At 72.0% G+C, this 54,395-nt stretch carries 70 protein-coding genes and 1 tRNA gene (2 of these 71 running past the window's edge); 57 read left to right on the top strand and 14 right to left on the bottom strand.

What is annotated here, in order from left to right:
* The 34 genes from QRT03_RS25950 to QRT03_RS25785 all read left to right on the top strand — a co-directional run.
* A protein-coding gene (locus tag QRT03_RS25950) for a hypothetical protein (RefSeq protein WP_286056031.1) crosses the window boundary here: on the top strand, positions 1–190 show its 3' portion. The gene continues 32 nt to the left of window position 1, outside the view; only the last 190 of its 222 coding nucleotides appear in the window; the start codon falls outside the window, past its left edge; it ends in the stop codon at positions 188–190.
* 187 nt (positions 191–377) lie between these two features.
* Positions 378–647, top strand: coding sequence for a hypothetical protein (locus tag QRT03_RS25945; protein ID WP_286056030.1), 270 nt, complete (start codon positions 378–380; stop codon positions 645–647).
* A gap of 88 nt (positions 648–735) precedes the next feature.
* On the top strand, positions 736–870 hold the full coding sequence (locus QRT03_RS25940) for a hypothetical protein (RefSeq protein ID WP_286056029.1): 135 nt from the start codon (positions 736–738) through the stop codon (positions 868–870).
* An 84-nt stretch (positions 871–954) separates the two neighbouring features.
* Positions 955–1,299 (top strand): hypothetical protein, encoded by a 345-nt coding sequence (locus QRT03_RS25935; protein WP_286056028.1) that lies wholly within the window; start codon positions 955–957, stop codon positions 1,297–1,299.
* Complete coding sequence (locus QRT03_RS25930; protein ID WP_286056027.1) at positions 1,292–1,570, top strand: hypothetical protein; 279 nt, start codon at positions 1,292–1,294, stop codon at positions 1,568–1,570. Before QRT03_RS25935 ends, QRT03_RS25930 begins: the two co-directional genes overlap by 8 nt.
* Before the next feature lie 171 nt (positions 1,571–1,741).
* Entirely contained in the window at positions 1,742–2,512 is a 771-nt protein-coding gene (locus tag QRT03_RS25925) for a hypothetical protein (RefSeq protein ID WP_286056026.1), read from the top strand.
* The gene (locus QRT03_RS25920) at positions 2,509–2,691 is read left to right on the top strand and encodes a hypothetical protein (protein ID WP_286056025.1); all 183 of its coding nucleotides are present in this window, start codon (positions 2,509–2,511) and stop codon (positions 2,689–2,691) included. Before QRT03_RS25925 ends, QRT03_RS25920 begins: the two co-directional genes overlap by 4 nt.
* The gene (locus tag QRT03_RS25915; RefSeq protein WP_286056024.1) at positions 2,688–3,653 is read left to right on the top strand and encodes a phage terminase large subunit family protein; all 966 of its coding nucleotides are present in this window, start codon (positions 2,688–2,690) and stop codon (positions 3,651–3,653) included. Before QRT03_RS25920 ends, QRT03_RS25915 begins: the two co-directional genes overlap by 4 nt.
* A complete protein-coding gene (locus QRT03_RS25910) occupies positions 3,653–3,844 on the top strand; it encodes a hypothetical protein (RefSeq protein ID WP_286056023.1) in 192 nt (63 codons plus the stop codon). Before QRT03_RS25915 ends, QRT03_RS25910 begins: the two co-directional genes overlap by 1 nt.
* Entirely contained in the window at positions 3,844–4,134 is a 291-nt protein-coding gene (locus QRT03_RS25905) for a hypothetical protein (protein WP_286056022.1), read from the top strand. The genes QRT03_RS25910 and QRT03_RS25905 overlap by 1 nt, the downstream gene beginning before the upstream one ends.
* Positions 4,131–4,445, top strand: coding sequence for a hypothetical protein (locus tag QRT03_RS25900; RefSeq protein ID WP_286056021.1), 315 nt, complete (start codon positions 4,131–4,133; stop codon positions 4,443–4,445). The genes QRT03_RS25905 and QRT03_RS25900 overlap by 4 nt, the downstream gene beginning before the upstream one ends.
* Before the next feature lie 226 nt (positions 4,446–4,671).
* Positions 4,672–4,890: a hypothetical protein gene (locus QRT03_RS25895; RefSeq protein ID WP_286056020.1), complete on the top strand. Its 219-nt coding sequence runs from the start codon at positions 4,672–4,674 to the stop codon at positions 4,888–4,890.
* Positions 4,887–6,833 carry a hypothetical protein gene (locus tag QRT03_RS25890; protein ID WP_286056019.1) on the top strand — a complete coding sequence of 649 codons (1,947 nt, stop codon included), beginning with the start codon at positions 4,887–4,889 and terminating at the stop codon, positions 6,831–6,833. Before QRT03_RS25895 ends, QRT03_RS25890 begins: the two co-directional genes overlap by 4 nt.
* Positions 6,834–7,002: 169 nt before the next feature.
* A complete protein-coding gene (locus QRT03_RS25885; RefSeq protein ID WP_286056018.1) occupies positions 7,003–7,374 on the top strand; it encodes a hypothetical protein in 372 nt (123 codons plus the stop codon).
* Positions 7,371–7,718, top strand: a complete 348-nt coding sequence (locus QRT03_RS25880) for a hypothetical protein (RefSeq protein WP_286056017.1) — start codon at positions 7,371–7,373, stop codon at positions 7,716–7,718. The genes QRT03_RS25885 and QRT03_RS25880 overlap by 4 nt, the downstream gene beginning before the upstream one ends.
* Positions 7,715–8,365: a hypothetical protein gene (locus tag QRT03_RS25875; RefSeq protein WP_286056016.1), complete on the top strand. Its 651-nt coding sequence runs from the start codon at positions 7,715–7,717 to the stop codon at positions 8,363–8,365. Before QRT03_RS25880 ends, QRT03_RS25875 begins: the two co-directional genes overlap by 4 nt.
* A complete protein-coding gene (locus QRT03_RS25870) occupies positions 8,362–9,723 on the top strand; it encodes an ADP-ribosyltransferase (protein WP_286056015.1) in 1,362 nt (453 codons plus the stop codon). Before QRT03_RS25875 ends, QRT03_RS25870 begins: the two co-directional genes overlap by 4 nt.
* A gap of 148 nt (positions 9,724–9,871) precedes the next feature.
* Entirely contained in the window at positions 9,872–10,249 is a 378-nt protein-coding gene (locus QRT03_RS25865) for a hypothetical protein (RefSeq protein WP_286056014.1), read from the top strand.
* The gene (locus tag QRT03_RS25860) at positions 10,246–10,575 is read left to right on the top strand and encodes a hypothetical protein (protein WP_286056013.1); all 330 of its coding nucleotides are present in this window, start codon (positions 10,246–10,248) and stop codon (positions 10,573–10,575) included. Before QRT03_RS25865 ends, QRT03_RS25860 begins: the two co-directional genes overlap by 4 nt.
* Positions 10,563–10,859, top strand: a complete 297-nt coding sequence (locus QRT03_RS25855; RefSeq protein WP_286056012.1) for a hypothetical protein — start codon at positions 10,563–10,565, stop codon at positions 10,857–10,859. Before QRT03_RS25860 ends, QRT03_RS25855 begins: the two co-directional genes overlap by 13 nt.
* Complete coding sequence (locus tag QRT03_RS25850) at positions 10,849–11,124, top strand: FHA domain-containing protein (RefSeq protein ID WP_286056011.1); 276 nt, start codon at positions 10,849–10,851, stop codon at positions 11,122–11,124. The genes QRT03_RS25855 and QRT03_RS25850 overlap by 11 nt, the downstream gene beginning before the upstream one ends.
* A complete protein-coding gene (locus QRT03_RS25845) occupies positions 11,121–11,300 on the top strand; it encodes a hypothetical protein (protein ID WP_286056010.1) in 180 nt (59 codons plus the stop codon). Before QRT03_RS25850 ends, QRT03_RS25845 begins: the two co-directional genes overlap by 4 nt.
* The gene (locus tag QRT03_RS25840) at positions 11,297–11,515 is read left to right on the top strand and encodes a hypothetical protein (RefSeq protein ID WP_286056009.1); all 219 of its coding nucleotides are present in this window, start codon (positions 11,297–11,299) and stop codon (positions 11,513–11,515) included. The genes QRT03_RS25845 and QRT03_RS25840 overlap by 4 nt, the downstream gene beginning before the upstream one ends.
* Positions 11,516–11,657: 142 nt before the next feature.
* The gene (locus QRT03_RS25835) at positions 11,658–11,918 is read left to right on the top strand and encodes a hypothetical protein (RefSeq protein WP_286056008.1); all 261 of its coding nucleotides are present in this window, start codon (positions 11,658–11,660) and stop codon (positions 11,916–11,918) included.
* Positions 11,919–12,212: 294 nt separating this feature from the next.
* Positions 12,213–13,067 carry a hypothetical protein gene (locus tag QRT03_RS25830; RefSeq protein WP_286056007.1) on the top strand — a complete coding sequence of 285 codons (855 nt, stop codon included), beginning with the start codon at positions 12,213–12,215 and terminating at the stop codon, positions 13,065–13,067.
* Positions 13,068–13,084: 17 nt separating this feature from the next.
* On the top strand, positions 13,085–13,492 hold the full coding sequence (locus QRT03_RS25825; protein WP_286056006.1) for a head decoration protein: 408 nt from the start codon (positions 13,085–13,087) through the stop codon (positions 13,490–13,492).
* Between the two features lie 46 nt (positions 13,493–13,538).
* A complete protein-coding gene (locus QRT03_RS25820) occupies positions 13,539–14,666 on the top strand; it encodes a major capsid protein (RefSeq protein WP_286056005.1) in 1,128 nt (375 codons plus the stop codon).
* Positions 14,667–14,695: 29 nt separating this feature from the next.
* Positions 14,696–15,181 carry a hypothetical protein gene (locus tag QRT03_RS25815; protein WP_286056004.1) on the top strand — a complete coding sequence of 162 codons (486 nt, stop codon included), beginning with the start codon at positions 14,696–14,698 and terminating at the stop codon, positions 15,179–15,181.
* The gene (locus tag QRT03_RS25810; protein ID WP_286056003.1) at positions 15,171–15,587 is read left to right on the top strand and encodes a hypothetical protein; all 417 of its coding nucleotides are present in this window, start codon (positions 15,171–15,173) and stop codon (positions 15,585–15,587) included. The genes QRT03_RS25815 and QRT03_RS25810 overlap by 11 nt, the downstream gene beginning before the upstream one ends.
* Entirely contained in the window at positions 15,587–16,096 is a 510-nt protein-coding gene (locus QRT03_RS25805; RefSeq protein WP_286056002.1) for a hypothetical protein, read from the top strand. The genes QRT03_RS25810 and QRT03_RS25805 overlap by 1 nt, the downstream gene beginning before the upstream one ends.
* A gap of 211 nt (positions 16,097–16,307) precedes the next feature.
* The gene (locus QRT03_RS25800) at positions 16,308–16,958 is read left to right on the top strand and encodes an FkbM family methyltransferase (protein ID WP_286056001.1); all 651 of its coding nucleotides are present in this window, start codon (positions 16,308–16,310) and stop codon (positions 16,956–16,958) included.
* Positions 16,955–18,067 carry a glycosyltransferase family 4 protein gene (locus QRT03_RS25795; protein WP_286056000.1) on the top strand — a complete coding sequence of 371 codons (1,113 nt, stop codon included), beginning with the start codon at positions 16,955–16,957 and terminating at the stop codon, positions 18,065–18,067. The genes QRT03_RS25800 and QRT03_RS25795 overlap by 4 nt, the downstream gene beginning before the upstream one ends.
* Complete coding sequence (locus tag QRT03_RS25790; protein ID WP_286055998.1) at positions 18,064–18,384, top strand: hypothetical protein; 321 nt, start codon at positions 18,064–18,066, stop codon at positions 18,382–18,384. Before QRT03_RS25795 ends, QRT03_RS25790 begins: the two co-directional genes overlap by 4 nt.
* The gene (locus QRT03_RS25785) at positions 18,381–18,578 is read left to right on the top strand and encodes a hypothetical protein (protein WP_286055997.1); all 198 of its coding nucleotides are present in this window, start codon (positions 18,381–18,383) and stop codon (positions 18,576–18,578) included. Before QRT03_RS25790 ends, QRT03_RS25785 begins: the two co-directional genes overlap by 4 nt.
* On the opposite strand, the gene QRT03_RS25780 is transcribed toward QRT03_RS25785, so the two are convergent.
* Entirely contained in the window at positions 18,575–18,922 is a 348-nt protein-coding gene (locus QRT03_RS25780) for a hypothetical protein (RefSeq protein ID WP_286055996.1), read from the bottom strand. The two genes, QRT03_RS25785 and QRT03_RS25780, sit on opposite strands and share 4 nt — an antisense overlap.
* A 164-nt stretch (positions 18,923–19,086) precedes the next feature.
* On the opposite strand from QRT03_RS25780, the gene QRT03_RS25775 reads away from it, so the two are divergent.
* The 18 genes from QRT03_RS25775 (at position 19,087) to QRT03_RS25690 (ending at position 39,109) form a co-directional block, all read left to right on the top strand.
* Positions 19,087–19,683: a hypothetical protein gene (locus QRT03_RS25775; protein ID WP_286055995.1), complete on the top strand. Its 597-nt coding sequence runs from the start codon at positions 19,087–19,089 to the stop codon at positions 19,681–19,683.
* A gap of 31 nt (positions 19,684–19,714) precedes the next feature.
* A complete protein-coding gene (locus QRT03_RS25770; protein WP_286055993.1) occupies positions 19,715–20,356 on the top strand; it encodes a hypothetical protein in 642 nt (213 codons plus the stop codon).
* A gap of 53 nt (positions 20,357–20,409) precedes the next feature.
* Positions 20,410–20,718, top strand: a complete 309-nt coding sequence (locus QRT03_RS25765) for a hypothetical protein (RefSeq protein WP_286055991.1) — start codon at positions 20,410–20,412, stop codon at positions 20,716–20,718.
* A 3-nt stretch (positions 20,719–20,721) separates the two neighbouring features.
* Positions 20,722–27,285 carry a hypothetical protein gene (locus QRT03_RS25760; RefSeq protein WP_286055990.1) on the top strand — a complete coding sequence of 2,188 codons (6,564 nt, stop codon included), beginning with the start codon at positions 20,722–20,724 and terminating at the stop codon, positions 27,283–27,285.
* Entirely contained in the window at positions 27,285–28,100 is an 816-nt protein-coding gene (locus tag QRT03_RS25755; protein WP_286055989.1) for a hypothetical protein, read from the top strand. The genes QRT03_RS25760 and QRT03_RS25755 overlap by 1 nt, the downstream gene beginning before the upstream one ends.
* The gene (locus QRT03_RS25750; RefSeq protein WP_286055988.1) at positions 28,097–33,016 is read left to right on the top strand and encodes a fibronectin type III domain-containing protein; all 4,920 of its coding nucleotides are present in this window, start codon (positions 28,097–28,099) and stop codon (positions 33,014–33,016) included. The genes QRT03_RS25755 and QRT03_RS25750 overlap by 4 nt, the downstream gene beginning before the upstream one ends.
* Complete coding sequence (locus tag QRT03_RS25745) at positions 33,013–33,240, top strand: hypothetical protein (RefSeq protein ID WP_286055986.1); 228 nt, start codon at positions 33,013–33,015, stop codon at positions 33,238–33,240. The genes QRT03_RS25750 and QRT03_RS25745 overlap by 4 nt, the downstream gene beginning before the upstream one ends.
* A complete protein-coding gene (locus tag QRT03_RS25740; protein WP_286055984.1) occupies positions 33,237–33,464 on the top strand; it encodes a hypothetical protein in 228 nt (75 codons plus the stop codon). The genes QRT03_RS25745 and QRT03_RS25740 overlap by 4 nt, the downstream gene beginning before the upstream one ends.
* Before the next feature lie 65 nt (positions 33,465–33,529).
* Positions 33,530–33,988 carry a hypothetical protein gene (locus QRT03_RS25735; protein ID WP_286055982.1) on the top strand — a complete coding sequence of 153 codons (459 nt, stop codon included), beginning with the start codon at positions 33,530–33,532 and terminating at the stop codon, positions 33,986–33,988.
* Between the two features lie 37 nt (positions 33,989–34,025).
* Positions 34,026–34,259 (top strand): hypothetical protein, encoded by a 234-nt coding sequence (locus QRT03_RS25730; protein ID WP_286055981.1) that lies wholly within the window; start codon positions 34,026–34,028, stop codon positions 34,257–34,259.
* Positions 34,256–34,399, top strand: coding sequence for a hypothetical protein (locus QRT03_RS25725; RefSeq protein WP_286055980.1), 144 nt, complete (start codon positions 34,256–34,258; stop codon positions 34,397–34,399). The genes QRT03_RS25730 and QRT03_RS25725 overlap by 4 nt, the downstream gene beginning before the upstream one ends.
* Positions 34,396–34,794 carry a hypothetical protein gene (locus QRT03_RS25720; RefSeq protein ID WP_286055979.1) on the top strand — a complete coding sequence of 133 codons (399 nt, stop codon included), beginning with the start codon at positions 34,396–34,398 and terminating at the stop codon, positions 34,792–34,794. Before QRT03_RS25725 ends, QRT03_RS25720 begins: the two co-directional genes overlap by 4 nt.
* A 276-nt stretch (positions 34,795–35,070) precedes the next feature.
* Complete coding sequence (locus QRT03_RS25715) at positions 35,071–35,694, top strand: peptidoglycan-binding domain-containing protein (protein WP_286055977.1); 624 nt, start codon at positions 35,071–35,073, stop codon at positions 35,692–35,694.
* Between the two features lie 10 nt (positions 35,695–35,704).
* Positions 35,705–36,064 carry a hypothetical protein gene (locus QRT03_RS25710; RefSeq protein ID WP_286055975.1) on the top strand — a complete coding sequence of 120 codons (360 nt, stop codon included), beginning with the start codon at positions 35,705–35,707 and terminating at the stop codon, positions 36,062–36,064.
* A 44-nt stretch (positions 36,065–36,108) separates the two neighbouring features.
* Positions 36,109–36,771, top strand: a complete 663-nt coding sequence (locus QRT03_RS25705) for a hypothetical protein (RefSeq protein ID WP_286055973.1) — start codon at positions 36,109–36,111, stop codon at positions 36,769–36,771.
* A complete protein-coding gene (locus QRT03_RS25700; RefSeq protein WP_286055972.1) occupies positions 36,771–37,154 on the top strand; it encodes a hypothetical protein in 384 nt (127 codons plus the stop codon). The genes QRT03_RS25705 and QRT03_RS25700 overlap by 1 nt, the downstream gene beginning before the upstream one ends.
* A gap of 99 nt (positions 37,155–37,253) precedes the next feature.
* Entirely contained in the window at positions 37,254–38,474 is a 1,221-nt protein-coding gene (locus tag QRT03_RS25695) for an SGNH/GDSL hydrolase family protein (RefSeq protein ID WP_286055970.1), read from the top strand.
* Entirely contained in the window at positions 38,474–39,109 is a 636-nt protein-coding gene (locus QRT03_RS25690; protein WP_286055969.1) for a hypothetical protein, read from the top strand. Before QRT03_RS25695 ends, QRT03_RS25690 begins: the two co-directional genes overlap by 1 nt.
* Positions 39,110–39,166: 57 nt before the next feature.
* On the opposite strand, the gene QRT03_RS25685 is transcribed toward QRT03_RS25690, so the two are convergent.
* The gene (locus QRT03_RS25685) at positions 39,167–39,334 is read right to left on the bottom strand and encodes a hypothetical protein (protein WP_286055968.1); all 168 of its coding nucleotides are present in this window, start codon (positions 39,332–39,334) and stop codon (positions 39,167–39,169) included.
* 144 nt (positions 39,335–39,478) lie between these two features.
* Here QRT03_RS25685 and QRT03_RS25680 point away from each other — a divergent pair, with 144 nt between their 5' ends.
* Positions 39,479–40,699, top strand: a complete 1,221-nt coding sequence (locus QRT03_RS25680) for a tyrosine-type recombinase/integrase (protein ID WP_286055967.1) — start codon at positions 39,479–39,481, stop codon at positions 40,697–40,699.
* 65 nt (positions 40,700–40,764) lie between these two features.
* Here the strand turns inward: QRT03_RS25680 and QRT03_RS25675 are convergent.
* Positions 40,765–40,837: transfer RNA gene (locus tag QRT03_RS25675), tRNA-Asn, on the bottom strand.
* A 112-nt stretch (positions 40,838–40,949) separates the two neighbouring features.
* Between QRT03_RS25675 and QRT03_RS25670 the strand changes: the two genes are divergently transcribed.
* From QRT03_RS25670 to QRT03_RS25660, 3 genes are all read left to right on the top strand, one after another.
* The gene (locus tag QRT03_RS25670; RefSeq protein WP_286055966.1) at positions 40,950–41,219 is read left to right on the top strand and encodes a hypothetical protein; all 270 of its coding nucleotides are present in this window, start codon (positions 40,950–40,952) and stop codon (positions 41,217–41,219) included.
* Positions 41,220–41,371: 152 nt separating this feature from the next.
* Positions 41,372–42,514 (top strand): inorganic phosphate transporter, encoded by a 1,143-nt coding sequence (locus QRT03_RS25665; protein WP_286055965.1) that lies wholly within the window; start codon positions 41,372–41,374, stop codon positions 42,512–42,514.
* A 28-nt stretch (positions 42,515–42,542) separates the two neighbouring features.
* Positions 42,543–42,773 (top strand): hypothetical protein, encoded by a 231-nt coding sequence (locus QRT03_RS25660; protein ID WP_286055964.1) that lies wholly within the window; start codon positions 42,543–42,545, stop codon positions 42,771–42,773.
* Positions 42,774–42,828: 55 nt separating this feature from the next.
* Here QRT03_RS25660 and QRT03_RS25655 read toward each other — a convergent pair whose 3' ends face one another.
* The 8 genes from QRT03_RS25655 to QRT03_RS25620 form a co-directional block, all read right to left on the bottom strand.
* Positions 42,829–43,347 carry a hypothetical protein gene (locus QRT03_RS25655; RefSeq protein WP_286055963.1) on the bottom strand — a complete coding sequence of 173 codons (519 nt, stop codon included), beginning with the start codon at positions 43,345–43,347 and terminating at the stop codon, positions 42,829–42,831.
* The gene (gene dnaG / locus QRT03_RS25650; RefSeq protein WP_286055962.1) at positions 43,335–45,242 is read right to left on the bottom strand and encodes a DNA primase; all 1,908 of its coding nucleotides are present in this window, start codon (positions 45,240–45,242) and stop codon (positions 43,335–43,337) included. The genes QRT03_RS25655 and dnaG overlap by 13 nt, the downstream gene beginning before the upstream one ends.
* A gap of 58 nt (positions 45,243–45,300) precedes the next feature.
* On the bottom strand, positions 45,301–45,849 hold the full coding sequence (locus QRT03_RS25645) for a hypothetical protein (protein WP_286055961.1): 549 nt from the start codon (positions 45,847–45,849) through the stop codon (positions 45,301–45,303).
* A gap of 373 nt (positions 45,850–46,222) precedes the next feature.
* The gene (locus tag QRT03_RS25640) at positions 46,223–46,573 is read right to left on the bottom strand and encodes a thioesterase family protein (protein ID WP_286055960.1); all 351 of its coding nucleotides are present in this window, start codon (positions 46,571–46,573) and stop codon (positions 46,223–46,225) included.
* Between the two features lie 84 nt (positions 46,574–46,657).
* Entirely contained in the window at positions 46,658–48,310 is a 1,653-nt protein-coding gene (locus QRT03_RS25635) for a GMC family oxidoreductase (RefSeq protein ID WP_286055959.1), read from the bottom strand.
* Between the two features lie 7 nt (positions 48,311–48,317).
* Positions 48,318–48,959 carry a gluconate 2-dehydrogenase subunit 3 family protein gene (locus QRT03_RS25630; RefSeq protein WP_286055958.1) on the bottom strand — a complete coding sequence of 214 codons (642 nt, stop codon included), beginning with the start codon at positions 48,957–48,959 and terminating at the stop codon, positions 48,318–48,320.
* A gap of 54 nt (positions 48,960–49,013) precedes the next feature.
* The gene (locus QRT03_RS25625) at positions 49,014–50,414 is read right to left on the bottom strand and encodes a phenylacetate--CoA ligase family protein (RefSeq protein ID WP_286055957.1); all 1,401 of its coding nucleotides are present in this window, start codon (positions 50,412–50,414) and stop codon (positions 49,014–49,016) included.
* Position 50,415: 1 nt separating this feature from the next.
* Positions 50,416–52,152 (bottom strand): thiamine pyrophosphate-binding protein, encoded by a 1,737-nt coding sequence (locus QRT03_RS25620; RefSeq protein ID WP_286055955.1) that lies wholly within the window; start codon positions 52,150–52,152, stop codon positions 50,416–50,418.
* 116 nt (positions 52,153–52,268) lie between these two features.
* Between QRT03_RS25620 and QRT03_RS25615 the strand changes: the two genes are divergently transcribed.
* On the top strand, positions 52,269–52,994 hold the full coding sequence (locus QRT03_RS25615; RefSeq protein ID WP_286055954.1) for a GntR family transcriptional regulator: 726 nt from the start codon (positions 52,269–52,271) through the stop codon (positions 52,992–52,994).
* Here QRT03_RS25615 and QRT03_RS25610 read toward each other — a convergent pair whose 3' ends face one another.
* The 3 genes in view from QRT03_RS25610 to QRT03_RS25600 are tightly spaced (at most 37 nt apart) and all read right to left on the bottom strand, a layout consistent with a single transcriptional unit that may run on beyond the window.
* Positions 52,995–53,519, bottom strand: coding sequence for a gamma carbonic anhydrase family protein (locus tag QRT03_RS25610; RefSeq protein ID WP_286055953.1), 525 nt, complete (start codon positions 53,517–53,519; stop codon positions 52,995–52,997).
* A gap of 19 nt (positions 53,520–53,538) precedes the next feature.
* On the bottom strand, positions 53,539–54,192 hold the full coding sequence (locus QRT03_RS25605) for a hypothetical protein (protein WP_286055952.1): 654 nt from the start codon (positions 54,190–54,192) through the stop codon (positions 53,539–53,541).
* Positions 54,193–54,229: 37 nt separating this feature from the next.
* A protein-coding gene (locus QRT03_RS25600) for a hypothetical protein (RefSeq protein WP_286055951.1) crosses the window boundary here: on the bottom strand, positions 54,230–54,395 show its end. 269 nt of this gene lie beyond the right edge of the window; 166 of the gene's 435 nt are visible here — the last part of the coding sequence; the start codon falls outside the window, past its right edge; the stop codon is at positions 54,230–54,232.

Below are 54,395 nucleotides of genomic sequence, written 5' to 3'. Positions count from 1 at the left end.
TGCCCGCAAGCGCCAGCGCGCCACGCTGCTCGAGGTCGAAAACTTCCTCGCGATCGCCGAAGGGCTGGGCGTTGGCCGCGACGTCGCCAACGCTCGGGCTCTCGACCTGTGCGACGAGCGCCCCGACCTCGACAACGCAGAGGTGTTCATCCTCGTCCTTCGCGAGATCGTCGACGGCGAGCTGGCGTGAGCCCTCGCCCCGGCCCGCTGCGCCGGCCGATCAACGTACGGGTCGGCGCCACCGGCCGCGAGAAGTTGGAGGAGCGCGCCGAAGCTGAGTCAGGCGGCAACCTGTCCGAGTTCGCTCGGCGCTGCCTCGCCTACGCCGTGACCCGCATGCCTGTGGGCTGGACCCCCGAGATTGACAGGAGGAAGCCGTGAGCAAGACGACCGAGGGCGTGGGGCTGGCCGTGCCGGACAAGGCCGTGACGGCACTGGAACGCCACTACGACGACGTGCACCGCGACCTAGCGGACCTCAGCGGCATGATGCGGGAGACGGACGACTACGTGCGCGCGATCGCCGCCCCGGTCGTGGCGGCCGAGCTGCGGAGCTGGGCCGAGGACGTCGAGAACCAGTGCTGGTCCATGCAATCGCTGCCGACGGTGCTGCGCCGCCGTGCCGCTGAGCTGGACGTGACCCCGTGATCCGCCGCCTCTGGCACACCCACCGCACCCTCGGTCCGGACTCCCCCGGGCTGCTCGCGCTCGCGCGAGGCTGGGAACGGAAGGCGTAATGAGCGTCGTGCTCTTCTCGTGGCTGATGATCAGCAGCGTCGGCCTATCGATCCTGCTACTGATCTACGCGGGCGCGGTCCAGGTCAAAGCCGAGCGGACATTGCGGAAGGTCGACCGCGACTCGCGGCTTTAGGTGCCCGCGCCTGATCGCCCCGTGTGACGTCTCCTGCTAGCCTCTCGCCGACTACTGGCGACGCAGCGAGTCATCATCTAGGGGGTGCGGGTGGCGTCGAAAGACGGCCGCGAGTTCGTCAACATCTCGCTGCCCGACGGCATGAAAGCCGCCGTCGCCGAACTCGCCGGCCGCCGCGGCGTCACCATCTCCGGGCTCGGAAAGCTGCTGTTCGAGGACGCCCTTGACGGGGACGCCGCCGAGCAGGCGGCACGTCGGGCCGCCCCCGTCCCCTCGGGGGGCGGCCCGACGCTCGGCGCGGCCCGCAACGTCACCACCCGCATGCTCACCGGCGCCTGCCTGCACCCCATCCACCGCCGCGAGCTGTGGGGCGTCACCGAACGCTGCGCCGCCTGCGGCACCACCATCAGGGAGCCGGCCCGTGGGTGAGGTCATCGAGCTGTCCGACGCCACCAAGGTCGCCGACGTGGTGCCGCTGTGGGATTCGGTGCTTCATGACGTGCCGGGCGGCTACCTCGGCGAGCACGGCGAGGGCTACACCAGCCCGCACCGCTGGTTCGCGATCGACACCGGCGGCCGCCCGCGGCTCGTGCAGTGCCCCTGCCGCCCCTCGGTGCAGGTGCACCGCGAGGGCGCGCACATCGGGGCTGTCGTCGTCCACCACGCCTTCGACGGCCGCACCAACGGGACCACCGCGTGACCGCCGCCGCTGCCGTGTTCGACCTGTCGTGGCTTGTGCTCATGGCCTGGGCTACCTGGCGGTTCCCGGTGATCGCCCGATGACCCCCGCCCCCCGCGACGTCCTGCTCCGCGGCGCTTGCTGCCTCATCCTCGCCTGCGCGGTCCTCGCCGGCCTCGGGTGGTGGCCCTGGTGACCCTCACCCCCGATCTGGACCTCGGCCTGCTCGGCGACGTCGACACCGACGAGCTCCTCGAGCTGGCCTGCGCCGCCGACCTCGCCACGTTCGCCGAGCACAAGCTGGGCTACACGATGGCCCCGTTCCACTACGAGTGGTGCGATCTTGCCCAGACCGAGCGCCGCCTCGCCGTCGTCGCGCCGCGGGAGCACGCCAAGACGGCCACGTTCTTCGAGAACGCCACCACCTGGCGGTCCGTCTACACGCCCGGCCTGTGGACCTACGGCTTCTCGCAGACCCTTGATCAGGCCAAGGGCTTGCTCGCGCGCGTGCGCACCGCCATCGAAGCCGTGGCCCCCGAGCTCGTCGACGGCGCCGAAGTCGACCGGGCTGACGACCTCGTCCTGGCGAACGGCGCCCGGATCACCGTGGCCGGCGCCGGGAAGCGGGTCCGATCCGCGCACCCCGACGTGATCATCGGTGATGACGTGCTCGATGACGAGGGCACCGCCACCGAGCACCAGCGCCGCAAGACGGCCCGCTGGTGGTTCGGCACGGTCGCCAACATGGCCCACCCGGGCACCACCCGGCCCGCGCGGATGTGGGGCACCACGGCCATGGTCACGATGCCGGCCACCGTGATCCACCTCGTCGGCACGCCGTTCCACGCGTCCGACCTGCTGATGTCCATGCGGGACAACTCGCGCTACCACTTCCGTCGGTACTCCGCGGAGTGCGCGCCCGCCGAGCGCGTCGGCGGCACCTGGGCGGTCGAGATCGCATGACGTTCATCGAGCTGGTGCACAGCGTGGTCCCCGGCCTCACCGACGCCGAAGCCGACCACGTGCTGTGGGAGTACACACCGTTCCCCTGCACGACCCGACCCGACGAGCTGATGCCGTTCCTCATCGCGCACCAAGGCGAGGTCGTCGCCCGCTCCACGCACCTCGGAGCGCTCACGTGACCGCCGTGCTCGGCCGCACCGTCGTCGGGCCCGCCGACGACCCGCAGGCCGACACCCGCGCGCCCTCCGAGCCCGTCAACGTGCGGCACAGCCTGTGGTCGGCCCGCTGGCCGGCGATCGCTCTGCAGACGTGCATCGACACCGTGGAGGCCGCCCCTCCCGCCTTGCAGCCGCAGGTGCGTCGCGAGCTGCCGTGCGCCACCTGCCCGGAGAACACCCGCTGCCTGAACGCGAAGCGCGGCGAGATCGGGCCGCTGCTGTTCGACCGCGAGATTCAGACGTCGCCCCGCTCGTCGGAGTCGTCGCTGTTCCCCCGCGAACTCATGGCCCCGATGCTCGAGGTGGGCCTGGAGTGCCTGCCGCACTACCGCAAGCCCGAGTACGACGGGGACCGGTTCGTGGTCGTGTCCGGGTGGGACATGGCGTGGTCGGAGAAGGTCGGCGGCGACTACCTGGTGAAGGTGACCGCGGTCGGGGACCGGATGGGCCGCCAGCCGCACCGGGTCATCGACATCGAACGCCACCAGCGGATGTCGTACCCGCAGCAGGTCGCGCTCGTCGAGCAGCACCACCACCGCTACTCCACTGACTTGGATGTGATCGAGGGCGACGCCATGCAGATCGTGTACCGGCAGTCGCTGCAGGAGGGCACCACGGTCCCGGTCATGTCGCACCACGCGGCCGGGCAGAAACGCGACCTGCAGTCCGGTGTCCCGGGGATGATCGTCGACTTCACGAACCGCAGGTGGTCGTTCCCGTACCGCCGCGACGGCCGTGGCTTCGACGACGTCGAGACCCTCCTTGCCGAGTTCGAGGCGTTCGGCTGGGAGGACGGGAAGCTGCAGGGCTCCGGAGAGCACGACGACTGCGTGATGGCGTTCTGGCACTGCTGGTGGGGGATGCGACTGATGCTCGGCCAGGTCGGGGAGATCGCCACCGGGCTGCAGCAGGGGCGTGAGTGATGCCGACGGTCCCGCTGCACGGCGGCCCGCACGACGAGGGCTCGGTCGACGTGGAGCTCGACCCGTCCGGCCGTCTCCCGACCGTCGTCGCGTGCTTGGACGCCGACGCGCGCTCCGTGGAGTACGTGCTCGACGAGGACGGCGTTGCCTACAGCTACCGCGGCTTCGTCACCCCGGAGGGCGAGCACTGATGGGCCGGCACTCGCGTCGACGTCGCTCCGAGCGTGCCGCCGCTCGTCAGGAACGACACGCCCGCCAGCAGGCGCTCGTCGCCGAGCAGCAGCACCAGGAGGAGCTGCTGGGCTGGAAGCGCGCACGCCTCGCGGCGATCGCGGGCGGTGCCAGCGCCCGGGAAGCGCAGCGGATCGCCGGGCCGATGCCGCAACGTCGCCCAGCGCGGGTGCACGACGACACGCCCCCGACGACGCCGCTGAACCTCGCGGCCATGATCCCCGCCCCACGACGAGAGGACCAGCAATGAAGTTCCGGAAGAAGCCTGTCGAGATCGAGGCCGCGAAGTGGATGCGCAATGGCGATCATCCGGACGACGGCGGAGCGGAGACCGAGGGCGAGGTGGTCAGGTATTACCGCCACCCCGACGTGTCGGGGAACGAGGTCTGCGGCCACTGCTTTAGGCAGATGTACGACCACGGCTGGATCGACACGCTCGAAGGTGGTCACATCGTCTGCCCCGGCGACTGGATCATCACGGGCGTCAAGGGCGAGCAGTACCCGTGTAAGCCCGACATCTTCGAGCGCACGTACGACCGCGTCGGCGGTGGTCACTCGTGACCGCCCCGGAGCCCAACGAGGCCGAGCGAGACGTGGACGTGACCCCGCAGACGCAGGTCGTACTGGCCGACCTCTTTGAGCCGTCGGCCGGGACGGAGGGCCAGTGATTCGGCTGCTGCTGCGTCGCCTCGTCTGCTCGGTGGCGGTCGACGCGAAGAGCCGTGGCCCCGCGTACCGCCGGGGCAGGGCCGACGGGCACCTCGAAGCACGGGCGGGGGGTGCGCCGGTGACGTTCGACGATGCCGCGCTGAAGTCCGCCGCCGCAGCCGCCTACGAGGTGTCCCGAGGACGCCTGTCACGCAGCCACCTGCTCCGCGACCTCAACGCCGTCCCCCCGCCGTGGGAGGACGCGTCCGCCGCGATGCGCGCCCCCTGGCAGGTCGCGGCCAGGGCCGCTGTCGACGCCTACGCCGCCCACCTCGCCCTGTATGGAGCCGCCTCGTGACCACCGCCGTGCAGCCCACCACCGGTGCCGCCGTCGCCGACCAGAACCAGCGCTGGGCCACCCGCGAGGACTACCTCGCCGACCTCGAGAACCAGCGCCGCGACGGCATCAAAGGCCGCCGGCTCTACTACGCCGGCGAGCAGTACGACCTGGACAACGCGCTGTGCATGGCCGAGGTCCGCAAGCAGGGCGGGGACATCCGCTCGCCCGGCGAGAAGGGCATCGCCCGCGCCGCACTTGACCTGTTCCACCTGCCCGAGCACCTGCGTCGCCACGCCTACTCCACGCAGCTCGCCGAGTGCGTCGACTTCATCGCCGACCGTCTCGCCGACGGGTTCACCGTCGAGTCGAGCGCCGACGGGAAGCGACCGAGCGGCGACTCAGACCGCGACGACCGCCGCACCGACCCCGTCCAGACCATCATCGACTCCTGCCTGGCCGCGTCCCCCGCCTTGTCCGGTGGGGACGACGACGACGACCAGCTCACCATCGCCACCCTGCTCCGCGAAGCAGGGAAGGCCGGGGACGTGCCCGTGCTGGTCCGTTGGGACAACGTCGAGCAGCACGCGTGGCTGGAGCTGTGGAACTCCGAGCAGGTCGAGATGCGGTTCGTCGACGACCACCCCGACCGCCTCGAGCGGGTCCTGGTGGATCAGATGGACTGGCGGGTCGTGCCGGGAGGGGTCGGGAACGGGGAGCCGGAGCAGTGCACCATCCGCCGCGAGTGGGTGCTCTCCGACGCCCCGGAGGGCGCGGCCGGCGACCCGGACACCGACGGCCCGCGGGAGCGGCGCTGCGTGGAGCGGGTGTACATCATTGACAAGGGCGACGAGATCGCCGAGCGCCCCGCCGAGGTGATCGAGTGGGGCTCCCCGGTGCTGCCGTGGTGGGTGATCCGAGTGGAGCACCGCGACCTGCGCGACACCCGCGGCTCGAGCCTGATCACCGAGCAGGTGATGCGGCACGCCGACCGCTACAACGCCGTCGAGCAGCTCAGTTTCCTGATCGCCCGTGCCAACAGCCACTCCACGGTGGTGCTCACCGGGGAGGTCATGCCGCCGGGTGCGGTGCCGGGCGGGCAGGGCGCCGGGAAAGAGCAGGTGGTGCGCCGCGACGTCCTGGACGCCGCTATCTTCCCCGGCCAGGTGAACGCCACCGCCCTGTCGCTGCCCACCGACCCGCAGATGATCGAGCACCAGCGCAAGGTGCTGCTGGAGGCCCTGTACGGCAGCTTCGGGCTGCGCCGCTCCGATGCCGAAGCGGTCGCCGACACCGGGCAGGTGTCCGGCTACGCCCTGGAGATTCTCAACCAGAAGGACGCCGGCACGTTCGCCCGCATCCGCACCCTGCTGATCCGGGACATCAAGCGTCTCCTCGGCGTGGTGGTCGACTGCCACGCCGCGTGGGTGTCCGGGGCAACCACCCCGCCCGACCCGGCCGACGACGACCCGGCCACCGCCGACCCGAACGCCGAGCTCGGCACCGAGGAGGGCGACCGCCCGACCACCGGGGCGCGCGGCGACACCGACCCGTACCCGAACCGGCGGATCATCGTGTCACTCGGTACCGGGTGGATCGTCGACGAAGCCAAGTTCCGGGACGACTTCAACGCCAAGGCCCTGTCCCGCCGCGGCATGTGGCGCGAGCGGGGCCGGCCGGAGGACTGGATCGACCGCAACGAGGAGGAGCTGGACGAGGAAGGCGCCAAGGCGGTCGAGCAGGCGCAGAAGCGGATGGAGGCGACGGGGCTCGGCGAGGGCGGCCGGTTCGGCGCCCAGACGTCCGCTCAGAGCGGCCAGGACGCTGCGGCGGGGCGCACGGGCGCCATCCGCGGTGGCAGCAGCTCCACGGCGCAGGCAGGGCGCACCACGGGCGACGCCCGGCCACCGTCCGGGCGGGACCAAGCCGTCGGGGCGAACGCGAACGGGCGGAGCGAGCGGTGAGCGACTCGTGGCTGGTCGTGCATCGCTCGCCTCACAACGGCGCATGGATCAACCCGCGCGTGGTCTCCGCTGCCGTGGCTGAGACGTACGGCCGCGAGCAGGCCCGCCGCGGGGTCCGCACCCTCGCGCTGGACCTCGACGACGCCGAGAAGCGACTGGAGGCCGAGGAGTGACCCTCGCCTACGCCCAGGACCTCTGCAAGGCCGTGCGGATGCGCTGGCCCTCCGCGAAGGTCGCCCCCGGTCAAGTCACCGCCGACGGGGGCGGCAGGCCCGCCAAGGTGCTGGGCCGTCCCCGCCCGTGCGACGACTGCGGCACCTTCGTGGTGCCCCTCAAGCGCCCCGGCCGGATCGCCGGCCGCTGGTACCAGCTCGGCGGCCACGAGGTGAAGCCCAACGGCTGGTCCCGGGTGTCCTACCTGAACCACAACGCGGCCCGATGCCGCGCGGCCCTGCTCGGCAACCCGCTGATGCTGCCCGAGGTGTCGGGGGCGGAGCAGCTGCTGGCGCGGGCCACCGACGAACCGGAGGACGACGAGTGAGCACGGTCCTGATTGACGGCGCCACCATCTCCGTGCTGCCCGACCACGTGCGGGTCATGACCACGCACGACCCCGACGAATGTGCAGGCCGGACGTGCATCGTGCACTCGCCCACCGAGCACTCCATGCGCGGGATGCGCCTGCACTGGCGCGCTGACCGCGGCATTTTCGAGCGCACCTGCGAGCACCGCATCGGCCACCCCGACCCGGACCAGCAGGCGTACTGGCGCGCGCTGGCCGCTTCCGGGATGCACGGCCTCGACGGCGAGCCGCCGGAGCCAGTGACTCCCGACGACTGGGTGTCGGCGCAGATGACGCACGGTTGCGACGGCTGCTGCGCGTGACCACGGCCGACCGCATCCGAGCCGCCGCCATGTCCACCGCCGACGAACTCCTCGAGATGGAGGACGCCGCTTTCCGGGCCCTCGACGAGCGCATGGAGCGGGTCGCCCGCGCGGTCGCCCAGCGGATCGGGGAAGCCGGGCAGGACCGGGAGGGGCTGCTGCGGGACGACCTGCTGCCCGAGTCCGGGTGGCTGGTGCGGGTACTGCTGCCCCCGGTCGGGGACCTGCTGGCCCTCACCCGTGAGCGCGCGCTGGGCCTGGTCGCCGACCAGCTGGGGACGCTCGCCCGGAACGATGCGGAGCGTGCCGCCGCCGAGCTCGGGATCACGGCGGCGCGGGAGGCGGCCGGGCCGATCGAGCGGGACGGCTACACCTCGGTCGCGGACCGCCTGGAGGGAGCCCGGTTCCTAGTCGACGACGAGGTCACCGAGCAGAAGCGGCTTTGGGTCGTGTACGCCGAGCAGCCGCCGGCGCTGGTGTCGCGGCTATGCGCCCGTGACCGGGTGCCACTGCCCGGAACACGCACCCGGGGCGCTGTGTGGGGCCTGGAGGCGCCGGTGCGTCGCGGTGCGCGGGACGCCACCATCTCGGTCACCAACCAGCTGCTGCGGACCGGCATGGACGGCTGGAACAGAGCCCGGGCGTGAGCACCCCCGGGCAGTCGCTCGCCTTCGAGAGGGCCGAGAAGCGCGCGCAGGAGACGATGGCTTCCGGGCGGTTCACCATCCGCGAGCTCAAGCGCGGCCTCATCCACGTCATCGACAACCGCACCTCCGACATCTGCCTGGCTCTCGCCGCCGACAACCCGATCGTCGGGATGGACGAGGAGTTCGACACCCTCATCGGCCCGCAGATGGACCCGCCGTTCCATGATCACTGTCGGACCTTGGTCGTGCTGGTGGTCCCTGGGGACGTGGAGCCGCACGGCGCAGAGCAGGCCGAGGTGCAGGCCGAAGAGCGGGCCCGTGAGGAGCCGCCCGAGCAACGCAGGCCGTCGCGCACCGAGCGCCGCAAGCGTCGCCGCGAAGTGCAGCAAGACGTCGAGCGGCGCCGACGCGAGGAGCGGGAGCGTAGGCGCCGCGAGCGGGAGGCCCGTCGGGGCACCGAGCGTGGCACGTTGCGTGACCAGCAGCGAGGCCAGGGCTTTGCGAGCAGTGACGGACTGTCGTCCACGCCAAAGTCGACTCAAAGCCGCGACGTCCGCCGCGAGGGCGACGGCCCGCTCCCCGCGCCGATCGCACCGCAGCGGACGACGCTGCGCGAGTGGGTCGACACCGCCGCCGAGCTGAACCGAGCGCATCACTCGACGGCAGAGGACGACGAGGTGATGCGGATCTTGCTGCGCCGTCAGCGATGGACCAGAGAGCCCGTGGTCGTCGACCAGCAGCGCTTCCGCGCCGAGGCCGCGAACTCGGGCACCACCCTGCACCGCGGCATCGCCGGAGAGCCCTCCTCCGCGTCCGTCGTGAAGCCGAAGAGGAGCTACACGCCGGCCGAGCTCGTCGAGCACTACCGCGAGAACGTGACCTCGACCTACGAGCAGCGGAGTTCGCTGTCCGACTACGTGGGCGGCACCTACGTCGGTATCAACGATCGGCTGCGCTTCGGGGCGTCGTGGGTCAACGAGTGGGCCGAGGACGACATCCGGAACCTGGACAGCCTCCTGGCGGCGTACTCGGTGCCGGCGAACGTGCAGGTGGCCCGGGGCGTCAGCAGCAACGTGCCCGACGACCTGTCGCCAGGCGACGTGTTCGTCGGCGCGGGCTACCAGTCGACGAACCTCGGCACCGCGGCTGACGAGTTCAGCACCGCGTCCATCCTGCTGAACATCACCGTGCCCGCCGGAACTCCGGCGATCGTCGTCCGTGGCACCGGGGTCACGTTCAAGGCCGACGAGGACGAGCTGATTCTGGGTCACGGCACCCGCTACCTCGTGCAGTCCGAAGAGCGCCGGGGCACTCAGCGGGTGCTCTACGTCGTCGCACTTCCCCCGGAGGCACCGTGACCGGCCCGAACGATCCAGCCGACAGGTTCGTAGAGGACGACCTCCAGCCTGTCGAGCCCGACGTGTCCACCTCGGAGGAGGCGACGCGCATCCTGCTGGAGCAGGGCGTGCAGGCGTGGCGCGAGTACGTCGCCCGGGTATCTCGCTCGTGACCGCCCCGGCGAGGCGTGCAGCCGACTACGCCGAGGCCTTCGTGCGCGGACCTGCGCACCTCGGCCGCGGCGCTGGAGGCGTCGGCATCTACACGACCGAGGACGCGGACACGGCCCGGCAGTACGCAGGGAATGGCGGCGTCGTGGTGAGGGCGGTGCCGCTGGCCGGCGCCCGCCTCGTCGGCGTCGAGGAACTGCTGGCCCGCCGCGCGCAGGAGCTGGCGACGCTCACCGAGCGGGAGCAGCGCAGCTTACGCGTGCTTACCGAGGACCCGGGGCGTCTGGCCGCCGCTCTCGGCTACGACGCGGTCCGCTACCCGGACGGGACCGTGCTCGTCGTCAACCGGACCGCACTCGCAGTGGAGGAACCATGAGGCAGAGGCGAGGACGACGACGGGTCGGGCACGCCGCCCGCCCGTTCGGCATGGACGACCACGACGAGATGACAGGCGCGCTGCCGTGGGCGGACATCGAGGAGCAGGAGGCGCGGTCCCGCGCCATCGCGAAGGTCCTTGTGGAGGCGCTGGCATCGGGCCCAGATGCGGTCCGCGGGGCGATGAGCCGCCCGTCCGGCCCTCCGATGTGGCCGCCGATGTCCGTGCAGATCAGCCAGGCCGAGCAGGACCACCACGCCTTCCTCCGTCGTCGTTCCGCCGAGCTGGCCGTCGAGCGGGGACACGTCAGGCGGTGGACACGGTGAACCCTGTCGACGCCGGCAGCACCGAGGTGCCGAAGACGGTGCAGGAGCACCTGTGCCTCGCGCAGGCCGCGCTCGCTGAGCGCGTCAAAGCCGGTCTCGATCGGGACATGTCGATGGCGGCAATCGGCACGCTGAACGAGATGCTCCGGCAGATCAACGAACACCGCCCGGTCGGCGACAACGGGAAGCACGGCGTCGGGCGCTGCACCGAGACATGCGGCTGCGAGGGCCACCATGCGCCGTGGTCGCTGACGTTCTGGCCAGAGTGCAGCTGTGAGCAGTGACGTGCGCTCGGTCGTGTTCGGCACGGACGAGTCCTGCGACGTGCGAATCAGCGACGACCCGTACGTCTCCAACCGGCACTGCCGCGTGTTCGAGGACGATTGCGGCGATGTCTTCGTGGAGGATCTGGGGTCCACGAACGGCACCACGCTTCGACCGGACGGTGGTCCACCGTTGCTGAGCACGCGCGTGTACGGCCCGCGCAAGATCGCCCCCGGCACGGTCATCCGGGTCGGCCGCACGGATATCCCGTGGCGGCGCGCGTGAGCCCCGATCTGTCCCGGCGTGTCGGCCGTGCCCTGCACGCCGCCCAGCCAACCATCGAGGTGCGGGTGGCCGCCCAGTCGTGGACGTCGCACGCCGCCACGCTCGAGGAGCTGCCCGGGTGGCTGCGCCGCGAGGTGGCTCGAGGAGAACGACTGCTCGACAGGAGGAAGCCATGATCACGTCGTCCACAATTCAAGTCCCGCTGATCCCAAAGGCGGAGGCGGCACTCAAGGCGGCGTCCGCCCGCGACGGGCTCGGCCACGCCGACACGATGAACCGGGCCGTCCAGCTTTACGACGTCCTGAGCGAGGCACAGCGCGACGGTCGGAAGGTCTACGTCGACCAGCCCGGCGGCGGCACCCGTGAGCTGCTCTGGGACCCGCCAGCCTGATACCTCGCGCCCCGGCGTCAACGTCACCTCCCCCGGAGCCCACCCCGGGCAGAGGAGCGAAGGACGTCGCCAGAGGGTGGGCCCGTCTTTCGCCCACCCGACGTCCTGCGCCGGGGCGCACACCTCACCTACCCTCGCCGTCGTGCCGCACGGAGGCGAGGTCGTCGAGATACCGCCGGAGCGGTGCCCGAACGGCTGCCGCTGGGGACGCCCGGTCAACGGGGTCACGCTGTTCACCGTCGGCTGGCAGCCGTGCAACTGCCCGGCGGTGCGCGCCTCCGCCCCCCACGGGCACCGGCTCTACGAGTGCTGCCGACCGGGCTGCGACGGGCAGGTGCTGCGCCCGCCGTGCTCGGCGCCGCTGTCCGACTACGCTGGCATCCTCACCCACCGACCGCGCTAGGCTCGCCGCACGGACGGGCGCCTGTCGTGGGACGCCTCGACACCCGACCGCCGGCATAGTCGCCCGCCGTCCGCCCTCGCCCCCGGGCGCTGGAGGCCAGCTACCCGGGGGCGTTGTGCTGCTCGACGCCGTGTGACGAACCCGCCCGCCCTGCTCGCAGCACGGGCGCACCCGCGACCCCGTGTGGATCGTGACCGCCCGACGATCCCCGACGGGCGCGTCTGCGACAGGGAACCGCTGGTGGGGCCCGGCAGGCCGAACGGGACGTGATGGGACGTCACCGAGGAGGCCACCGTGGCGGACGACGCCAGCACGCAGTCCGGCACCGACGGCGCCAAGGGCGACGCCGGCACCGAGCAGCGCGCACACGACGGCAAGCAGGGCGACAGCGGGAAGGGCGGCTCCGGCCAGTCCGACGCCCATCTCGACTCGCTTCTCGGCGGCAAGGGCACGGACCGGACCGGGACGGGCCAACAGGACACGAAGGGCGACGACCAGGGCAAGCAGGACGACAGCAAGAGCGGGGACCTCTCCGAGGGCCAGCTCAAGCAGGTCGCCGACATGCTCGCCCCGGCCATGCAGCAGTACGCCCAGCAGATCGCCGACCGGCTCGTGAACGCGCAGGGCAAGCAGCTGCGCAAGGGCCAGCGCGACGACGACCAGCAGGGCAAGGGCGACGACAAGGGCCAGGACCGGCAGCGCTCCGACCGGGACGACGACGGCCCGTCGCGCGCCGACCAGCGCGAAGCCGACCTCGAGCTGCGGTCCGAGCTCCGCGAGCTGCGCCCCGACGGCGCCGGAGCCGAGTACCGAAGCCTCGCCGAAGGCATCGGGCGTCGCTACCTCGCCGACAACCTCGCCGACGGGCAGCGCCCGGAGCGGGCCGCCCGCAACGCCGCGAAGGCAGCCACGGCCGACATCGAGTCGTTCCGGAAGGCCGTGCAGACCGAAACCGTCGGCTACCTGCGCCGCAAGGGCCAGATCGTCGAGGGCGCCGGCAAGGGCCAGGGAGGCGGCTCGTCGGCCGCCGGGGCGACCGGGGCTGCCGCGGGCAGCGAGGAGCAGGCCATCCGCCGGGCGCGGGCCATGGCCGAGGAGTTCAACCAGGCCAACGGCCACAAGGCCACCACGGGCACGGCCACCACCTGAGATCAGGAGAAGCGGACATGGCGCAGTACAACTCCGGCGGCGGCTACACGCCCGGCTACCGGCACGACCCGATCGACCTGGGCTACCAGGTCGACTTCCTCGCTTCCGAGCGCTACACGGTCAAGCAGGGCGGCATCACGATCGACCCGGCCACCGTGTCCGCGAACTCGGACGGCAAAAAGGTCGTCAAGGGCGGCACCGTCATGGGCAAGATCACCGCCACCGGGAAGTACGGGCCCTACGCCTCCGGCGCCTCCGACGGCCGCCAGGCCGCGGTCGGCGTGCTGTTCGCCGGGGACATCCGCGTCGACGGCGGCGACACCGTCGCCGGCCTGATGATCCAGGGCTCCGTGAAGGAGGCCCGGCTCACCGGCCTCGACGCGACCGCCAAGACGGCGCTCACCCCGCGCTTCATCTTCCAGTAGGCCCGTTCCCCCGGCAGCCGACCCGAACCGTCAGGAGAAACCGATCATGGCCGGTACCCCACTACACCTGCTGGAGGAGTTCCAGCCGGGCGTGCTGCTGGGCTTCATCCGCAACCTCAAGGTCGACCCGACCTACCGCTCCGAGGAGTTCGCGCCCTCGCAGCAGATCGACGACATCGTCTTCGAGTACCTCAAGGGCGTCAACGACTTCCCGGTGATGGCCGACATCATCTCGTGGGACGCCGAGGCGCCGCTCGGTGGGCGTCCGGGCGCCGGGGAGCGGCTGACCGGTGAGCTGCCGCCGATCAAGCGGAAGTCCCGCATCTCCGAGAAGGAGATCATCCGCCGGTACCGCAACCCGCGAGCTGGCACCCAGGACGAGCAGGCCGCGATCCGCGGCGTCTACTCGGACCTCGAGCGGCACGTCCGCGGCATTCAGGCCACCGCCGAGTGGCTGACGATGCAGGCGCTCACTGAGCCCGCCGTGGTGTTCGACGAAGGCGGCGTGAAGATCCGCTTCGACTACGGCCACCCCGCCGAGCAGCGGTTCAACCTGGTGACCCGCAAGAACGGCGCCAACGCCGACCTCGCGAACAACGGGTTCCTCGGACCGGTGTGGACCGACTACGCCGACTCGACGCCGCTCACGGACCTGCAGAACCTGTCGGACTGGATGTTCGACCGCACCGGCGAGCGGCCCGTCCGCTTCCTGTGCGACCCGTCGACGATCATCCACCTCTGCCAGTCCGCGCAGATCAAGGGCTGGATGTTCGACCAGAACGCCCCCAACCGGCCGCTGTCGCCGGCCGAGGTCAACCAGGCGCTGCAGCAGTTCTCCCTGCCGACCCCGGACCCGTACCGGGTGACGGTGAAGAAGGAGAACCCGGACGGCACCCTGGCGACGCTGGCGTGCACGAAGCCGGAGAAGATCACGCTGCTGCCCGCGCAGACCGTCGGCAACAAGCTGTGGGGTCCGACCGCGGAGTCCCGACTGCTCGACTCCCGCTACTCGACGCAGGCCCCCGGCATCGTCGGGCAGGTCTACTCGAAGGACGAGCCGCCGTCGGAGTGGACGAAGGCCGCCGCGGTCATGTTCCCGACCATGCCGAACATCGACAAGACGGTGCAGGTCACGGTCCGCGACCCCGCGGCTGCGGCGCTCGCCCCCGTCTGATCGCAGCCCACCTCCAGGAGGGAGGGGTCATGAGGATCGCCTTGAGCGACGACCCCTGGGGCCGCAACATCGGCCACGCCGCGCGGGTCCTGCTCGACGACGACCGGGTAGGACCGTGCGGCACCCCCGCGTGCTTGAGCGAGGACGGCGGGGACGAGGAGTACACGCCCGCGATGGGCGGCTGGCAGCTGCTGGTCCGCCAGCGCGGCGAGCGCGGGCGGGACGCCGACGGCACTGCCCTCTACGGCTGGGCCGACGTGTGGTCCGGCAAGGCGCAGGTGTCCGCCGACAACCGCGGCCTCGCCCTCAACCGGGGGCGCACCGAGACCTCGGATCAGGCCGGCCAGAGCTTCGAGACGGTCACGGCGCTGCTCCCCGGCGCCGTGAGCCTCGACCTCACCGAGACCGCCGTCGCCTGGGACGACGACGGCCACCGGTGGGAGATCACCGCGGTCGAGCCGGGTGCGGGCGGCACGCAGCTGCGGATGCAGCGGGTGGTCGACGATGCCACGTAGCCGCATCGACGTCGGCGGCGCCATCGACACCTGGATCCGCGAGCTACCGAACCTCGGCCGCGCCCGGGACATGCACGACGACTGGGCACAGGCCACGCACCTCATGCTCGAGGCCGCTCGCGGGCACACCCACGTCGACACCGGGCAGCTCCGGGCCACTTCCTACTCGACTACCCAGGCCCGCGGGGCTTGGCAGATCGAGGGCCGCATCCTGTGGCCGGCCCGCAACCCGGACACCGGGTACCACTACGCACAGCAGGAGTTCGGCCTGCCGAACATCCAGCGGTTCCGCCGGCACGCTGGCACCGACCACGATGCGCCCGCCCTCGCCTTCGCCGAGGCCTACCCTGCGTTCATCGAAGCGATCGGCTCCGGGCTCGAGCGCCAGGTCCGGGGGTGGGCCTGATGGAGCTCGCCCCCGCCGCGCGCCGCGAGCTGCTCTCGCGCCCCGCCGTGACTGGCTACGTGCAGGGCCGCGTGTTCAAGTACAAGCTCGACCAGCACGTCGACCAGAAGGGCACCCGTGCGGTCGTCGTCGCCCCCGACGGCGGCTGGGCGCAGCCCAACCCAGTGAACACGCCCGCCTTTCAGCTGCTGCGCGTCGAGTGCTGGGCCGACTGCTCCCGCGAGGACGACGGCCACGGCCGCCTCGAGAAGGCAGCCGGGGACGCGATCGACAACGCGTGGGCGCTGTACCGGGCGGTGGACCGCGAGCTCCACCCGCCCGGCGGCATCCGCGGCGTCCGCTGGGGCGCGGTCGGTTCCGACCCGGGGCTGCTGGTCGTCACCTGCCAGCGCTGGACGGAGCCGAACTGGCACGACGCGGACAACCCGGACGGGTCGGGGAGGAACTTCGGGGAGGCCGCGATGGTCACCACCACCTACGCCCTGCAGCTCAGCTACGGGCGCGACTAGGAAGGAGGTCACCCACTGATGCCGAAGAAGAAGCGCAGTGGAGGCGGCTCGTCCCGCTTCTACAGCAAGGCTCAGTGGCGACCAGCTGGGCCTTCGCCACGAAGCAGCCCTGGGCTCGTCGCCACGCCCGTAAGACGCCGGGCGGCAAGGTCGTGAGGTACCGCCGCCTCCCCGCGAAGAAGCGCCGCGGCCGCACCGCGAGGGGACGCCGGTGAGCATCGTCGAGTCCGAGATCGACCCGCCCGCAGTCGAGGAGTGGCTCGCCGCCACGTCTGGACGGCTGGCGTTCGACGTCGGCGCCAACCAGGGCCGGCTCACCGCCGAGCTCGCCGAGCGGTTCGAGCGGGTCATGGCATTCGAGCCGTGCGTCGAGTCGGTGGCGCTGATCTATCGGCTCGCGCTGCCCAACGTCACCGTCGTGGACGCCGCCGTGTCCGACCGGCCCGGGGAGGTGCGGCTCGCCGAGCAGACCAGCCACATCGCGAAGGGCCAGCTGACGTCGCCCGACTTCGTGGGCGACGGAGCGTGGAGCTCGGACGGCGGGCTCGGCTGGGGGCAGGTCACCGGGTGGCGCACCGTCCCCGCCACCACCCTCGACGTGCTCGGTCGCCGCTACGCCCCCGACTTCGTCAAGGTCGACGTGGAAGGGCACGAGGAGCGTGTCGTGGCCGGCGGGCTGCGGATGTTCTCCGAGCACCGGCCCGCGTTCTACATCGAGGTCCACGACCGGCGTCGCGGTCACGCCATCGAGTCGATGCTCGCCCCGCTCTATCCGCGTCTCGCGGTGATCCAGCACCCCGGCTACGCGCCTGGCGACTACGGGCACCGCAACCACTACTGGCTCGTCTCGGAGGCCCGATGACCCTGCGGATGCTGGTGCACGGCCCTGCGAACAGCCTGTCCGGATACGGGCAGGACGTGATCGGGCTGGTGCGGGCGCTGATCGAGGCCGGGGTGCAGGTCGACCTGTGGCCGTCGTCGATCCTGCCGCCGGTGCCCCCCGAGGTCGCGGCGCTGATGACCCGCACCCTCGCCCCGCCATACGACGCGGTGCTGCTGTACAACCCGCCCGCCGACATCACCCCGTGGGAGTTCTCCGGGTGGGGCGACAAGCTGATCGGCTGGACGATGTGCGAGTCCACGCCGGCGCAGACCGGGTGGCTCGGCGACTGGTACGACCCGGAGGACCCGGACCAGGCCGCCGGGCATCTGTGGTCCCGCCGTCCCCGGCGGGCGGTGTCCGGGCCGAAGGGGTGGCTGGACCTGCTGCTGGTGACGTGCCCGATGAACGTCGACGCGTTCGCCGCGCTCGACCCGCACGTGCCGATCGAGGTGCTCACCCCGGGGCTGCGGATCGAGGACTGGCCGGAGCTGCGCCGCGACCGTGACCCGGGCGCACCGGTGGTGTTCGGCTGCGAGGGTGTGCTCGGCGGCCGGAAGGACCCGGCGACGCTGTTCAAGGCGTGGGACGGGTTCCGGGCCATGTACCCGGGCCTCGACTCCCGGCTCGAGCTGCACGTGGCCGGGGACCCGCGGGAGTGCCGGGCCCGCGCCGCGGCCCGCGACGACGTCGTCGTGCACGTCGGGCCGTGGTCGCAGCGCCAGGAGCTCGACTGGTACCAGACCGTGGACTGCTGGGTGTCCACGTCCCGCGGGGAGGGCGTCAACAAGCCCGCGGTGCAGGCCCTCGCGACCGGGATGCCGGTGATCGCCGCGCCGTGGGGCGGGCACGAGACGTGGATGCACCCCGACCACTCGTACGCCGCCGACTACCGGGAGGTCGCGACCGGCGACGGCGACGCCATGCACGTCGAGGTGGACGCCTCGCACGTCGCCGAGCTGATGGGCGAGGCCGCACTCGACCCGCAGGACCGCCGACGCAAGGGCGCGTCCGGCGCCCGGTTCGTGGCCGCGTCGCTCGGCTGGGACCGCCAGGTCGGGGAGCTGCTACGTCTGGTGGGCCGGGCGTGAACACGGCCGGGTCGGTGCTCGTCGTGGAGCTGTTCGTCGACCAGGACACCGACGAGGCCGCGGTGGTCCGCACGGGGCTGCGCGCGTTCCGCGCGGTCCGCACCGTGGTCCCGGTCCGCGGGGCACCGGACGACCATCAGGCGCTGGTGGCGCTGGCCCGAAGCAACCTGCAGCGCCGCAACGACGAGCTGGAGCGCGAGGTCGCCGAGCTCCGGATGCGCCTGGAGGGCGTCACGGCGTCGACAACCGGGGAGCTGCCCACGGTGCGGGACATGCTGGCTGCGAAACCGGTGCGTCGGGCCGGGGAGCCAGGGTGAGCGACGCGGTCGATGTCCGCTGCCCGGTGAACCCGGGCCGGCTGTTCATGCGTCTGCGGCAGCGTGACCCGGACGTGCAGGTGGTGCAGCCGGGGAACGTGCTCGAGGTGAAGTGCCGGGACTGCACGAAGGCCCGCGGCCGCGACGTGGTGCACACCTGGAACGTGCTCGGCGAGTACCTCGGGGACCTCTAGAGACCGGCGTCGCGTTCCTCGCGGCGCATGTCGGCGTGCCGACCCTTCACGAACAGCGCGAGCACTGCGATCGGAATCAGCCACACCACCAGCGACCAGCCCACGAACGTCGGGCGGCCCTGGGTGAGCCACAGGACGACGAACACCCACGACCACACCGTCCAGCCGATCCCGAGCACCCAGTAGACCCGGCGGGCGCCGGCGTACATGTCGCGGGCCAACGCGACACGCTCGTGCGGCTCCAGGCCGGGTCCGGTGACGTAGCGCAGCCCACCATCGCCGCTGCTGCGGCGCGGGGACCAGACGAACGGGCCGGGCAGGCCGACCTGGAACCGGAAGGGCACGACACGGGCGTCGTCGCCCGCCCGTCCGGTGTTACCGGCCGCCGTGTGACGAACGGTGCCCGCACGCGGGCGATCCGGGCGGCAGCGCGCGGTACGGGGCGACCCTGCCCGTCGACCGGTAGAGCCCCGCGGGCTCGCCCGACTGACGCCCCGGAGGCTCCACGGTGACCACGCCGCTGATGAACGTCGAGGGGTTCTCCCTCTCCCACGCCCAGATCCTCGACGGCTCTGAGACCTTCGAGGCCGCGCTGACGAAGACGAACACCACGCAGGACGGGTGGGACATCTACGGCGTGCGCGAGGCGTCGCTCGACGTCGACGACGACGACTGGTCGAACGAGGGCGACGACGACGTCCTGTCGCGCTGGCAGTGGATCAACTACGTGGAGATCGAGGTCGTCGCCGGTTACTTCGGCTTCAAGACCTACGAGCGGCTCACCAAGCGGGCCACCACCTCGTCCGGGACGGGCGCGGCCACGATCTACCGCGCGGACCTGTGGCACGAGGACGACAACAACCTGCCGCCGTTCCCGCTGCTGCTCAAGATGCCGTCGCGTGACTCCCGCGGCACCGTCCGCTCCCTGGTCATCGGCATCTACCGGTTCCAGCCGGGCCCGATCGGCTTCGAGGGCCCCGAGTACAAGGAGGGCTTCTCCGTCTCCTACAACGGCTCGGGGACGAAGACGCTCTACAACGAGACCGGGGCCGCGTTCTCGGACGGCAAGAAGCGCTGCGCGGCGATCATCTCGACCGCCGCCTGACCCACCTCTTCGACGTAGGGAGTAGAGCGGCATGACCGCCCCCACCGACACCACCGTCCCCCAGGACCCCACGGCCCCCTCCCCGGACGGGGCGCAGGCCGTGGCACCCGACGCCGCGACCTCGAGCCCCGCAGCGCCGGACCCCGCTGGTGCACCGGCTCCGGAGCAGCCCCCGGCCGCCCCGGAGCCGGTCACCGCACCCACCGCCGAGCAGCCGAAGACCGAGGACGGCGACGAGGGCGACCTGCCCACGATCCTCCCCGACCCGGCCACGCTCACCGTGGCGGGCATCCCCGCCCGGGTGCGGCGCATCAACCTGCGCGAGCTGATGCTGCTCGCCCAGGTCGTCTCCGCCGGGCTCGGATCGAACCTCGCCCGCCTCGACTTCGCGAACATGACCGACGAGAAGATGATCGGTCTCGCGCTGATCGCGCTGCCCGAAGCCGGCCCGGAACTCACCGCGTTCACCCGCGCCGTCGTCGAGGCCCGCGACCCCGCCCAGCACAACGAGCTGACCGCCGCCGTCGAGAACCCCGCGATCGAGGACTTCCTCAACATCGCCGGTGTCCTCATCGTCCAGGAGAAGGACGAGTTCGCGCGCCTGGGAAAACACCTGCAGCAGATGGTGCGAGGGCTGCAGGCCCTCTGGCGGACCGGCAAGCGCGGGACCTGACCGGGGAGAACGAGGAGTGGGCGCGCCGGCCGTGGGCGCGGACGTTCGCGCTGGTGCAGGGCCGCTACGGCTGGTCCGACGAGCAGGTGCTCGCCCTCACCCCCGCCCGTCTGCGGCAACTGCGGTCAGTGATCCTCGCCGAACGCCGCGAAGAGCACACCCTGCAGGTGACGTTGGCCGAGCGGATGACCCGCGAGCTCGTCGCCCACGTCCGCGCCGCCGCGGGCGACAAGGGCGCCGCGAAGGCCGCCGCGAAGGTCAGCTTCCTGTCCGCGCGCCGGGCCACCCCGGGGCCCAAGCAGCTCCCGTCGACCGAGGCCGTGATCAGACGGTTCGGGATGGCACCACCGAGCGGAGGATGACCCGTGGCAGCTGACGCCGGCACCGCGATCTTCCGGGCCATCGCCGACTTCTCCCGCCTGCGCAAGGAAGCGGCGAAATCCCGCGACGAGCTACGCGACCTGAAGGACGAGGCCGAGGACACCGGCGTCGCGCTCGAGCTGATCGACGGGGCCGCCGACAAGGCCGGGAAGGGGCTGGACCGGTTCGCGAAGGCGGCGGCGAAGGCGAAGCGGGACCTCGACGGGCTCGCCGATGCCGCCGTCGACGCTGGGGCGGGCATGGAGCTCGCCGCGGAGGCCGCGGACGATCTCGCGGACGAGCTCGACGACGTCTCCAAGTCCGCGAAGCGGGCCGAGCGGGCGCTCAAGGGCCTCGGGAACGAGGCGGTGGAGACCGCGGCGAAGCTGGAGGCGGCGGCGCTGGCGTCGGAGTCGCTCGGCGACCGCATGGGGTCCAGCTTCGACCGGGCCTCGGACCGCGGATCGAAGCTGCGCTCGGTGCTCGCCGAGATGGCCGACGTGCAGCGCGACCTCGGCCGCAACGTCGACACCACCGCCGGCGACCTGGGGACGCTGTCGCAGCGGTTCGGGCAGCTCGACGGCGCCGGGGACAACCTGGTCCGCCGCTACACCGAGCAGGGCGACGGGCTGCGCGCGCTATCCCGCGCCGGGCAGGACGCCGCCGCCGCGCAGGAGGTGCTGCTGCGCTCTCAGGAGCGGCAGGAGGACGCCGCCGGGCGGGTGCGGGTCGCTGAGGAGAAGCTCGCTGCGGCGCGGGCGAAGGGCAAGGCCGACGCCGGGCAGATCGCTGACCTCGAGGAGAAGCTGGCCGCGGCGCGCCGCAAGCAGGAGCAGGCGGCACGCGCGGTCGGTGAGGCCGAGGACAGCGTCGCGAAGGCGGCGCAGCGGACCTCGGTTGAGGTCGAGAAGGTCGCACAGGCGTCCGACAAGGCCGCGGGCGCCCACGAGCGGCACGGCAAGGCCGCCAGCAAGGCCGGCAAGGAGTTCATCCAGCTCGAGGCCGACACCGACCGCTCCGGGTCGAAGCTGCTGCGGTTCGCCACCATCGCCGGAGGCGTGGTCACCGCGCTCGGCGCGCTCGGCGGCGGCGCCGGGATGGCGGTCGGCGGGATCGTGGCGCTCGGTGCCGCGATCGGGCAGCTGTCCGGGCTGGCCGGGTTGCTGCCCGGTGTGCTCGGTGCGGCCGGGCTCGGCGTCGCGACCCTCAAGATCGGATTGCAGGGCTTCGGGGACGTCATGTCCGCCGTCGCCTCCGGCGACCTCAACGCGTTCAACAAGGCGATCGCCGAGATGGGCCCGCAGGCCCAGGAGACCGCGAAGGCCCTGTGGACGTGGTCGCCGGCCCTGCAGGCAATCAAGAAGGACACGCAGGAAGCGCTGGTCGGTGGGCTCGGCCCCGCCCTGAAGGACATCGGCGCGAACTACCTGCCGCTGGTCCACGACGCCCTGCAGCGCACAGCGCGGGCGTTCAACGGTGTCGCCAAGAGCACCCTGGACTGGCTGAACCAGCGCGGTCAGATCGACACCGTCCGCGGCATCCTCGGCAACCTCGCGCTCGCCCTCGAGAAGGCCGCGCCCGGCGCGAAGAACCTGGCGTCCGCGTTCCTCACCCTGTTCCGGGTCTCCTCGGAGCAGATGCCGAGCCTGGCCGAGGGGTTCGTCGGGCTGACGAAGCGGTTCGACGAGTTCATCCAGAAGGCCGCCGCCGACGGGTCCCTGAAGAAGTGGATGGACCTCGGCCGGGCCGCCGCAGCTGACCTCGGGGTCAGCCTCGGGAACCTTGCCGTCGTCCTCGGCACCGTGTTCACGATCGGCCAGGAGCAGGGCCGCGGCTTCTTCGACGTGCTGCGCACCGTCACCGGGGCGATGCGTGAGTTCGTCACCAGCGCCGAAGGCAAGGCGACGCTGACCTCGTTCTTCGCGAACATGCACCAGGCGGCGGTCGCGCTGATGCCGGCGCTCAAGGCCGCGGCGATGACCATCGGCCAAGATCTGGTGCCTGCGATCGCGTCGCTGGCCACGCGAGTCGGGCCCGGACTGGCGGACCTGTTCGACGGCGTCGGCGACGCGATCAACACCGCCCGCCCCGGCCTGGACTCCTTCGGTGTCAGCGTCGGCGAACTGCTGTCCGCGCTCGGCAACGCAGGCCCGCTCGTCGGGACCGTGCTTGGCGGGGCGCTACGCGGGCTCGGCGTGGTCGCCGCCCTCGCCGCGGGCGCGATCAACGGGCTGACCGCCGCGTTCAACGCCTTACCCGCCCCTGTGCAGTCGATCATCGGGCACGGCGTCGGCATCATCACGATGTTCACCGCGATCGTCGCCGGGGCCGCCCTGCTCGCCGGTGGCCTGTCCACCGCCGTGGTCGCGGTCCGCGTCTTCGCTCAGGGCCTGGCGCTGCTGGCCCGCGGCAAGGCCGGACTCGGCCTGTCGATGATGTTCGGGAACACGGCGAAGAGCGCCCGGAAGGCGCAGAAGGAGATCGGGACCTTCGGCAAGGCCGTCGGGAAGACGATCGACCCGCTGACCCGCGAGATCCCGCTGGACAAGAAGAAGGGTAAGGAGCTCGACACCCTCGCCGGGTCGAGCAAGAAGGCCGCTACCGACACGAAGACGTTCACCCGCGAGGTCGCCGCGAGCGCCCCGGCGCTGAACACCGCCACGAACGCGGCGAAGCGGACCACCGCGGCCACCGGTGAGCTCGGAAAGGCCGGGGCCACCGCAGGCCGCCAGTACCCGAAGACGCTGTCCGAGGGCATCAAGAGCGGCGCCGCGGCGGCCGGGACTGCGGCTGAGGGGCTCGCGACGAACGCGGGCGCGAAGGGCAAGGCCGCAGCGGGGAAGGCCGGCACAGAGGCTGGCCGGGAGTACCCGCGAACCCTGCAGCAGGGGCTGTCGCCGAACTCCGGCGGCATCGCGAACGCGATGACCGCCCCGATCGAGACCGGCGGCAAGGCGGCGACGGAGAAGGCCGGCACGCACGGCGGCAACGCCGGGCGCGGGTTCCTCTCGAAGCTGACCGGGGCGCTGCGCGGCGGGGTCGGCGCCATCACGGGGGCGCTCGGGGCGCTGATGGGCGGCTTCGGCGGCGCCGCGACCCGCGCGGGTGCAGCCGGCAACACGGCAGGCGGCGGGTTCATCTCCCGGATGGGAGCCCGCCTGCGGGGCGGCACGGCTCCCACGACGGCAGCCGGCACAGCAGCCGTCGCAGGCCTCGGTGGCGCCGCGGCGGCATCAGCAGGTGCGGCGGGCACGAAGGCCGGTGGCGGGTTCCTGACGAACCTGGGGACCCGGCTCCGCGGCGGCGCGCCCGCAACCACAGCCGCCGGCACCGCAGCGACCGCCGGGCTCGGTGGGGCGGTCGCGAACAGCGCCGGAGCGGCGGGCGCCAAGGGCGGCACCGGGTTCCTGACGCGGATGAGCGGCGCGCTGCGCGGCGGTGGGTCGCTGCTCGGGATCGCCGCCGGGGTCGGCCTGACCATCATGGGCTCCGACGCCCTGTCCAAGGCCCAGGAGCAGGGCCGGGTCACCGGCGACGGCTACATCACCGACGCCAAGGGCCACATCGACGCGGGCAGCACGCTGCTGTCCTCAGCGGCGCAGAACGCCTGGTTGTCGATCATCCCCTACGTCGGCACCGCCCTTGCGACGATCAAGACGCTGTACGACGGCGACCGGGCCGTCATGAAGGAGTACGCCGACCACAAGACGGAGATCCAGAAGGGGCTCACGCAGACCTTCGGCGAGGAATCCGCCAAGCAGGTCGAGACCGCCGCCTCGAGCGGCTCCGGGATCGTCACCTCCGGGCAGGTCTCCGCCGAGATGTACCAGCAGGCCTGGGAGGCCGGCTGGGACGGCACGAACAAGGCCGGCGCGGACGCCACCGCGTTCGCTCTGCAGAAGCTCGGCGAGCAGCAGGGCGGCTTCACCGGGTTCGTCGCGACGATGAACGCCAAGGCGCTGGAGTTCATCCAGTCCGTCGGCGGGACGCTCCGCGACGGCTGGAACTGGATCACCGGCCTCTTCGGCGGTGGGTCCGAGAATGCCGTGGCCGCGGCCGGGGTCCCGCTGATGCAGCTCGGCGGGAAGATCGGCGAGCCGGTGCAGCAGGGCGCTGCGGAGGCCCCCGGGTTCTGGTCGCAGGTCGGGTCGGCGTTCTCGACCGGAGCGCAGCGCGTGGTCGATGGGGTGTCCACCGACCTCGGCCGGGTCGGGACGTTCTTCTCGAGCATGTGGACCGGCATCACCGCAGCCGTGTCGACCGGGTGGACCACGGTCACGGGCCTGTTCTCCACGGCTGGGCAGGGCATCTCCACCGCCTGGTCGACGCTCTGGAACGGGCTCGGCACCATCGTGTCGACCGCTTGGACCGGCATCACGACCGCCGTTCAGACCGGGTGGACCTTCCTCACCACCCTCTGGACGACCGTCACCACCGCGCTCTCCACCGGCTGGCAGCTGTTCTGGACCGGGCTGACGACCGTTGCCCAGACGGCGTGGACCGGGCTCACCACCGCCCTGCAAGTCGGCTGGACGCTGCTCCAGACTCTCTGGACCACCTTCACCACGGCCCTGTCGATGGCCTGGCAGCTGTTCTGGACCGGGATCACCACCGCGGCCCAGACCGCGTGGACGCTGCTGCAGACCGGGTGGCAGGCCTTCACCACGCTGATCTCCACGCTGTGGACCACCTTCACCACGACCCTCACCACGGCGTGGCAGACCTTCTGGACCGGCGTTCAGACCATCGCCCAGACGGCGTGGCAGGCACTGCAGACCGGGCTCGGCGCCCTCCGCGACTTCTTCGCTCAGATTTTCCAGACGATCTCGGACACCACCCGCAACGTGCTGCAGACGGCGGCCGACGCGTGGCGCACGATCGTCGACACCGTCACGAACACCATCAAGACGATCTTGCAGACGATCGTCGACTTCCTCGGCGGTGTGTTCTCCGGGGCGTGGACGACCGCGCAAGGTGTGGTGCAGTCGGTGTCGGACGCCATCGGTGCCGCGGCCCGCGGGTTCGCCAGCGCCGTGAAGGGCGCCGTCGACATCGCCGTGGCCGCCCTCGACTGGCTCGTCGGGAAGGCGCAGGCGGCGGCGTCCGCGATCGCCGGGGCCCTCGGCATGGGCGGCGGCGGCAACATCGCCCCCGGCCCTCGCGGCATGGCCGCCGGCGGGGTCGTGCAGGGCATGGCGACCGGCGGCCCCGTCGAGGGCATGGCGTCGGGCGGGCCGACCCCGCTGCGCCGCAAGCCCGGCCCGGTGCATGGCTCCGGTCGGCAGGACAAGCACCACCGGCTGCTGATGTCCGACGAGTTCGTGGTGAACCGCCGCGACTCGAAGCGCCACCGCGCCGCCCTGGAGCTGATCAACTCCGGGCGGGGGGACGAGGTGCTGCCCCCCGGGATGGCCGCGGGCGGCTCGGTACAGGTGAAGTACGGGTCGATCCCGGACACCGCCTGGGACCAGCTGCTCGCGATGGGCTACCGGGGCGACCCGAACGACGACGCAGAAGCGCTGTACCCGTCCAAGCAGGACTTGGCACTGGTCCTCGGGAAGGGCGCGAGCCCGGCCGCCCCGGTGTCGACACCCTCGGCGGGTGGTTCCGTGCCCGCAGCGGGCGGCACAGGGGCCGCAGCGAGCGGTGGCGCGTTCTCCCCGGAGCAGCTGCGCGCGATCCAGGCGGCGGTCGCGGTGCTCACTGCGCAGCTCACCGCGTGGCAGACCCGGCTGCAGACCCTGTCGGCCACCGGGATGGTCCCGATCGTCTCGGCGACGCTCGGGCAGGTGCTGCCGGCACTGCGCTCCCTGCAGGCCACGCTCGGCGCGTCCGCGTCGGCGACGTCGAGCACGAACCAGACGATCGCCGCGTCCTACCAGCAGGCGGACCAGCTCAGGACGTCGTCGACGCAGCGGGCGACGTCGGCGATCTCCACGGCGTCCAACGCGATGGCCGGGACCACGAGCTCGGCGTCCTCGACGATCAACGCGTCGGCCGACCAGATCGTGGCCGCTGCCCAGCGGGTCGCCGCAGCGGCAGCCGCAGCGAGCTCGGCAGGCGCCGCCAGTGGCGGTGGGGACTGGCGGCCGTACAACGCGGCAACGGACCGACCGATCGGCACCCGCTACGAGGACGGGTCGGTCGAGACCGGGAGCCCGAAGCTGACCCCGCAGGGCGTGCAGAACGCCATCGCGCGGGTCCGGGCGAACAAGCGGGACCGTGGCGGCCGGATGGGCGCGGGCAGCTGGTACCGCAACGACACGGGCCGCCCCGAGTACGCGTTCACCGAGGCGCAGGTGCTCGGGAAGCGACGCCCGCCGGTGGACGTGTCCGGGATGCTCGGCGCGGTCGCACCGGCCGAGCTGTCCGCGCTGGCCGGCGACTACACGCCGGTGATGGCGCGCGCCGCGGACTTCGGCGACGGCGGCGGACCGCGCGGGTTCACGGTCAACCAGACCAACAACATCATCTCGCCGAAGGCGGAGGCCGGGTCGGCGAAGCTGCAGGCCGCCGGGCGTCAGGTCGCCCGCCGCGGGGTGGCGGCGCTGATGGAGAGGACGGGCTGATGGCGCTGACGCTCGGTGGGCTCGCCGGGGATCTCACCTGGAACGTGCGCACGAAGGGCTCGCGGTGGACCGCGGCCGAGCCGCGCGGCGACAACCTGGCCATCCCGGGGCGGGACGGGTCGGTGTGGCGGCCCGGGAAGCGGCTCGACCAGCTGTCGTTCGCGATTGAGGTGTGGCTGTTGGGCTGCGCCCCGGACGGGTCGATGCCCCGCAACCAGGACGCTCGGGCGCTGCTCAAGGCCCGCTACGAGACGCTGCTGCACGCGCTGCGCCCCCCCGGCACGTTGACCGAGCTGGTGGACACCGACACCGGGCGGCGCTGCTACGCCGAACTCGCGGGCGGCCCCGACCCGGACACGATGGCCGGCGGCACCCGAGCCGAGGTCGAGTTCGACGTGATCGTCCCGGCCGGGTGCTGGGAGGACGTCACTCCGTTCACGCTGGCCGACACGCCGATCGCGAACGGCACCACCGTCACCGTTCCCGGGGCGGGCGGGTCGCCGCTGCCGGTCACCGACACCGTGATCACCGTGACCGGGCCGGGCCGCAACGTGCGGATCACCGAGCCAGGTGGCGAGTGGCTGGCCTGGTCCGGGGACCTCCCCGCCTCCAAGCTGATCATCGACACGAAGGCGTACACCGCCAAGTACCAGGGCGGCACCATCAACTACCTGCCGCGGGTGTCCTGGTCGGCGGTGCCGATGCTCCCGATCCGCGCCTACCCCGGCAACCCCGCGCTCACCATCGCGATCGAGCAGGCCGGCGGAGCCTCCCGCATCAACGTCACCGGACGCCGCAGGTGGTACACGGCATGAGCTTCCCCGCGCTGCGCCTGCAGATCGTCGGCCCCGACGGGGCCTACGGCCGCCCGCTCACCGAGGTCTCCACCATCGACCTCACCTGCACCGACGGCGAACCCAACTCGATCGCGTTCACCTACGACGCCCGCCACGAGTCCGCGGACCTGCTCGACCACATCGTGACCGTCGCGCTGCTCGTCGGCGGCGTCGAGTACCCGGACATGCGGTTCGTCCTCGACGACTCCGGCAGAGACGAGGTGCTCGAGGAGGAGACGGTCGCCTGGTCGGCGCTGTCGGTGCTCGGGCAGCTCGCCTACGGGGTGGTGCTCCCTGACCTGGGGCTCGGCGACACCGGCGGGGTCGCCCTGGGGCTCACCACCCCCGGCAAGGCGCTGCGGACGCTGATTGAACGCTGCCAGGCCCGCGGGGTCCTCACGTGGGTGCAGCTGGGGTTCACCGACAACCTCGACTCGTCCGGGGCGACGTGGGCGCCGCTCGCCGGGGAGTACGTGGAGGCCGGCAAGACGATCCTCGACGTCGTCACCACCTGGAACTCGCGGCGCACCGCCACCGCCCGCATGGACGGCACCACGCTGCGGCTCTACGCCTACGGCAACCAGGGCGCCGACCGGTCGCAGGTCGCCGACGGGATGCTGCTGCGTGGCCGGGACCTGCTCGATGGGCCGTGGAACTCCTCGACCCGCGACGCCCGCTCGATCATGTGGGCCTACGGGGAGCTCCCGAACAGCGACCCGGACACGCAGCCCGGCGGCGGCGAGCAGCGCGGCGACGAGACCGGCACCACTTCCGGTGGCATCCCGCTGCTGCTCTCGGAGACTAACCAGTCCGCGTTCGACCGGTTCGGGCCCCGCGAGGGCTGGTTGTCCCAGCAGCAGGTCGAGTCCGAGTCGCAGCTGCGCGCGATCGCGTCCGGGTCGCTGGCGCTCACGAACCGGGCCCGCGACGCCTACGCCTACAAGCTCGCGCTCGGCGACGGCCCCCTCCCGCTGATCAACTGGGGTAAGGGCGACGTCCTGCAGGTCCGGGTGAACGGCCGCGACCGGCAGATGCGGGTGCGGGCGCTCACCATCAACCAGGACGCCAGCGGCGAGGTCACCGGGTCGGCTGCGTTCGGCGACCGCATGATGGACGCCGACGAGGAACTCGCCCGCTCCCTCGAGCGGCTGCAGCAGCTGACCGGCCAGTCCATGGACGGCGGCCTGTACAACGCCCCGATCGTCACCTACGACAAGCTCACCGACTCGGCCGCGGTCGACACGGTGCGGGTCAAGAAGTCCGAGCTCACCCAGGCCCAGTGGGACCAGCTGCTGCAGCTCGGCTTCCGCGGCATCTACGGCGACGACGACCAGCCCACCGATCCGTCGATCTACGTGCCCCGCGGGGTGCTGGTCGCGGTGAAGGCCGGCGCTGACGTGTCCTCCACCGGCGGCGGCATCGAGCTGGTGCGGGTGGTGCGCTCCAGCGTCACCGGCACGGTGTGGGCGCGGCTGCTCGAGCTCGGCTACACGCCGGTCGCGATGAACCAGGTCGACGAGGACGGCGACGGCGAGCCGGACGCTCCGCTGCCGGAGGACCCGGACGCGGTCGTCTACGTGCCCCGGGATGTGCTCACCGCGGCCACGAACGGCGCCGACCTGGTGTCGATCGACACCTCCGAGAAGTGGCTGCGAATCGTCAAGGCCGCCACTCCCGTCGAGATGTGGGACAAGTTCCTCGAGCTCGGCTACCGGCCGATCACGGTGGCCGCGGGCACCGCCTACGACGTCCTCTACATCCCGAAGTCGATCTACGCGCAGGTCGCGGCCGGGACCGGGCTGTCCAGCGACTACGACGAGGCCGGCGACTTCACCCCGCCGCAGCCGCCGAGCAACCTGACCGCCACGTCGTTCGCGCTCACCGACGGGCTCTACCTCGGGTCGTCGACGATCCGGCTGTCGTGGACGGCGAGCACCAGCACCGACGTCGCCTGGTACGAGCTCGCGTACCAGGACCTTGAGTTCGCGCAGGACCAGGTGTCGGGGTTCTGGCGGGAGATTCCGCAGACCACGCAGACGGTGGCGTCGATCGAGCGGCTGCGGCCCGGCTACCTGTACCGCTTCCGGCTTCGGGCGGTCGACGGCGCCTACAACGTCTCGGCGTGGCAGAGCCTGGACGTGCGTGCCGCGGTCGACACTGTGGCCCCGACGCAGCGGCCGACCGCCCCGATCGTGACGACGTCGATGTACAACACGATCCGGGTGGAGTGGGACGGCAAGGCCGAGGGCGGGGTGGCGTTCAACCCGGACGACGTGCGCACCGTCGAGGTGCACCGCTCCACCGCGTCGGGCTACACCCCCACCGCGGGAACGCTGATCACCACGATGACCGTGGTCGGCCGGAACACCGCCTCGACTCTGATCTACGGGTCGGTCGGCGACACCCACTATGTGCGGCTGGTGCCGGTCGACGTCGCCGGGAACGTCGGCAACCGGGCGGCCACCTGCTCGGCGCAGGCCACTGGCGCCACCGCCGACGTGTTCGCCTCCGGGCTGCCCGACCGGTCGGTGAACCCGGAGACCATCGCCTGGAACGACCTGGACAACATGGTCCCGGACGGCAGCTTCGAGCGGGACGGTTACCGCGCCGACGCGCTCGCCGGGCTGTTCTCCACCTCCCCCGACGCCGGCACGTGGACGCCGGGGAAGGCCACCGGCACCACGTTCACCGACGTGGGCCTCGCGACCCCGCCGGTGGTGTCCACCTACCCGGCAGGAGCGTGGTCGGGCGCTCCCGCCCCGACCGTCGTCGGGGACGCCGCCCGCAAGACGGGCAGCCTGCACGCCCTGTGGACCACCACCGGCGGGCCCGGGCCGCGAGCGTTCGACGCGGGCACCATGTACCGGCTCGAGGTGCGGTTCAAGGTGCAGGTCGACAGCGTCGCCGTCTCCGGCCTGACGCCGGTGTACATGGGGTTCGGTGCGCGCCGCTACGACTCGGCGTCGGGCACCTACAAGGCCCGCGCCTACGACGGGTCCGAGTCCGACGGCATCACCAACGACGTGCTGCTGCGGCAGTCGAACCTGTCGAGCACCGGCGGCGAGTTCACCAGCGTCATCTGGATCCGCGGCACCTCGAGCACCGCCCCGACCGGCGGCGCCGGGCTGAGCTTCGACACCCCGGCGGCGATGCCGAACGGCGCCACCCACCTCGCGATCAGCATCCGCATCGGCTCCGGCACCGACGGCGCCCAGTCCGTGGTCGACGTGCTCTCCGCCGAGATCCGCAACGTCGCGTCGCCGGCGTTCGACGGCCGCTGGGTGCTCGACCTCGCCGCGCCCCCGTCGGCGGGCACGTACCAGCGGCTAGACCTGCTCAAGACGCGCCCGTCGAAGGGCGGCGACGTGTTCTACGCCGTCGGCCGCGCCAAGCTCGTCGGGTCACGCACCAACCAGCCGGGGCTCGCGCTGATCGCCTCGTGGCGCGACGACTCCGACCGCGAAATCTTCGCCGCTGCGGTGTCAAAGTCCGGCGGGTTCACCCACGACGGCTGGTTCCAGTTCGAGGGCAGGCTCACGCTCGGAGTGAACCGACCCGACCTGCGCTCCGGGCAGATCGACTCGGTGACGATCTACCTGGTCGCGTGGAATATCACCAGCGGGCAGACGCTGCGCGTCGACGGGATCGAGCTGCGCCGCGCGCAGACCAACGTGCTGATCGCCGACCTCGCCGTCGACGACGCGAAGATCGCGAACGCGTCGGTGTCGAAGCTGACCGCGGGCACCATGAACGCCGAGATGGTGGTGGGCCGCGCGATCCGCACGCCCACGGTCGCGAACGGGGTGTCCACCGTCGGGCTGTACGGCCGGGCGGGCGGCGGGAAGGGCTACGCCTACTTCGGGGCGCTCGACGAGGCCGGGATCACCACCGTCGAGATCAACGGCGAGACCGGCTCCGCGAAGTTCGGCGGCACCATCACCGCCGCCGAACTCTCGGGGGCTATCAAGGTCCGCTACCCGACCGGCACCGGCTACCTGGAGCTCACCACTACCTCGTACACCCCGCAGGGCCTCCTGCCGGGGCTGCAGACGGTGTTCCCGTCGGACTCGTTCGTGCGGACCCCGTCGACGCTGGCGCTCGCCGGGTCGGTCGTGTCGATGTCCCCGTCGAAGTTCCACCTCACCGGCGCCGGCGCGAACGACCTGACGTTCTCGTCGCTGCAGCACCAGGTGGTGATCACCCGGAACCCGACGAGCACCCCGGCCGCCGACGTCGACGCGGTGCTCGGCCGCACCGTCATCGACCACCCCTACTGCCAGTTCCTGCTCACCGACCAGTCCTACCGCGGCACCCTCGGCCGCTACCCGGTGATGTGGATCCGCTCCGGGGCGTTCATCGGGGCCGCCGGCATCGGCATCGACCACTTCAACACCTCGAACTGGGGCGACGTCTACGTCGACGTCCTCAAGACGCAGGACCCCTACTCCGGCACGAACGTGTCGTACGCGCAGATGCGCGGGATCAGCTTCACCAACCAGTCCTTCACCAGCGGCAAGCGCGACATCCGCGAGTTCGACCTCGGCGCCACCTACCCGGCCCGGTTCTCGGCGCTCGAGCTGCTGCGGTCCAACCCGTCGCAGGTGTACCGGCGGCGCGACCAGAGCGACGAGCAGTGGTTCGTGGGGCCGATGGCCGACCGGATGCCGCCGTGGCTGACCCGCGCCGGCGGGTTCGGCGCCCACGACCTCGCCGGGATCCTGTGGCGGGCAATCGAGGAGCTCACCGAGATCGTCGATGGGAACCGGCGCACCATCGCCAGCCTCGTCGGCCGCAGCAAGGAGGTGCTCCCCGCCTCCGCGACAAAGGAGATGGTGAACGTGGAGCTCGCCAAGCAGCTCAAGCCGATCCGGCTCCTGCTGGGGATCAAGACGTGAGCGGCGACCCGCTCGAGCTGCCGCCGCCACGGACGTCGCTGTTCGACACGTTCGTGCCGCCACCACCGACGCCGGGGGACCTCGCCGAGGACTCGGCTGCGCGCCCACCGCTCGGGGACGGTCAGGGGCCGCGGCTCCCGACCGCCGTCGAGGACATGTACGCCAAGCACTTGCTGGGGCTGGACCCGGTCTACAGCGACTTCACCACCGAGGAGACGGCATGACCGCACCGACCGCACCCGAGGGACAGCGCGTGGCGATGGAGGACGTCCAGGACGTCTACGGAGCCCAGCTGGCCGCGCTGCATCACCAGGTGGCGGGGCTGACGCTGGAGAACCGGGCTTTGCACGCCGAGCTGGAGACGCTGCGGCAGCAGCAGCCGGGCCCGCTGCGCGGCGGAGATCCGGGAACGTTCGCGCCGCCCGTGGACCGCGAGCCCGCCGTGTGACGAACGAGCCCCGCTCCCCAGCGAACCGGGCACGACCCGGGATGGTCCCGTGAGCATCCCGGGTCGTGCCCCTGCTCGCCGCTGATGTGCGCGCCGCCTGCGTGAGTAAGCCGCTCGCACCGCGCCTGCTGCTGGGCATGGCCGTGTTCGATGGCCTCCACGGGGCGCTGCTGCTGCTCGGCGGCGAAGGCGGCGTCTCCTCCCCCAGCTTCCGCGCCATCCGGGCCTACGGCGGATTCGAGCTGTGGGGCTGGGGCAGTCTCGCCATCGGGGTCGCGCTGCTCGCCGCCGCGGCCACCTCCCGAACCGCTGTGTGGCTCGTCGCCACGGTCGGCACCGTCGCCTGGGCGCTCTACGTCGCCGGGTTCGTCGCCGCGCTGCTTGAGCCGTCCGGACCGCCGCTCCCCGCACCGCCGGGCGGGGTCGCCCCTTCCCCCGCTCTCGTTGGCCCGCTGGTCACAGCTCTGCCGACCGCCGGGCACCTGCTCGTTGCGACGTACTTCCACCACCTGTGGCGAGAGTGAGGTCTCGTGCTGCTCGAAGCTGGGACGGGGGCTGCTGGTGAAGCTCGCGCGGGACGTGGCGATGCTGCTCGGCGGCCTCGGCTTGTCCTTCTACGAGACGGTGATCTCGCCGGAGCCGCGGGAGGTCATCTTGGCGTTGGCCGCGCTGATGCTGGGCTTGCCGGCGTCACTGATCTCCGACCGCGCGTTCGTGAAGCTCACCGGGAAGCTCGGGCCGCAGGAGCCGCCGCCGGAGGACGACGAGAAGACGGACGAGCTGGCGAAGCCGTGACGCCGCCGATGGCGGGACTGGTCGTGCTGGTGCTGCGGGCTCTGGCGTGGGTGCACCCCACCCGGCCGGTGACGACGCTGCTGTGCTTGGCGTGGACGGTCGCCGTTGCGCTGCTGATGCTGCGGGCGGTGGCCGGGTGATCGCCGCGGCAGGCTTCCTGCTCTCCGACGTCGCCCGGTGGGCGGTGATCGCGCTCGGCTCGCTGGTGGTCGGTGCCATCGCCGTCGTGGTCGCCATCCACTGGCGGGCGTTCCGCGCCGCCCCCCGCGGCTACGGGCTGCTGCCGCTGCACGTTGCCCTCATCGGCACCAGCCACGGCGGGCTGATCGCCATGCTCGCCCTCGCCTCGGTCGACAGCTTGGGCCGCGAGTCGATCTCGTGGCGGTTCGGTGTGTACATCGTCTGCTGCCTGCTCACGCTCGTCGCTTTGTGGGTGATCGCGACGTTCCAGTGGCGCCGCATGGTCCACGAGCGCGGCACGACGGTCGTCGAGGGCGTCGCCACGACCATCCGCCCCGGCCGGAGGGCCTCGTGACGTGTTCACCCATCACGATCCGCCGATCTTCGCCGCTCTGTTCGCCGAGCGCCGCCCACCAGGCGGTCGGCACCGCCTGCACGGCCACGACACCCCGACCGAGGAGCTTCCGGTGACCGATCCGCAGGACGGCCAGGAGCCGCGCGCCGACACGGCGGGCCAGCAGGACCACGACGACCCGTGGGTGTACGCCTCCGAGGAGTACGTGGACGCGCCGACGGGCGGCCAGTGATGTCGTGGCGTCTTGCGCGGGCCTTGGTCCGCAAGAAGGAGGCCGTGAACGCCCGTTGGCCGGGACGGGACAAGACGTCCGACGGCACCATTGGCGATGCCGCGCACGCCACTCGGAACTCCGACCACAACCCCTGGGTGGTCGTCGCCGGTCAGGGTGTGGTGCGCGCCGACGACATCGACGTCGACGGCATCGACCCGGGCTGGTACGCCGAGAAGCTTCGCCAGATGGGCGCGGCCGGCGACCCGCGGCTGACCGGCGGCGGCTACGTGATCTACAACCGGCGGATCACCGCCCCGGACTTCTCCGGCTGGAAGGCCTACTCCGGGTCGAACCCGCACGACCACCACGTGCACACCTCGTACTCCCGCGACGTCGCCGGGTTCGACTCGGACGCTGCGTGGAACTTCGGCGCCCCCCTAGCGCCCGCACCGGCGGCGCCGGCGACCTCCGGTGTCGGGGTGCTGCGCCGCGGCAGCAAGGGCCCCGAGGTGGCCGCCTGGCAGCGGTTCCTGCGCCGCTCCTACTCGCGCTTCGGCTCGCTGGTCGACGACGGCGACTACGGGCCCGCCACCGAGGCGTTCGTCCGCAAGGTCCAGGCGTTCCGCGGCATCACCGCCGACGGCATCTCCGGGCCCGCCACCTTCCGCGCCACCAACTACCGCTAGGAGCCACACCATGAGCGACGTCTCCCGCCCCAAGCCGATCACCGACGCCGTGAAGGTCGTCGGGTCCGGCATCTCCGGAGTGCTCGGGGTCGTGCAGACCCTCGTCGTGCTCGGGGTGCTGAACTCGCAGCAGGCCGAGGCGATCAACGAGCTGGGCTACGCCACCTCCGGTGCGCTGCCGGTGCTCGCCGACGCCACCTCCACGATCGTCGCCGTCGTCGCCGGCCTGATCACCATCGGCACCGGTGTGGCTGCCTCGTTCGGGGTGGCGAAGACGGCCGAGCCGAAGGTCACCCCGCTCGAGTCGCCGCGCAACGCCGACGGCGTCCCGCTCATCACGAGCGCTGCACCCGGCACCTACCAGGGCTGACCCGCCGCACCCCGTGACACCGGCCTGACCGGGAGGAGAACCGCATGTCGATCGTGGAGGGCTTCTCGCTCTCGCACGTGCAGCTCCTCGACGGCACGGAGAGCTTCCGGGCCGCGCTGCACCGCACCGCGGTGACCGAGGGCGGCTGGGACGTGTACGGGGTGCGGGAGGCCAGCCTGGACGTCGACGACGACGACTGGGCCAACGAGGGCGACGACGACACGCTCTCCCGCTGGCAGTGGATCAACTACGTCGAGATCGAGGTGCTCTCGGGCTACTTTGGGTTCAAGACCTACGAGCGGCTCACCGGCCGCCCCACCGTCGTCACCGGTTCGGGGGCGTCCACGTCGTACCGGGCCGACCTGTGGCACGAGCTCGACAACAACTTGCCCCCGTGCCCGCTGCTGCTGAAGCTGCCGGCGCGGGACACGCAGGGCCGAGTCCGGGACTTCGTGATCGGTATCTACCGGTTCCAGCTGGGGCCGCTGACGTTCGAGGGCCCTGAGTACAAGGAGGGCCTCGGCGTGTCTTACACGGGCTCGGCGACGAAGACGGCGTTCGACGAGCGCGGGCAGCCGTTCCCGGACGGCAAGCGCCGCTGCGCTGTCGTTCTGTCCTTCCCGGGCGGCGACCCCGACTACGTGCCACCGCCGCCGGGCGCGTTCGGCACCTCCCCCTTCGGCACCTCGACCTTCGGAGGTCAGTGATGAGCATGCCCGTCCCGCTCCCGGCCTCCGGGAGCACTGACTGGTACGGCTGGGCGCAGCAGACCGACCAGGCGGCCCGCCAAGTGTCGGACCAGGCCACCCGACTGCGGGCCTGGACGCTCTCCGAGGCGTGGCGGTTCACTGCCGCCCCGAGCGTGGACGGCAATGGCGCCTACACCACCGGCCCAGTGGCGTGGCCCGACGGCGTGACCGGCACCTACACCACGACGACCGCCGCCACGGGCGCCGCGCTCGGCGCCATCGACGCGTACACGATCACCTACGCCCCGTCCGGCGGGCCCACGAGGACGGTCACGCAGGCAGCGGTCACCCGCGACGCGAACGGGCGGGTCACCGTCCGCCCGGCCCCGGCGGTGGCGTGATGAGCCACCCGATAACCGCTACTAGGCCACATGCGCCGGGCGCCATGGGTGGCGTCGTCAAGCCCTCCCACCTGCGACTTTCCGGAAAGGCGGCCTGACATGGGCGTTCTGGACGCGCCAGCCGTCAACAAGTCCACGGCTTCGCTGCTCGGCGGGCGGGCCTGGGGGTTCCTCGGGGACTCCATCACGAACGGTTCCTCCGCCGCGGTCGGGCGCAGCTTCACCGCGTACCTGCCCCATCTCGTCGGCACCGCCTACGTCGCGCCGCTGACCCCCGCCTCCCCCGCCGCCGGGGTCGCGTACTCGATCAACGGCGGTGTCGCCGGGCAGCGGTCCGACCAGATGCTCGCCCGGATCGACGCACTGCTCGGGTCCGACGTCAAGGGTATGACGCTGCTCGCGGGCACCAACGACGCCCAGCAGGGCGTCTCGACGGCCACCTTCATGAGCAACGTCGCCGCGATCGCCGCCCGCTGCCGCCGCGCCGGCGTCCCGCTCGTCGTCGGCACGGTGCCGCCACGCGGCGCCGCCGCGTCGTCGGCGATCCATCAGGCCGTCGTGGCCTACAATCTGGCGCTGCGGGCGTGGGCGCCCGGCGCCGGGGTGCAGCTCGCCGAGGTCAACGCCGCCCTGGTCGACCCCACGTCGGGGGCGATGCTCGCTGCGTACGACTCCGGGGACAACACCCACCCGAACACCGCCGGGCACCGGGTCATCGCCGAAGCGTTCGCTGCGGCCGTCCGCCGGGTCATGACCCCGCAGTCGCCACTGGTCGTCGCGAAGACCTCGGTCAGTCTCGTCACGAACCCTCTGTTCCCCGGGAACCGCACCAGCTGGTTCGAGCAGCCCGGCGGCACCGGCACCGCCCCCACCTACTCGACGGTCCCCGACGTCACCGGCCGGCTCCCCGCCGGCGGGCAGTGGGCCGAGATGTACTTCGACGGCACCACCTCCGGCGGCACCCGCACCTTCGCGACGAGCCTCGGGTCCGGCTGGTCGGTCGGGGACCTGCTACTGATGGCCGCCTCCATCGACGTCATCGACGTCACCGGCTACGCCGCCGCTGCACTCACCGACCCGCAGACCGCATCGTTCAAGCTGCAGATCGTCAACAACGGCACCCCACTCGCTGCGCAGGTCCCGATCCCGCCGCTCGACGAGGCGCCCGGCGACATCGGGCTCGTCGTCGCCGTCCCGTCCGGCGCCACCGGCCTGTCGCTGTGGTTCACCTGCATCGTCCCCACCGGCGTCGCCGCCCGCTTCCGGATCGGCGCCGCCGACGTCCTCAATCTCACCGCGCTCGGAGTCGGAGGCTTCTGATGGCACCCCGTCGATGGAGCAAGCACGGACCGGCCGCCGTTCCCGCCGCGCAGCGCCCCCGGCTGCAGGGGCAGGAGGACGACATCCTGTCCGCCGCGTTCCCGTGGCCCGACGTCGCCGCCGCGAACTACGTGTTCCTGAACTCGCCCAGCTCCTCAGCGACGGCGCAGACCACCACGGGCACCTTGCGCGTCACCCCGTGGGTGGTGCGCAAGACGCTGTCGCTGGCCCGGATCGGCGCCGAGGTCACGGCGGCCGGCGAGGCAGGCAGCAAGTACCGCATCGCGATCTACGGCGACGACGGCGGCTCCCGGCCCGGCGCGCTGGTGCTCGACGCCGGGCAGATCGCCGGGGACAGCGTCGCCGTCCAGGAACTGACCATCGCCCTCACCCTGCCGCCCGGGGTGTACTGGGTCGGCGGCGCCACACAGACCGTCACCACGACTCAGCCGACGATGCGTACCGTCGCGGGCTGGTTCCCGCCGCTCCCGATCGCGCTCGGTGCCGCGCCCGGCTCCGGAGCGAACATCCTCGGCTACGCGATGACCGGAGTGACCGGCGCCGCGCCCGCCACGTTCAACACCTCCGGCGGCGGGACGGCGATCGCACCGCGCATCCACGCTCGCGCGGCCTGACGCTCGACCTGATAACTGCTCCTAGGCCACATGCGCCGCAGCGCATGGGAGCGGCTGTCAAGCGCCCTGACCTGCGTCTATGTCGCGTGCCGCGAATAGGTTGGTGGCGCCCGGCAGCGACTGCTCCAGCCGTGCCCACGCCTCGCGCAGCTCGACCATCCCGTCCTCCTGCGCCTGGTACTCGTGGGGGCCGAGCTCGGCGAGCTCCCGGGCCGCTGACAGCACGCCGCGAACCCGCCGTCACTGCGTCTCGGTGAGGTCGTTATCCTCGAGAGCTGCCAAGAGCATCAGGGCCGTTGTCATGCGGCGACCCTACGGCGATCTCGCCCGCTAGCCTGAGACCTCCCCACGCCCTACCCGGGAGGCTCCGTGCCCGGACGTCTGGCGCTCGACCTCGGCGCCCACTCCGACATCACTGTCACCGAGAAGCCGGACGGGACGTGGCGCGCCCGCTGCTCCTACCGGCACCGCCGCACCGGCAAGGTCACCCGCCCCGAAGCGTTCGGCGCGTCGAAGACGGCCGCCCGTCGAGCGCTGCAGGCCAAGCTGGAGAAGCTCGGCGACGGCACCGACCCGGCCGCACGCACCGTCCGCGTCCGCACGCTGGCCGAGCAGTGGCTCGCCGGCGTCGACCGGGACGCCGACGACGACCTGCTCTCTCCGAACACCGCCCGCACCTACCGGTCTGTGTGGCGCAACCACCTCGAGCCCCGCGTCGGGGACCTGCAGGCCGGCGAGCTCACCGCCGCCCGCATCGACACCGCGCTCGCCGAGATCGCCGCCCGGTCACGTGACAACGCGAAGCTGGCCCGCCAGGTCATTGGATCCGTGGCGAAGGCCGCAGTGAAGGCGGAAGCGCTGACGCACAACCCGATGCCGTCGATCGACCGGCTCCGTGGTGCCCGCCGCGCCGACCCGAAGGCGCTCGACCGCGACCAGGTGGCGCACCTGCTGCTCGAGCTGGCGAAGTCGCAGTACGCCCGAGACCGGGAACTGCCGGACATCGTGCTGTGGATGCTGGCGACCTCGGAGCGGATCGGGAACGCGCTCGCCGCACGTCTGGACCGGATCGACCTGGCGGCGCGCACCGCCGACGTCGGACCGATCGTGATCCGGGTGAAGGGCAGGGGGCTGGTGATCCGCGGGGAGGGCGCGCAGGGCGACGGGTCGAAGACGCGCAGCCGCACGATCGGCCTGCCGAACGCGGCGGTGCGGATGGTGCGCTCGCGGGTGCTGCAGCTCGGCGGCGCGCAGGAGGGACTGCTGTTCCCGAACGCCCGCGGGGACGGGCCGCTGGACCCGACGACGGTCGGCAAGTGGATGCGGCACGCGCTGAACGAGGCCGGCTACGAGTGGGTGACCCCGCACGTGTTCCGGAAGACGGTGGCCTCGACGCTGGACGCGGCCCGGCTCACTCCTCGCGAGGTGTCAGACCGGTTGGGGCATTCGCGAACCGAGATCACCCAGCAGCACTACATGAAGCGTCGGGCGGATTCGGCGGAGGCGACGGCGGCGATCGACGCGCTGCTCGGCGACGACGATCGCGGACACCTGCGGGTGGTCGGCGAGACGGGCCCGTTCCCGAGCTAAGTGGGGAGTAAGTGGGTGATGATGTTGTTTCCGCGCTTCTCGCAGGTTCGTGACCTGCGGTGATGCTCCTCCTACTGGACTCGAACCAGTAACCCTGCGATTAACAGTCGCATGCTCTGCCGATTGAGCTAAGGAGGACCGTGCTGCGGGCCGGTTCGGCGCCGTTCCGCTCTAGTCGTAGACGGTACCTGACGGGCCTCCGGCCGCTTCAGGCAGGATGGGTCAACGCCGTCGTCGGGAGGATCCGGACATGAAGTTGCTGCCGTTCGCGCTGGGTGTGGGCGTGGGATACGTGCTGGGCGCCAGGGCGGGGCGGGAGCGCTACGAGCAGCTCTCCCGGGCCTACCGCCGGGTCGCCGACAACCCCCAGGTGCAGGCGGCCGCCGGCGTCGCGCAGGCCAAGGCCGGCGAGGCCGTGCAGGCCGCCGTGTCCGTGGCGAAGGAGAAGGTCGCGCCGTCGCCCTCGACGGGCCACGAGCCGGCCGCACCGGGGCGCTCCGCCGGTTCGAACGGGCGCTGAATCCGGACCAACCGGATTCTTCCGGCGGCCTTTACGGTCCCTGGAGACGGTGTTCAGGCGGTGTTCGCCCGCAGGTGAACGGCGTGGTTGCGTCCCGTACCTACCTTCCGTGGTGACCGCGCCCGTTCACCTCGGAGGGGGATCGCCAGGGCATGGAGATCTCACTGATCGTCATCGTCGTCGTCGTGACGGCGTTGGCGTTCGACTTCACCAACGGCTTCCACGACACCGCCAACGCGATGGCCACCTCGATCGCGACCGGGGCTCTGAAGCCCAAGGTCGCCGTGCTCATCGCCGGCATCCTGAACGTCGTCGGGGCCTTCCTGTCCGTGGAGGTCGCGAAGACGATCTCCAGCGGCCTGGTCGACGAGACGAAGATCAACCCGTACATCATCTTCGCCGGCCTGGTCGGCGCGATCCTGTGGAACCTCCTGACCTGGCTGCTGGGACTCCCCTCGAGCTCCTCGCACGCCCTGTTCGGCGGGCTCATCGGCGCCGTCGTGGTGGCGGCGGGCGCCGGGGCGGTGAACTTCGGGACGCTGCTCTCGAAGATCATCCTCCCGGCCGTCGTCTCGCCGGTCCTCGCGGGCGTCATCGCGCTCGTCGGGACCGTGATCGCCTACCGGAGCACGCAGCGCTCCGACGACGAGACGGTGAAGAAGGGCTTCAAGGGCGGGCAGATCGTCTCCGCCTCCCTGGTCGCCCTGGCCCACGGCACGAGCGACGCGCAGAAGACGATGGGCGTCATCACCCTGACCCTCATCGCCGCGGGCGTCCTCGCCCCGAACTCCGGCCCGCCGCTCTGGGTGATCCTCGGCGCCGGCCTCGCGATCGGCCTGGGCACCTACCTCGGGGGCTGGCGGATCATCCGCACGCTCGGCAAGCGGGTCTCGGACATCCAGACCCCGCAGGGCTTCGCGGCCGAGACCTCGACGACCGCCGTCATCCTCGCCTCGGCGCACCTGGGTTTCGCGCTCTCGACCACCCAGGTCGCGACCGGTGCGATCTTCGGTGCCGGTGCGGGTCGGCGGATCGCCGGCGTGCAGTGGGGCGTCGCGGGCCAGATGGCCGTCGCCTGGATCCTGACGCTGCCCGCCGCGGCCATCGTCGGGGCGGTCGCCGCCTACGCGGCGTCGACCGGCGTCATCGGCACCGTGATCGTGGCCGTCGTCGCGATCGCCGTGGCGGTCGGCATCTACGCGGCCTCGCGCCGCACGCCGGTCACGGCGGACAACGTCAACGACGTCCCGTCGCCGGTCGCGCCGGACGAGAAGCGTGAGGTGGCGCAGGCATGAGTGGGCGAGCGAAGCGACGGGAGAAGCAATGAGCATCGCGTGGGGTTCTCTCGGACTGGTCGCGATCGTCTCCTTCGCGGCGGCGATCGTGGTCACGGCGCTGGTGTCGTTCGGGATCGTCGGACTCGCCGCGCGGGCGCCGCGGGCCGACGGCCCGGAGCCGGCGCTCTCGCCGGGGGCCGGCACCGCGGTCGCGGCGGTGTGCCTGACGGTGGCCGTGCTGATCGTGCTCTACGGGCTGTACCTGATCGTCGCCTGACACTCGCGTGCACGACAGCGGCCGTGCCGTCCCCCGCGGACGACACGGCCGCTCGTCACGTCGGAGGGGCGAGCTTCTCCGCGATCCCCTCGGCGAGGGTGTCGACCTCGTCGGGGTCGGTCCCCGGGTCGGGGCGCACGTGCACCTCGATACCGTCCGGGGTGCGGCGCTGGACGAACCAGGCGCCGCCGGTGGGCAGGTCGTGGTGCTGGCGGGTCGAGATGACCGCGGTGACGCGGCGGTGCACCGTCTCCGGGACGCGGCCGGGGTCGGGCAGCGGCAGCCGCACCGGGGCGGCGTCGGCCAGGACGACGACGGATCCGTGTCGCCGTGACTCGGACGCCTCGATCAGCGTCAGCGCCCCGTTCGCCCACGTGGCCTTCGAGACGAGGTGCCACGGCACCCGGCGGTCACCGATCCAGAGACCGAGGTCCGTCGCGAGGACTACCTCCCCGGAGCGGGTCCGGGAGTCGGCGAGCACCCGCTCCTCGCCCTCGAGCGTGCCGGTGAAACCGTCCGGCGTCGGCTCCCGGCCGAGCAGGACCGCCGCCAGCCGCCGGCTCAGGCCGACCACTGGCCGCCGATCGCCTGGTCGCGCAGCGCCTTCTTGTACTGCTCGAGCGCGACGAGGTCACCGAACAGCTCGTGGTACTCGTCGGCGTCGGTGACCGGCGAGATCCGCTGCAGTCGGGACTTGATCTCCGCGACCTGCCGCTCCACCAGCGTCCCCTGCAGGGCGGTGAGCATCGAGGACACGTACCGGTGGTCGTCCGCCTCGCGGGACTGCATCGGCTCGACGGCGAGCTCGGACACCAGTCCCCCGTAAGCAGGAGGGCTGACGGTCTCCGTCACCGCCGCGACCCACGAGGCCCCGGAGTAGCCGCTCGACGTCCCGCCCGCGGCGAGGATCGCCCGGTGCACGGCGAGGTAGCCGTCGTGGCCGAAGGCGTCCTCGGGCAACGTGTCGTAGACGGGGCCGGCGAGGGCCGGGACCTGCAGCGCCGCCTTGAGGACCTCCCGCTGCACGCGCAACCGGGGGTCGTCCCGGCCGGGCATCGGCGGCCCCTCGGCCGAGCCGGACGGCTCGACCGGGCGGACCCGCCGTCGGGAAGAGCTCTGGCGCTGGTCGGCGGGCTGCCCCGCCGTCTCGCGGACCCGGCGGACCACCTGCGCCTCGTCGGCCCAGCCCGTCCAGCCCGCGAGCCGGCGGGCGTAGCCGTCGCGCAGCTCGACCTGCCGGATCTGGGCGACCAACGGGACGCAGCGCTTCAGGGCGGCGGTCTGGCCCTCGACGGTGCCGAGGTCGTAGTCGTCGAGGATGGAGCGGATCGCGAAGGTGAACAGCGGCGAGCGACGGGCGACGAGGTCGCGGACCGCGGTGTCGCCCGTGGCTTGACGCAGCTCGCAGGGGTCCATGCCGTCGGGCGCGATGGCGATGTAGGTCTGGGTGACGAACTGCTGGTCGCCGTCGAACGCCTTGAGCGCCGCGGCCTGCCCGGCGGCGTCGCCGTCGAAGACGTAGATGACCTCGCCGCGGTCGAACGAGTCGTCGAGCAGCAGGCGGCGCAGGACGGCGACGTGGTCGTCGCCGAAGGCGGTGCCGCAGCTGGCGACCGCAGTGGGCACGCCCGCGAGGTGCATCGCCATGACGTCGGTGTAGCCCTCGACGATCACGGCCTGCCGGGTCTTCGCGATGTCCCGCTTGGCCTTGTCGAGCCCGAAGAGCACCTTCGACTTGTGGTAGACGGGCGTCTCGGGGGTGTTGAGGTACTTGGCCTCGATGCGGTCGTCGTCGAACAGCCGCCGGGCGCCGAACCCGACGACGTCGCCGCCGAGGTCGCGGATCGGCCACAGCAGGCGACGCTGGAAGCGGTCCCGGTGGCCGCGCTGGCCGGGCACCGACAGGCCGGCCTTCTCGAGCTCGTCGAGGGTGAAGCCCTGCGCGAGGAGGTGCTTGGTCAGCTTCTCCCAGCCGCCCGGGGCGAATCCGCACCCGAACTGCTCGGCCGCCGCCTGGTCGAACCCCCGCTCGGCGAGGAACTGGCGGGCCGTGTTCGCCTCGCCGGGCGCGCGGAGCTCGTTGGCGTAGAACTCGGCGGCGAGCTTGTTCGCCGCGAGCAGGCGGGATCGCGTCCCGCGGTCGCGCTGGACGCTGGAACCGCCGCCCTCGTAGGTCAGGCGGTACCCGACCCGGTCGGCCAGCTTCTCGACCGCCTCGACGAACCCCAGCTGGTCGATCTGCATGAGGAAGTCGATGGCGCTGCCGTGCGCCCCGCAGCCGAAGCAGTGGTAGGTGTTGTGGCTGGTGCGCACCTGGAACGACGGGGACTTCTCGTCGTGGAAGGGGCACAGCCCCTTCAGCGACCCCGGCCCGGCCGGCCGCAGCGCGACGTACTCGCCGACCAGCTCGTCGATGCGGTTCCGGTCGCGCACCTCCGCGATGTCGGAGTCCCGGATCCGTCCTGCCACGACCGCGAGTTTACGACGACGGGTGCGGGTCGCGGGGGCCCGTCCGTGCAGTTCGAGGTCAATCGCCGGAGGACGCGGCGACGAGGGCCCGCAGGGAGAGCCGGTCGAGCACGAGCAGCGTGCCGCGTGGGCCGAGATCACGCGGCACCGTGAAGCGCCGGACGTCCCCGGGGTGCCCGGACACGACCGTGGAGAGCGGCCAGCGGGTCCCGCGGGCGTCGACGAGCTCGCGCTCGTGCAGGACGAAGCGCCGTCCGCCGACGACGACCCAGTCGCGGTCCGCGAACAACGCGCCGCGGGTGACCGACATCGGTTCTCCGGCGGTGACGAGCCCGCCGCGCACCGGGCGCAGGCGGGGCGTGTTGCAGGGCCCGTCGAGGGTCGGGGTCCACACGCCGACGTCCCGGCCGTCCCAGACGATCCCGGCGTCCTTCCCGGCCCACCACACCTCGACGGCCACGGGCTCGCCGCCGCCGTCCTCCCGGGGCGAGGCGGCCAGCCACGCGGCCTCCTCCTCGCAGCGCCGGACCTTCCCCCGCCGCACGCCGACCACGGACAGTGCGACGACGCACACGACGAGCGCCACCACGACGAGGGCCACGGCCACGAAAGTGACTCTAAGTGACAATAGAGCGGCCGCAAGACCGCCGGAGGAGTGACGCGGCACGGCGTGCGCGATCAACGAGCACCGTCGGCAGTTCGAACGGCAGGTCGACCGTCGACGGTGCTCTGATCCGAGCATTGGCGCGCGATCCTGGGCCGTCGCCGCTGCCCGAGCATGATCACCAGTACATGACGCACCTGATCCGGCCGCCCGAGGTGCCTCGTGTACCGATGATCATGAGGCGGGGCTCGCGACCCTGAGGAGCCGCGGATCGTCCGTGATCAACGAGCACCCTGGGCGGTCTGCCCGGCAGGCCGATCGCCGACGGTGCTCGGTGATCATGAACGGGCGAGGCGCAACCCGTCGTCGGGAAGGCTCAGGAGCCGAAGGCGCCCATCCGCTCGACGATGACCCGGTCGATCTCGCCGTCGGCGACGGTCGCGCCGTCGCCGTCGGTCGCGGAGACGGTGAACGAGAGCCGACCCTTCTCGTCCGGGCCGCTGGCCAGCTTGGCCTTCGTCGTGACGGTCCCGCCGACGCGGGTGGGACGACGGTGCTTGACCCGGACCGCCGTCCCGACGGTCGTCTGGCTGTCCGCGAGCTTCGGGCGGGCCGCCTCGACCGTCGCGGCCTCGAGCCACGCGATGAGCCGGGGGGTGCCGAGAACGGCGACGTCGCCGCTCCCGAGTGCCTGCGCGGTGTCGTCGTGGGTCACCTCGTACGTCACCGGACCGACCCTACGGGGTGTGGCCTGCGGCCAGGTGAGCACTTCGAGGGGCTATAGCCCCTCGAAGTGCTCACCTGAGCTTGCTCACATCGTGGGCGCGTCCGCGTTCGACGGCGTCGTCCGCTGCGACGTGATGTGGTCGTAGTTCCGCTTGATGTACTCCCCGGCCCGGACGGCCAGGGCACCGATCGTCGACGTCGGGTTGACCGCACCGCCGGTGGTGAGCGTGGAGCCGTCGACGACGAAGAGGTTCGGCAGGTCCCACGTCTGGCACCACTTGTTGAGCACCGAGTCCTCGGGCGTGTTGCCCATGCGGCAGGTGCCCATGAGGTGCCAGGCCGGCGGCGGGTAGAGGACGCCGGTGTCGTTGGTCTCGACCGCCCCGACCGCCCGCGTGGCCTCGAAGATCTTCTCGATGCCGTACTTCGCGAGCGCGATGTCGTTCGGGTGCAGCTCGTAGTTCACGTGCGCGGCCGGGATGCCGTCGGAGTCGGTGACCTCCGGGTCGAGCGTCACCGCGTTCGTCTCCACCGGCAGGTCCTCGCCGAACATGAACACCATGAGGTGGTTCGCGAAGTGGTTCGCGAAGAAGTCGCGGTGCTTCTCGCCCCACGGCGCCGTGTACCCGGTGTGCGTCCCCATCGCGGCGTACGACGGGCCGAACGAGCGCGCCACCTGCATGCCGAATCCGTTGACGAATCCGCGGTCCATGTCGGTGTGGTAGAACTCGTGCGAGTACATCGGCGAGCCGAACGAGCCCTTGAATCCCTCGACGGGCTCGTCGAACCACGAGTCGCAGAACGCGAACACGTGGTGCATCAGGTACTTGCCCACCATGCCGTTCGAGTTCGCCAGGCCGTTCTCGTGACCCTTCTGCGCGCTCGCGAGCAGCATGCGCGGCGACCCGATGCCGTTCGCCGCGAGCACCACGATCTTCGCCCGGATCTCGTGCCGGTTGCCGGTGTTCCGGTCGATGTAGACCGCGCCGGTCGCCCTCCCGCCCTCGGCCGTGATCGTCTCGACGCGCGACATCGGGCGCAGATCCACGCCCGCCCGCACGTTGTAGGGCCAGTGCGCGTGCGCCGGCGTCGACAGCGATCCGGTCGGGCTGCCGGAGAGCTCGTTGCCGTGCCCCACGTCGGCCTCGCGGTTCTCCCGGGGCCGGGTGATGACGGCGTTGTCGCTCGGCCACCAGTGCCAGCCCAGGTCGCGGGAGGCCTTGGCGTACTTCAGCCCGAGCTTGCCGGGCAGCACCATCGGGTCGCGCTGGGCGTTCTTGCGGTCCGGGTACGAGGGGTCGCCGAGGAGACCGGAGATGCCGTAGATGGCGTCGTTGCGGTCGTAGAACGGCGCCAGGTCCTCGTAGGAGATCGGCCAGTCGATCGTGCCCTCGAGGCCGTGCTCGGTCCCCTTGCGGAAGTCGACCGGCTTGTAGCGCGGCCAGTGCCCGGCGTAGTGCACCGTCGAGCCGCCGACGTTGTTCATCATGTACGGCGTCGTGGTTCCGGTGACCGGATAGTCCTCGGGCAGCTGGCGGACGTTCGGGTCGTAGGCCCACCCGCGCTGCTTCTCGATCTCCCACTCGTCGTGGTAGTGCGGGTGCTCCGGGGGCGTGACCCACGGACCCTGCTCCAGGCACACGATCTTCGCGCCCGTGTCCTTGAGCTCGTAGGCGACGCCGGCCCCGCCGGGCCCGGCGCCGATGATCAGGACGTCGACTTCTTCGTAGCCGGCCATGGGTGCCTCACTTCGTCCAGGTGAGCTTGGACAGGTCGACGCGCGTGACCTGCTCGGTCTCGAGGTAGGAGCCGTTCTCGTTGGCCTGCGCGAGGGTCGTCTCGTCCCACGGTTCGAGGGACTGGATGTAGCCGTAGGGCAGCGGCGGTCCGTGGTAGTCCTTGCCGGCCGGGACGTTGCGCCGGATCGCGATGACGACCTCGGGCCGTGAGTAGTAGCCGTAGTAGACGAGCGCGCGGATCTGTTCGAAGAACGGGTCCTCGGCCTTCTCCAGCGCTTCGAGGGCTTTGGCCCGCTCGGCCGGGTCGGCGTCGACGAACGCCTGTCCGAGCTTGTCCAGGGCCGCCGTGAAGGAATCGGCGTCCGCGAACGGGAAGTGTTTGTTCTTGTAGCCGCTCGGCGTGATGTACCGCCCGCAGAAGGCGACGAGGTCGACCTCGCTCGCGTTCGGCCAGTCCGGGTGCGGCGGGATGATCGTGTCGGCGAGCGCATTCAGCACCGCGGCCTGGGCGTCGGTGAACCGCACCGGCTGCTCCAGCCCGCCGAGCCGTGGGCGGCCGGTCTCGAAGAACCCACCGCCCCACCCGGGCGCGACCGTGGTCTCGGGGGCGCCGAACGGTGCCGGCTTCTCCCCCAGGGCGTCGTTCATCGGTTGGGTCCTCCTCGGCGTTGAAGAAGCGTTCCTGACGTCGGGTCGCGCGGCTCAGCCGCGTTTCGTGTGCTCTCGTTCGTCGACCACGCGCCGCGACTTGTGCTCGGCGCGCTCGAGGGACCGGGCGTCCACGGACTCGAAGGTCACGCGGACCCCGAGCAGGGACTGCAGGCCGGAGCCGGTGCTGCGCTCGAACTCGGAGCGCTCGCCGTCGGGCAGGGTGCACTCGGCGCGGACGATCATCTCGTCCATCGAGCCGGTGCGGCGGACGACGATCTGGTGCTCGCCGCCGTAGTGCTCCACCTGCCGCAGGTAGTTGTCGACCTCCGTCGGGTACACGTTCTCGCCGCGGATGTGGATCATGTCGTCGATCCGGCCGTACACGCCCTCGGGCAGCTTGGGATAGGTACGCCCGCAGGGGTTGTCCTCCATGACCCAGCGCGTCAGGTCGTTGGAGGCGAGCCGGATCATCGGCTGCGAGGTGCGCTCGAGGTGCGTGTAGACCGGCGTGCCCTCGGAGCCGTACGGCACGGTGCGGAACGAGTCCGGGTCGCAGACCTCGTGCCAGACGATGTCCTGCCAGAGCAGCATCCCGTCCGGGGTTCCGGCCGTGGCCGACGCCGACATGAACGGCGTCATCTCGGCCATCGTCCCGCAGTCGATCACCGTGGCGCCGAAACTGTCCTCGATCGCCTGGCGCACCGACGGCACCGACGCCCCGGGCTCCCCGGAGAAGAACATGACCTTGAGCCCGAACTCGCGGGGGTCGATCTTCTCGGCCTCCGCCACCTCGGCCAGGCGCAGCGCGTACGACGGCGTCGCGTAGAACGCCGCCGGCTTCACCCGGGCCAGCCAGGTGACCGCCCGCGCCGTCATGCCCTGCGCCCCCGCACCGAACGGGAGCACCCGGCAGCGCAGCCGCTCGGCCGCCGTCATCGCCCCCCAGGAGCCCAGGTACAGCGAGAACAGCGCCGCGACGAACACGGTGTCGCCGGGCCGCACACCCATCCCCCACAGGATGCGGGCCTGGTTGTCGGCGATGACCTCCCAGTCGCGTCGCCCGAGCGCGAAGGCCGTGGGAGCGCCCGTCGTCCCGGAGGTCCCGTGGATGTGGTGGACCTCGGACTCGTCGCAACACAGGTAGTCGCCGAACGGCGGGTGGGTCGCCTGCGACTCCCGCATCTCGGCCTTCGTCACGACCGGGACCTGCTCGAACGCCTCGAAGGACGTGATGTCCGCAGGCTTGAGTCCGGCGGCGTCCCACTTGGTCTTGTAGAAGTCCGAGGTCGAGTACGCGTACTCCATGACCTCGCGCAGGCGGACCAGCACCGCCGCGTCCCGCTCGGCCGGGTCCATCGTCTCGCGGACCGGGAACCAGTACGGCGAGTCCGGGTCGGGCAGGTAGTCCTGGTCGTAGCGGGTCGGGAACGCCCACTCCTCCATCGCGGCCATCTCAGGCTCCTTCCTGACGGCGGGCGACCTCGGCGTCGTTCCACGGGGTGAGGGCCTGGTAGTCGGGCACGAAGCCGAGGCCCTTGCCGGAGTCGGGCGAGGGCGCGTCCTGGCTCGTCACGACGTCGACGACGGCGGGCGCGTGCTCGAGCGCGGCCCGGATCGCGGCCTCGAGGTCGTCCGCGTCGGTCACCCGCACGCCGTGCGCACCGAACGCGCGGGCCATCGCGGCGAAGTCGGCGTCGCCGAGCTCGGTCCCGGCGACGAGGCCGTAGTTCTCGGCCTGGTCGTAGCGCTCGATGTTCCAGGCGCGGTTGTTCGAGACGATCACGACGATCTTCGCGCCGTGCCGCACCGCGGTGTCGATCTCGGTGGCCGTGATGCCGAAGGCGCCGTCGCCGGTCACGGCGATCACGGGGCGCTCCGGGGCGGCCAGCGCGGCGGCGATCGCGAACGGGGTCGCCACGCCGAGGCAGCCGAAGGCGCCGGCGTCGAGGTAGCGCGCGCAGCGGGTGATGCCGAGCCGCGCGAACGAGAGCAGGTCGCCGCCGTCCGCGATCATCACGGCGTTTCCCAGGTCCACGGCGTCGCCGTCGAGCGCGTCGAGGGCGCCGAAGATGCGGTTCGGGTGGATGTGCCCGTCGGCGCCGTTCTCGGTGGTGTGCAGGGCCTGCCGGTAGTCCTCGGACCGCTTCCGGTGCTTGGTCTTGAGCCCGTCGCGCCACGTGGTGTCGGGCGTGTGGTCCTTGAGCGCGTCCGCGATCGCGGCGAGGGCGGCTCCGGGCTCGGCGAGGATCTCGACCTCGCCCCGGCGGTTGTCGATCAGCTCGCTCGCGGTGTCGGAGATCCGCACGACCTTCGCGTGCGGGAAGACCGCCGGGGAGCCCATCCCGAGCTGGTAGTCGAGCTGGCGGCCGACCGTGATCAGCAGGTCGGTGTCGCGCATGACCGCCGATCTCGCGCTCCCGACGGCGGCCGGGTGCGCGTCCGGCACCAGCCCGCGGCTCTCCTGGGTGTCCAGGTAGGCCGCGCCGGAGGCGTCGAGCAGGCGGATGAGGTCGGTGCCGTCGGTGGTCCGGGCGCCGCGGCCGGAGATGATCGCCGGCTTCGACGCGGCCCGGATCAGGGCGGCCACGTCGGCGACGTCGTCGGGGTGGGGCTGGGGACGGCGCTTCGGCTTGGCCCGCAGGTGCTCGGGCATCTGCAGGGCCGGCGGCACCTCACGGCGGAGCACGTCGGTGGGGATCTCGAGGTAGACCGGGCCCGGCTCGCCGCGATCACCCGACGCGCGCGCCCAGGCCTCGTCGAACTCGCGCAGGACCTGGTCGGCGCTGCGCAGCGTGCGGGAGAGGCGCGTGACCGGCTCGAGGATCGCGGTGTGCGGGATGTCCTGCAGCGGGCCCATGTTCGACTGCGGGATCGGCGGGCAGCCCCCGATCACCAGCAGTGGGATGCGCGAGACCGACGCGTTCGCCACCGCCGTCACCGTGTTCGTGACGCCGGGTCCGGCCGTCACCATCGCGACCGCGGTCTGCCCCGTCAGCTCGGTGTGCGCGTGCGCCATGTGCACCGCCGAGCCCTCGTCGCGGACGTCGACGATGCGGACGCCGCGTCGGGCGAGCTGGTCCCAGATCGGCTGGATGTGGCCGCCCTGCAGGCCGAACACACGGTCGACGCCGTGCTCGGTCAGGAACTCCGCCACCAGACTCGCGACCTGCTCCCGGGCGCGCTCCGCCATGGACCCTCCTCGTCGAGGTGATCGACATCACGTGTCGTGCGTCACCTGACCGTGCCGCATTCTGAATTCAGAAGTCAAGACTGTCACGGGAAACCTCGACCACTACGATGGCGCCGATGGCAGACCTGCCCCAGAGACCCTCGCGGACCGACCAGGTCTTCGAGGCGATCGTCGACGACATCTGCACCGGCCGGCTCACGCCGGGCGCGCCGTTGCGTCAGGAGCAGCTCGCGGAACGGTTCAACGTCTCCCGCCAGCCCGTCCAACAGGCGCTGCTCCTGCTGCGTAACCAGGGCCTGGTGCGCGAGTTCGGGCGCCGCGGGCTGGAGGTCACGCCGCTCGAGCGCGACTTCGTCAGCCACCTCTACGAGCTGCGCGCCATCCTCGACGGGCAGGCCGCGCGGCTGGCCGCGGACCGGAGGACCGGCGAGTGGCTCCGGCACGCGACGCGGATCGTGGTCGCCGGGCGGCAGGCCTTCGACGACCGTTCCTTCGCGCTGATGGTCCGCAACGACGTCGAGTTCCACCGGACCGTCGTCGAGGCCACCGCGAACCCCCTGCTGGCGGAGAGCGCCGGCGTCATGTGGCGCAACGTGCAGCGGGTGATGGGCGAGGTCCTGTTGCAGGGCGGCGCTCCGGCCTGGGTCTGGGAGGACCACGCGGCGATCCTGGACGCCATCCGCGACGGCGACGGCGAGGCCGCCGAGGCGCTCGCACGGCGGCACGCCGAGCACGGCGAGCAGCTCATCCTCGACGCGATGCCCGCCGAGGGCGCCCCCACCGACGGGGCCGCGCCGCCGGTGATGGCCGCGCCCGACGACGAGGCCCCGCTCGCGGAGTAGTCAGCCCCCGGTGGCCGTGCGGTGCACGCCGAGCAGGTGGCGGTAGGCCGCGGCGCTGACGCCGTTGAAGGACTGCTCGTCCTCGCTCGTCTCGCGACGCACCTTGCCCGGTACCCCGGCGACGAGGGAGCCGGGCGGCACCGTCACGCCCTGGGAGATCACCGCTCCGGCGGCGACGACGGAGCCGCGACCGACCGTCGCGCCGTTCATGATCACCGCACCCATGCCGACCAGGCAGTCGTCCTCCACGGTGCAGCCGTGGACCACGGCGCGGTGCCCCACGGTGACGTTCTCGCCCACCGTGCACGGGAACCCCGGGTCGGCGTGCAGCACCGAGCCGTCCTGGACGTTCGACCCGGCGCCGATCGTGATGGTGTCGTTGTCGGCCCGCACCACCGCCTGGTACCAGATCCCGACCTCCGGACCGAGGGTCGCGCGGCCCGCGACGACCGCACCGGGCGCGATCCAGGCCGACGGGTCGATCTCCGGGCGGTGCCCGTCCACGGTGACGATCAGGTGGTCCATGCCGGGCATCGAAGCAGGTTCACGGGCCGGTGAGCACGCCGGCGGGTCCCGACGACGACGGGTCGCTGCGGTCGGTGAGGTCGCTGTCGACGGTGTCCGGGTCCTCCTCCTCGGGGGCCGGTGTCGGCGGGGTCATGGCGGTCGCCCACGGGGCCGGCTGCGGGGTCGGCGCCCAGGCCGCTGCCTGACCAGTCGTCGGGACCGGGTCGAGGCCGGGGAGACCGTCCGGCGCCACCGCGGGGACGGCCGGCGCCGCCGGGGTGAGGTCCCAGCGGCCGTCGACCGGCCGGCGTTGCAGGGTCGGACCGGCCGTGAGCGCCTCGACCGACACCTCGCCGAGGCGCTGACGGACCCGCGCGACCACGCGCGCGGGCCCGCGCACCACCGCGGTGAGGGCGATCCGGTCCCCGTGCGGGTCGGGGACCTTCCGGACCACGTGGGTCCGCCCGTCGCCGGTGTCGACGACGATCGCGTCCCCGGTCGGGGCCAGGACGTCGCCGGCCCGCGCGAGGTCGGCGTGAGCCGCCCCGAGCAGCTCGAGGTCGGCCAGCTCCTCGTCGCGCGTACACGCGTCGAGGACGAAACCGCTCATGACGTCGACGAGCGTCGCGGCCACCACGCGCCGGTCGGCCAGCAGCGAGGAGAGCACCGTCGACAGGCCGTCCGCCCGCACGCACGTCACATGACGATGCCGCGCCACCGCCGGCAGGTCAGCGTCGCCCGGCCTGCTGCGGGAAGTACGCCGGCTCGGCCGGCGCCGCGGTCGGGTCGTCCATCGAGAAGCGCGCGCAGATCATGCGCAGGTCACGACGGGCCATCGCGAGGTTGGCCTGCTGGCGGTTGAGCACCAGGTAGAGGAACAGCTTGTCGTCGTCG

Source organism: Actinomycetospora termitidis, from assembly GCF_030286555.1.
GTDB classification, from domain to species: Bacteria; Actinomycetota; Actinomycetes; order Mycobacteriales; family Pseudonocardiaceae; genus Actinomycetospora; species Actinomycetospora termitidis.
Note: the sequence above shows the minus strand (reverse complement) of the source record. Positions and strands in the feature narration are given on the sequence as shown.

Excerpts from the sequence above, each read along its gene's own strand:
- QRT03_RS25940 (WP_286056029.1), top strand. The coding sequence starts at position 736 with ATGAGCGTCGTGCTCTTCTCGTGGCTGATGATCAGCAGCGTCGGCCTA.
- QRT03_RS25920 (WP_286056025.1), top strand. The coding sequence starts at position 2,509 with ATGACGTTCATCGAGCTGGTGCACAGCGTGGTCCCCGGCCTCACCGAC.
- QRT03_RS25910 (WP_286056023.1), top strand. The coding sequence starts at position 3,653 with ATGCCGACGGTCCCGCTGCACGGCGGCCCGCACGACGAGGGCTCGGTC.
- QRT03_RS25905 (WP_286056022.1), top strand. The coding sequence starts at position 3,844 with ATGGGCCGGCACTCGCGTCGACGTCGCTCCGAGCGTGCCGCCGCTCGT.
- QRT03_RS25900 (WP_286056021.1), top strand. The coding sequence starts at position 4,131 with ATGAAGTTCCGGAAGAAGCCTGTCGAGATCGAGGCCGCGAAGTGGATG.
- QRT03_RS25860 (WP_286056013.1), top strand. The coding sequence starts at position 10,246 with ATGAGGCAGAGGCGAGGACGACGACGGGTCGGGCACGCCGCCCGCCCG.
- QRT03_RS25840 (WP_286056009.1), top strand. The coding sequence starts at position 11,297 with ATGATCACGTCGTCCACAATTCAAGTCCCGCTGATCCCAAAGGCGGAG.
- QRT03_RS25825 (WP_286056006.1), top strand. The coding sequence starts at position 13,085 with ATGGCGCAGTACAACTCCGGCGGCGGCTACACGCCCGGCTACCGGCAC.
- QRT03_RS25820 (WP_286056005.1), top strand. The coding sequence starts at position 13,539 with ATGGCCGGTACCCCACTACACCTGCTGGAGGAGTTCCAGCCGGGCGTG.
- QRT03_RS25815 (WP_286056004.1), top strand. The coding sequence starts at position 14,696 with ATGAGGATCGCCTTGAGCGACGACCCCTGGGGCCGCAACATCGGCCAC.
- QRT03_RS25810 (WP_286056003.1), top strand. The coding sequence starts at position 15,171 with ATGCCACGTAGCCGCATCGACGTCGGCGGCGCCATCGACACCTGGATC.
- QRT03_RS25805 (WP_286056002.1), top strand. The coding sequence starts at position 15,587 with ATGGAGCTCGCCCCCGCCGCGCGCCGCGAGCTGCTCTCGCGCCCCGCC.
- QRT03_RS25795 (WP_286056000.1), top strand. The coding sequence starts at position 16,955 with ATGACCCTGCGGATGCTGGTGCACGGCCCTGCGAACAGCCTGTCCGGA.
- QRT03_RS25770 (WP_286055993.1), top strand. The coding sequence starts at position 19,715 with ATGACCGCCCCCACCGACACCACCGTCCCCCAGGACCCCACGGCCCCC.
- QRT03_RS25755 (WP_286055989.1), top strand. The coding sequence starts at position 27,285 with ATGGCGCTGACGCTCGGTGGGCTCGCCGGGGATCTCACCTGGAACGTG.
- QRT03_RS25750 (WP_286055988.1), top strand. The coding sequence starts at position 28,097 with ATGAGCTTCCCCGCGCTGCGCCTGCAGATCGTCGGCCCCGACGGGGCC.
- QRT03_RS25740 (WP_286055984.1), top strand. The coding sequence starts at position 33,237 with ATGACCGCACCGACCGCACCCGAGGGACAGCGCGTGGCGATGGAGGAC.
- QRT03_RS25710 (WP_286055975.1), top strand. The coding sequence starts at position 35,705 with ATGAGCGACGTCTCCCGCCCCAAGCCGATCACCGACGCCGTGAAGGTC.
- QRT03_RS25705 (WP_286055973.1), top strand. The coding sequence starts at position 36,109 with ATGTCGATCGTGGAGGGCTTCTCGCTCTCGCACGTGCAGCTCCTCGAC.
- QRT03_RS25700 (WP_286055972.1), top strand. The coding sequence starts at position 36,771 with ATGAGCATGCCCGTCCCGCTCCCGGCCTCCGGGAGCACTGACTGGTAC.
- QRT03_RS25695 (WP_286055970.1), top strand. The coding sequence starts at position 37,254 with ATGGGCGTTCTGGACGCGCCAGCCGTCAACAAGTCCACGGCTTCGCTG.
- QRT03_RS25690 (WP_286055969.1), top strand. The coding sequence starts at position 38,474 with ATGGCACCCCGTCGATGGAGCAAGCACGGACCGGCCGCCGTTCCCGCC.
- QRT03_RS25670 (WP_286055966.1), top strand. The coding sequence starts at position 40,950 with ATGAAGTTGCTGCCGTTCGCGCTGGGTGTGGGCGTGGGATACGTGCTG.
- QRT03_RS25665 (WP_286055965.1), top strand. The coding sequence starts at position 41,372 with ATGGAGATCTCACTGATCGTCATCGTCGTCGTCGTGACGGCGTTGGCG.
- QRT03_RS25660 (WP_286055964.1), top strand. The coding sequence starts at position 42,543 with ATGAGCATCGCGTGGGGTTCTCTCGGACTGGTCGCGATCGTCTCCTTC.
- QRT03_RS25635 (WP_286055959.1), bottom strand. The coding sequence starts at position 48,310 with ATGGCCGGCTACGAAGAAGTCGACGTCCTGATCATCGGCGCCGGGCCC.
- QRT03_RS25630 (WP_286055958.1), bottom strand. The coding sequence starts at position 48,959 with ATGAACGACGCCCTGGGGGAGAAGCCGGCACCGTTCGGCGCCCCCGAG.
- QRT03_RS25625 (WP_286055957.1), bottom strand. The coding sequence starts at position 50,414 with ATGGCCGCGATGGAGGAGTGGGCGTTCCCGACCCGCTACGACCAGGAC.
- QRT03_RS25620 (WP_286055955.1), bottom strand. The coding sequence starts at position 52,152 with ATGGCGGAGCGCGCCCGGGAGCAGGTCGCGAGTCTGGTGGCGGAGTTC.
- QRT03_RS25615 (WP_286055954.1), top strand. The coding sequence starts at position 52,269 with ATGGCAGACCTGCCCCAGAGACCCTCGCGGACCGACCAGGTCTTCGAG.
- QRT03_RS25610 (WP_286055953.1), bottom strand. The coding sequence starts at position 53,519 with ATGGACCACCTGATCGTCACCGTGGACGGGCACCGCCCGGAGATCGAC.